51 protein-coding genes and 1 pseudogene (1 of these 52 cut by a window edge) are annotated in these 56,680 nt (G+C 66.3%); 29 read left to right on the top strand and 23 right to left on the bottom strand.

The genetic code is table 11. The features are described 5' to 3' along the window. Positions 1–475: 475 nt before the first annotated feature. The 7 genes and pseudogenes from MFF62_RS08680 to MFF62_RS08710 all read left to right on the top strand — a co-directional run bounded on the left by MFF62_RS08680 (position 476) and on the right by MFF62_RS08710 (position 6,855). The gene (locus MFF62_RS08680; protein ID WP_238262197.1) at positions 476–865 is read left to right on the top strand and encodes an OsmC family protein; all 390 of its coding nucleotides are present in this window, start codon (positions 476–478) and stop codon (positions 863–865) included. Positions 866–1,271: 406 nt separating this feature from the next. Further along, the gene (locus tag MFF62_RS08685; RefSeq protein WP_238262199.1) at positions 1,272–2,093 is read left to right on the top strand and encodes a hypothetical protein; all 822 of its coding nucleotides are present in this window, start codon (positions 1,272–1,274) and stop codon (positions 2,091–2,093) included. A gap of 349 nt (positions 2,094–2,442) precedes the next feature. Beyond that, positions 2,443–3,074: pseudogene (locus tag MFF62_RS08690) on the top strand (response regulator). Beyond that, entirely contained in the window at positions 3,071–3,505 is a 435-nt protein-coding gene (locus MFF62_RS08695) for an Hpt domain-containing protein (protein WP_238262201.1), read from the top strand. The pseudogene MFF62_RS08690 and the gene MFF62_RS08695 overlap by 4 nt, the downstream one beginning before the upstream one ends. 114 nt (positions 3,506–3,619) lie before the next feature. After that, on the top strand, positions 3,620–4,597 hold the full coding sequence (locus MFF62_RS08700; protein ID WP_238262203.1) for a DedA family protein/thiosulfate sulfurtransferase GlpE: 978 nt from the start codon (positions 3,620–3,622) through the stop codon (positions 4,595–4,597). A gap of 104 nt (positions 4,598–4,701) precedes the next feature. Beyond that, positions 4,702–5,730, top strand: a complete 1,029-nt coding sequence (locus MFF62_RS08705; protein ID WP_238262205.1) for a hypothetical protein — start codon at positions 4,702–4,704, stop codon at positions 5,728–5,730. A 114-nt stretch (positions 5,731–5,844) separates the two neighbouring features. After that, on the top strand, positions 5,845–6,855 hold the full coding sequence (locus MFF62_RS08710) for an LLM class flavin-dependent oxidoreductase (protein WP_238262207.1): 1,011 nt from the start codon (positions 5,845–5,847) through the stop codon (positions 6,853–6,855). A gap of 56 nt (positions 6,856–6,911) precedes the next feature. Here MFF62_RS08710 and MFF62_RS08715 read toward each other — a convergent pair whose 3' ends face one another. Next, entirely contained in the window at positions 6,912–8,474 is a 1,563-nt protein-coding gene (locus tag MFF62_RS08715) for a methyl-accepting chemotaxis protein (RefSeq protein ID WP_238262209.1), read from the bottom strand. Between the two features lie 175 nt (positions 8,475–8,649). On the opposite strand from MFF62_RS08715, the gene MFF62_RS08720 reads away from it, so the two are divergent. Then, positions 8,650–9,399, top strand: coding sequence for a lipoate--protein ligase family protein (locus MFF62_RS08720; protein WP_238263052.1), 750 nt, complete (start codon positions 8,650–8,652; stop codon positions 9,397–9,399). A 23-nt stretch (positions 9,400–9,422) separates the two neighbouring features. Here the strand turns inward: MFF62_RS08720 and MFF62_RS08725 are convergent, their stop codons facing one another. Beyond that, positions 9,423–10,142: a DUF3047 domain-containing protein gene (locus MFF62_RS08725; RefSeq protein ID WP_238262211.1), complete on the bottom strand. Its 720-nt coding sequence runs from the start codon at positions 10,140–10,142 to the stop codon at positions 9,423–9,425. 149 nt (positions 10,143–10,291) lie between these two features. Between MFF62_RS08725 and MFF62_RS08730 the strand changes: the two genes are divergently transcribed. The 4 genes from MFF62_RS08730 (at position 10,292) to MFF62_RS08745 (ending at position 14,010) form a co-directional block, all read left to right on the top strand. Further along, positions 10,292–10,525: a hypothetical protein gene (locus tag MFF62_RS08730; protein ID WP_238262213.1), complete on the top strand. Its 234-nt coding sequence runs from the start codon at positions 10,292–10,294 to the stop codon at positions 10,523–10,525. 2 nt (positions 10,526–10,527) lie between these two features. Next, positions 10,528–11,400, top strand: coding sequence for a polysaccharide deacetylase family protein (locus tag MFF62_RS08735; protein ID WP_238262215.1), 873 nt, complete (start codon positions 10,528–10,530; stop codon positions 11,398–11,400). 115 nt (positions 11,401–11,515) lie between these two features. After that, complete coding sequence (gene fusA, locus MFF62_RS08740) at positions 11,516–13,621, top strand: elongation factor G (RefSeq protein ID WP_238262217.1); 2,106 nt, start codon at positions 11,516–11,518, stop codon at positions 13,619–13,621. A 137-nt stretch (positions 13,622–13,758) separates the two neighbouring features. Beyond that, positions 13,759–14,010: a GlsB/YeaQ/YmgE family stress response membrane protein gene (locus MFF62_RS08745; protein ID WP_238262219.1), complete on the top strand. Its 252-nt coding sequence runs from the start codon at positions 13,759–13,761 to the stop codon at positions 14,008–14,010. Here MFF62_RS08745 and MFF62_RS08750 read toward each other — a convergent pair. The 3 genes from MFF62_RS08750 to argG form a co-directional block, all read right to left on the bottom strand. Continuing rightward, complete coding sequence (locus tag MFF62_RS08750; RefSeq protein ID WP_404990729.1) at positions 13,975–17,121, bottom strand: transglycosylase domain-containing protein; 3,147 nt, start codon at positions 17,119–17,121, stop codon at positions 13,975–13,977. The two genes, MFF62_RS08745 and MFF62_RS08750, sit on opposite strands and share 36 nt — an antisense overlap. Positions 17,122–17,387: 266 nt before the next feature. Further along, the gene (locus tag MFF62_RS08755) at positions 17,388–18,413 is read right to left on the bottom strand and encodes an aldo/keto reductase (RefSeq protein WP_238262223.1); all 1,026 of its coding nucleotides are present in this window, start codon (positions 18,411–18,413) and stop codon (positions 17,388–17,390) included. Between the two features lie 146 nt (positions 18,414–18,559). Further along, positions 18,560–19,885 (bottom strand): argininosuccinate synthase, encoded by a 1,326-nt coding sequence (gene argG / locus MFF62_RS08760; RefSeq protein WP_238262225.1) that lies wholly within the window; start codon positions 19,883–19,885, stop codon positions 18,560–18,562. A gap of 255 nt (positions 19,886–20,140) precedes the next feature. Between argG and MFF62_RS08765 the strand changes: the two genes are divergently transcribed. From MFF62_RS08765 to MFF62_RS08775, 3 genes are all read left to right on the top strand, one after another. Further along, a complete protein-coding gene (locus MFF62_RS08765; protein ID WP_238262227.1) occupies positions 20,141–20,569 on the top strand; it encodes a VOC family protein in 429 nt (142 codons plus the stop codon). A 77-nt stretch (positions 20,570–20,646) separates the two neighbouring features. Next, positions 20,647–20,853, top strand: a complete 207-nt coding sequence (locus tag MFF62_RS08770) for a SlyX family protein (RefSeq protein ID WP_238262229.1) — start codon at positions 20,647–20,649, stop codon at positions 20,851–20,853. 108 nt (positions 20,854–20,961) lie between these two features. After that, entirely contained in the window at positions 20,962–21,543 is a 582-nt protein-coding gene (locus tag MFF62_RS08775) for a DUF1439 domain-containing protein (protein ID WP_238262231.1), read from the top strand. Here MFF62_RS08775 and MFF62_RS08780 read toward each other — a convergent pair. Together MFF62_RS08780 and MFF62_RS08785 are read right to left on the bottom strand one after the other, a co-directional pair. Then, positions 21,518–22,378 (bottom strand): NAD-dependent protein deacetylase, encoded by an 861-nt coding sequence (locus MFF62_RS08780; RefSeq protein WP_238262232.1) that lies wholly within the window; start codon positions 22,376–22,378, stop codon positions 21,518–21,520. The genes MFF62_RS08775 and MFF62_RS08780 overlap by 26 nt on opposite strands. 10 nt (positions 22,379–22,388) lie before the next feature. Further along, complete coding sequence (locus tag MFF62_RS08785) at positions 22,389–22,658, bottom strand: oxidoreductase-like domain-containing protein (protein WP_404990706.1); 270 nt, start codon at positions 22,656–22,658, stop codon at positions 22,389–22,391. 124 nt (positions 22,659–22,782) lie between these two features. Between MFF62_RS08785 and MFF62_RS08790 the strand changes: the two genes are divergently transcribed. Further along, the gene (locus tag MFF62_RS08790) at positions 22,783–25,110 is read left to right on the top strand and encodes a patatin-like phospholipase family protein (protein ID WP_238262233.1); all 2,328 of its coding nucleotides are present in this window, start codon (positions 22,783–22,785) and stop codon (positions 25,108–25,110) included. 254 nt (positions 25,111–25,364) lie between these two features. Continuing rightward, positions 25,365–26,213 (top strand): IclR family transcriptional regulator domain-containing protein, encoded by an 849-nt coding sequence (locus MFF62_RS08795; protein WP_238262235.1) that lies wholly within the window; start codon positions 25,365–25,367, stop codon positions 26,211–26,213. Positions 26,214–26,247: 34 nt separating this feature from the next. Here MFF62_RS08795 and MFF62_RS08800 read toward each other — a convergent pair whose 3' ends face one another. Both MFF62_RS08800 and MFF62_RS08805 read right to left on the bottom strand, forming a co-directional pair. Beyond that, positions 26,248–27,045, bottom strand: a complete 798-nt coding sequence (locus tag MFF62_RS08800; protein ID WP_238262237.1) for a flagellar brake protein — start codon at positions 27,043–27,045, stop codon at positions 26,248–26,250. Between the two features lie 235 nt (positions 27,046–27,280). Continuing rightward, complete coding sequence (locus tag MFF62_RS08805; RefSeq protein WP_238263056.1) at positions 27,281–28,174, bottom strand: LysR substrate-binding domain-containing protein; 894 nt, start codon at positions 28,172–28,174, stop codon at positions 27,281–27,283. Positions 28,175–28,320: 146 nt separating this feature from the next. Between MFF62_RS08805 and MFF62_RS08810 the strand changes: the two genes are divergently transcribed. After that, on the top strand, positions 28,321–28,944 hold the full coding sequence (locus tag MFF62_RS08810; protein ID WP_238262239.1) for a LysE family translocator: 624 nt from the start codon (positions 28,321–28,323) through the stop codon (positions 28,942–28,944). Here the strand turns inward: MFF62_RS08810 and thpR are convergent. The 3 genes from thpR to MFF62_RS08825 are packed head-to-tail and all read right to left on the bottom strand — an operon-like array spanning position 28,928 to position 31,578. Further along, complete coding sequence (gene thpR, locus MFF62_RS08815; RefSeq protein ID WP_238262241.1) at positions 28,928–29,476, bottom strand: RNA 2',3'-cyclic phosphodiesterase; 549 nt, start codon at positions 29,474–29,476, stop codon at positions 28,928–28,930. The genes MFF62_RS08810 and thpR overlap by 17 nt on opposite strands. A gap of 27 nt (positions 29,477–29,503) precedes the next feature. Further along, on the bottom strand, positions 29,504–30,043 hold the full coding sequence (locus MFF62_RS08820) for a methylated-DNA--[protein]-cysteine S-methyltransferase (RefSeq protein ID WP_238262243.1): 540 nt from the start codon (positions 30,041–30,043) through the stop codon (positions 29,504–29,506). Further along, a complete protein-coding gene (locus MFF62_RS08825; RefSeq protein WP_238262245.1) occupies positions 30,040–31,578 on the bottom strand; it encodes an Ada metal-binding domain-containing protein in 1,539 nt (512 codons plus the stop codon). Before MFF62_RS08825 ends, MFF62_RS08820 begins: the two co-directional genes overlap by 4 nt. Positions 31,579–31,767: 189 nt before the next feature. Here MFF62_RS08825 and MFF62_RS08830 point away from each other — a divergent pair, with 189 nt between their 5' ends. Further along, positions 31,768–34,632: a M16 family metallopeptidase gene (locus MFF62_RS08830; RefSeq protein ID WP_238262247.1), complete on the top strand. Its 2,865-nt coding sequence runs from the start codon at positions 31,768–31,770 to the stop codon at positions 34,630–34,632. Between the two features lie 77 nt (positions 34,633–34,709). Beyond that, on the top strand, positions 34,710–35,081 hold the full coding sequence (locus tag MFF62_RS08835; protein ID WP_238262249.1) for a PHA-granule associated protein 4: 372 nt from the start codon (positions 34,710–34,712) through the stop codon (positions 35,079–35,081). Between the two features lie 31 nt (positions 35,082–35,112). Here MFF62_RS08835 and MFF62_RS08840 read toward each other — a convergent pair whose 3' ends face one another. From MFF62_RS08840 to MFF62_RS08850, 3 genes are all read right to left on the bottom strand, one after another. Continuing rightward, positions 35,113–35,658: a hypothetical protein gene (locus MFF62_RS08840; RefSeq protein WP_238262252.1), complete on the bottom strand. Its 546-nt coding sequence runs from the start codon at positions 35,656–35,658 to the stop codon at positions 35,113–35,115. 50 nt (positions 35,659–35,708) lie between these two features. After that, positions 35,709–36,866, bottom strand: coding sequence for an acyl-CoA dehydrogenase family protein (locus MFF62_RS08845; RefSeq protein WP_238262254.1), 1,158 nt, complete (start codon positions 36,864–36,866; stop codon positions 35,709–35,711). A gap of 124 nt (positions 36,867–36,990) precedes the next feature. Further along, on the bottom strand, positions 36,991–37,323 hold the full coding sequence (locus MFF62_RS08850) for a hypothetical protein (protein WP_238262255.1): 333 nt from the start codon (positions 37,321–37,323) through the stop codon (positions 36,991–36,993). Positions 37,324–37,728: 405 nt separating this feature from the next. Here MFF62_RS08850 and MFF62_RS08855 point away from each other — a divergent pair, with 405 nt between their 5' ends. From MFF62_RS08855 to MFF62_RS08865, 3 genes are all read left to right on the top strand, one after another. After that, positions 37,729–39,042 carry an MFS family transporter gene (locus tag MFF62_RS08855; protein ID WP_238262257.1) on the top strand — a complete coding sequence of 438 codons (1,314 nt, stop codon included), beginning with the start codon at positions 37,729–37,731 and terminating at the stop codon, positions 39,040–39,042. 88 nt (positions 39,043–39,130) lie between these two features. Further along, complete coding sequence (locus tag MFF62_RS08860) at positions 39,131–40,075, top strand: LysR family transcriptional regulator (protein ID WP_238262259.1); 945 nt, start codon at positions 39,131–39,133, stop codon at positions 40,073–40,075. Positions 40,076–40,106: 31 nt separating this feature from the next. Continuing rightward, positions 40,107–40,583 (top strand): aminoacyl-tRNA deacylase, encoded by a 477-nt coding sequence (locus MFF62_RS08865; protein WP_238262261.1) that lies wholly within the window; start codon positions 40,107–40,109, stop codon positions 40,581–40,583. 16 nt (positions 40,584–40,599) lie between these two features. On the opposite strand, the gene eutC is transcribed toward MFF62_RS08865, so the two are convergent. Beyond that, a complete protein-coding gene (gene eutC, locus MFF62_RS08870; RefSeq protein WP_238262263.1) occupies positions 40,600–41,406 on the bottom strand; it encodes an ethanolamine ammonia-lyase subunit EutC in 807 nt (268 codons plus the stop codon). 25 nt (positions 41,407–41,431) lie between these two features. Next, a complete protein-coding gene (locus MFF62_RS08875) occupies positions 41,432–42,814 on the bottom strand; it encodes an ethanolamine ammonia-lyase subunit EutB (protein WP_238262265.1) in 1,383 nt (460 codons plus the stop codon). Between the two features lie 176 nt (positions 42,815–42,990). Here MFF62_RS08875 and MFF62_RS08880 point away from each other — a divergent pair, with 176 nt between their 5' ends. Then, complete coding sequence (locus MFF62_RS08880) at positions 42,991–44,046, top strand: AI-2E family transporter (protein WP_238262267.1); 1,056 nt, start codon at positions 42,991–42,993, stop codon at positions 44,044–44,046. Positions 44,047–44,152: 106 nt separating this feature from the next. Here MFF62_RS08880 and MFF62_RS08885 read toward each other — a convergent pair whose 3' ends face one another. Beyond that, positions 44,153–44,860, bottom strand: a complete 708-nt coding sequence (locus MFF62_RS08885; RefSeq protein ID WP_238262270.1) for a FadR/GntR family transcriptional regulator — start codon at positions 44,858–44,860, stop codon at positions 44,153–44,155. A 144-nt stretch (positions 44,861–45,004) separates the two neighbouring features. Here MFF62_RS08885 and MFF62_RS08890 point away from each other — a divergent pair, with 144 nt between their 5' ends. The 4 genes from MFF62_RS08890 to MFF62_RS08905 all read left to right on the top strand — a co-directional run bounded on the left by MFF62_RS08890 (position 45,005) and on the right by MFF62_RS08905 (position 49,712). Beyond that, entirely contained in the window at positions 45,005–45,790 is a 786-nt protein-coding gene (locus MFF62_RS08890) for a (Fe-S)-binding protein (RefSeq protein ID WP_238262272.1), read from the top strand. Beyond that, complete coding sequence (locus MFF62_RS08895; RefSeq protein ID WP_238262274.1) at positions 45,787–46,503, top strand: LutC/YkgG family protein; 717 nt, start codon at positions 45,787–45,789, stop codon at positions 46,501–46,503. The genes MFF62_RS08890 and MFF62_RS08895 overlap by 4 nt, the downstream gene beginning before the upstream one ends. Further along, positions 46,500–47,945 (top strand): LutB/LldF family L-lactate oxidation iron-sulfur protein, encoded by a 1,446-nt coding sequence (locus MFF62_RS08900; protein WP_238262277.1) that lies wholly within the window; start codon positions 46,500–46,502, stop codon positions 47,943–47,945. The genes MFF62_RS08895 and MFF62_RS08900 overlap by 4 nt, the downstream gene beginning before the upstream one ends. Before the next feature lie 66 nt (positions 47,946–48,011). After that, positions 48,012–49,712 (top strand): lactate permease LctP family transporter, encoded by a 1,701-nt coding sequence (locus tag MFF62_RS08905; RefSeq protein WP_238262279.1) that lies wholly within the window; start codon positions 48,012–48,014, stop codon positions 49,710–49,712. 76 nt (positions 49,713–49,788) lie between these two features. On the opposite strand, the gene MFF62_RS08910 is transcribed toward MFF62_RS08905, so the two are convergent. From MFF62_RS08910 to MFF62_RS08920, 3 genes are all read right to left on the bottom strand, one after another. After that, positions 49,789–50,937: a CaiB/BaiF CoA transferase family protein gene (locus MFF62_RS08910; protein WP_238262281.1), complete on the bottom strand. Its 1,149-nt coding sequence runs from the start codon at positions 50,935–50,937 to the stop codon at positions 49,789–49,791. 31 nt (positions 50,938–50,968) lie between these two features. Next, positions 50,969–51,967, bottom strand: a complete 999-nt coding sequence (locus tag MFF62_RS08915) for a Bug family tripartite tricarboxylate transporter substrate binding protein (RefSeq protein WP_238262283.1) — start codon at positions 51,965–51,967, stop codon at positions 50,969–50,971. A gap of 90 nt (positions 51,968–52,057) precedes the next feature. Continuing rightward, positions 52,058–53,869: an acyl-CoA dehydrogenase family protein gene (locus MFF62_RS08920; RefSeq protein ID WP_238262285.1), complete on the bottom strand. Its 1,812-nt coding sequence runs from the start codon at positions 53,867–53,869 to the stop codon at positions 52,058–52,060. A 137-nt stretch (positions 53,870–54,006) separates the two neighbouring features. Between MFF62_RS08920 and MFF62_RS08925 the strand changes: the two genes are divergently transcribed. Next, positions 54,007–54,900, top strand: a complete 894-nt coding sequence (locus tag MFF62_RS08925) for a LysR family transcriptional regulator (RefSeq protein WP_238262286.1) — start codon at positions 54,007–54,009, stop codon at positions 54,898–54,900. A gap of 225 nt (positions 54,901–55,125) precedes the next feature. Here the strand turns inward: MFF62_RS08925 and MFF62_RS08930 are convergent, their stop codons facing one another. Together MFF62_RS08930 and MFF62_RS08935 are read right to left on the bottom strand one after the other, a co-directional pair. Then, entirely contained in the window at positions 55,126–55,941 is an 816-nt protein-coding gene (locus MFF62_RS08930) for an alpha/beta hydrolase (RefSeq protein WP_404990707.1), read from the bottom strand. 108 nt (positions 55,942–56,049) lie between these two features. After that, positions 56,050–56,680, bottom strand: the 3' portion of a protein-coding gene (locus MFF62_RS08935) for an anti-sigma factor family protein (protein WP_238262287.1). Its footprint extends 125 nt past the window's final position; only the last 631 of its 756 coding nucleotides appear in the window; its start codon lies beyond the right edge, outside the window; the stop codon is at positions 56,050–56,052.

Here is a 56,680-nt window from a genome sequence, read left to right on the forward strand (position 1 = left end):
GATACTTTTGAAGCAACACTGAAGACCCGAAGTCCTCAGCGGCGTTCGCCATCAAGCGCCCACACTTATCGGTTGTTTGTTTGTTAAAGAACTTCAGCGACCGGCTTTGCCGTTCGCTGTCGCTGCGTCCCTGACGTTGCCGTCATTTCGTCGCAGCGGAGAAACGAGATTATGCAGAGCATCCAGCGTTTCGTCAACAGTTTGCAGAAACTTTTTTCTGCCGGTCAGCGCTGCAAACCTTCTGCACCACCAACCACCGCCAACCCCTCAACCCTTGTCGCTGCTGCGTTTGCAGTGCGCTTCGTGTTGCGAGGGGGCGAATATTAGACCGCTTCCGTGCAGCGCGCAAGCCCTTTGTCATCAAACCGCCAAATTAATTTGAATGGGGTGTCTGGCGCACTTTCGGGCAGGCTCCATCTGCACTGTATAGAATCAGGACTCCCCGGCCGACGGCCACCTCACAGGAAGACTACGAATGACAATCCAAGCCAAATGGCTGGCCGACTCCGGCTCAAGCGTCTGCGATCTGGGTAATGGCACTGCGCGGTGGCAAGCGGATCTTGATGCCCCCATGGGCAACCCCGCCATTCCGAACCCGCACGACCTGCTCGATTCCGCGCTGGCAGCGTGCACGACGCTGACGCTGCAGATCTACGCAAAGCGCAAGGGCTACGATCTGCGGGAGATCCAGGTCAGCGTTGGCCACGAGGAGACGCAAGGATCCTACAAGCTGATCCGCCACATTGAATTGCAGGGCGATCTCGCGCCCAACGTTCGCGAAGACCTGCTGCGCGTGGCCAACAAGTGCCCGGTGCACAAGTCTCTGAGCGCGCAGATCACGATCGACACCACACTGGCAGCCTGATCGATCAATGAAAGCATTGATCATTCAAATGATAATCGTTATCATTTGAACTCTCGGGTTTTTGACACGACCTGAGTCAGCAAATGGGTTACCGGACACGCCACGTGTCCGGGCTTTTTTCCCATAGGTATCCGCCTCTCCTCCTCGGCCAGTCTGTCAGCCGACGTCATCTTCCTGTCCCACGAGGCGCGCAACGTTATTGCATCGCGCGAGCCTGTTCGCTTTCTCGGCATCCACCTGACACGGGAGACATTTCCAAACTTTGTTCGATGGCCCACGAAGGCAGCGCTTCCGTGAGTCGCATGCTGCACTTCAACGCTTTGTCGGCCATTCATCGGGGCTTAACATGAAGCCAAAACAGAACATGGGGCGCACAAGTCAGGGAAGCATCGGGAGCGGGGACATTTTGGCGAATTTCATGGAAGAGTATTGCGCGCGCATCCGCCGAGGCGGTGTTCGCGGGATAGCGGAAAAGCCGGTCGTAGTGGATGAGGACGGGACCTACGTAATGAAGTACGTGCCGTTCGAGCATCGCAACGAGCACGCGCGGCTGGTGCTGGTCAGTACCACGCCAGGCCACACGCATGTGCAACTGGCTGCCACGCTGACGGCCGAACTGCTGCGCGAGCACACGCCCGGGCGGGTCATCCAGCGCGAGCAGAAGCGCCGGGTGGAACTGGGCGGCAAGATGGTTCGGCCCAACCTGATCCGCATGCTGGACCATTTCCGCGTGCCGGAGCTGATTGGCCAGCCGCACGCCGCCGCGCTCTGGAACGAAGGGTTCGAAACCATCCAGCCGCTGGCGCTGTTGCCGCACGCCACCACGCGCCGTGGCCTGGCTTTCGACGGTACGCTGGACGAACTGCTCGATGTGCCCATGCTGCGCATGGTGTTCGACCACCTGTTCCTGTCCGCCCTGAGGCAATGCAGACCCGATGCCCTATATATAGCGCTAGGCCGCACCGCCTTTGCCGGCCTGCAGCATGCGGCCAGCCAGGGGCTCATCAAGCGCGATGCGATGCTGGGCATGATGCCGGTACCGGCGCGCGCCGGCAGCATGGTGCGGTACTTCCTGCGTGAAATCGGCGAACGGGACCTCTCGCCCAATGATCCGGTGCGCCATCGGATCGACTGGCTCGACGCCGCGCACGCCCAGATGGAAGCCGGCGTCCGGCGAATCCGGGCCGCCGCCGCGCCATCTACACAGCCCGACCGCCTCATCGCCTGACCGCACCGCGCCGATTGTGCCGAATGCCCCACCTCGGTGGGGATTAGCGCACCTGCCATGTGCCGATAACACTTCTTGAGGAATCTGACCTCCTCGCATTCCCGATTAGCGGCCCCTCGTCATGCACGGCGGGTCGCAATTTTTTTGGGCGCCACGGATCCCCCACGGATCCCCATTCCGGCGCCCGCTTGCCGCTAACTGTTCTAGACCTAGCGCAGAAATCTTCCACTTGCGGAAATTTCCTACAGAAATTGCGGAAGCGTCGCATTTCCGTCCGCAATGGCGCTCCATATACTGGTTCGCCACAAGGAACGCGTCCGGCACCGTCCGTCGGCAATGCGAACAAGGCATGACAACCATTCTGATCGTCGACGATCATCCGGCATTGCGCCTCGCGCTGCGCGCCCATCTCTCCCAACTGGATGGCGTCGAGCGCATACATGAGGCCGACGATGGCCTGACGGCCGTAGAAATCGTAGGACAGTGCAAACCCGATCTGGTCATTCTGGATCTGGACCTTCCCCGTCTCAGCGGACTCGAAGCCGTGCCGCGAATGCGGGCCCTCTGCGCCTCGGTACGTGTGCTAGTGCTGACGGCGCAGGATCCCGAGCCGTTCGCCGCCCGGCACTGCATGCGGGCGCGCAAGGCTTTGTCAGCAAGACACAAGAGCTGGATGCGATCGTGCGCTGCGCGCAAAGCGTGCTGGGCGGCTTTACGGTGTTCCCCGCGGGCACTCCACGCGAACTGCCTCGCGATACCCAGTCGGAAGACGACTCCAGCGGCATGCGCAAGCTTACCGAGAAGGAAATGGAGATTCTCCGCATGCTGGCGCGCGGCATGGCCAACAAGGCGATCGGCAAGGAGCTGTTCATCAGCAACAAGACCGTCAGCAGCTACAAGACCCGCATCATGTCCAAGCTCGGCGCCGAATCCCTGGTGGACCTGATCGATTTTGCGCGCCGCAGCCGGTTGGTTCCATGAAGCCTGGCGGTGCCTTCGTCCATCTCACTGACGACGAACGCCGGGCCATCGGCATCGCCGTCGCAGGCGCCGCATGCCACGACGTCACCGTCCAGGCCATGCTCGTGGCGCGCCTGCAGGATGCCAACACGACCGACCTGGCCGACCTGCGCCGCGCCGTGGCCCGGCGCGACTGGCCAGGTGTGCAGCGCAGCGTCCATCGCATCAAGGGAAGCGCCGCCCTGGCGCGGTGCGCCACGCTGGTGGCGGCCGGCAAGTCGCTGGAGTCTGCGGCAACCCCTGGCAATGCCGCTGTGGTCAACACACTGTTGCCGCGCTACACCGCTATCCTGAAGGAATTCGATGCCACACTGTCGGCATTGCGTCCCGGCCGGGGCAAGACAGCCCTGCCGCACGACGACGGCGTGCCATCTTCAACGAATTTGAAGTAAGCCTGCGCTTCGATTGCGTGCACGCGAATCAATGCACTGGCACACTGTGAACCGGTTCCGGCTGCCCCCTTTTTCAACACCGCCGGCCAACAACCACATTGCGGGAGACATGTCGTGGGTGATCTGCAGGCCTTGCTCGATAGCCATGGGCTGAGTCTGGTATTCCTGAGCGTGCTGGCCGAACAGGCCGGCCTGCCGGTACCGGCGTATCCGATGCTGTTCGTGGCCGGCGCCCTGTCGATGCAGGACAGTGGCCCCTCGATCGGCGCCGTGCTGTTTGCGGTGATCGCCGCCTGCCTGATTGCCGACAGCGCCTGGTACTTCGCCGGCAAGCGGCTGGGCCAGCCGATGCTGCGCACGATCTGCAAGGTGTCGCTGTCGCCGGATACCTGTATTCGCCAGACCCAGTCCCTGTACCTGCGCGTGGGCCCGCGCTCGCTGGTGTTCGCCAAGCTGCTGCCCGGCGCGGGTGCGCTTTCCACCGCCATGGCGGGCATGACGGCCACGCCGTTCCTGAAATTCCTGTTCTACGACACGCTCGGCGCATTGGTGTGGGCTGGCGGGGCGCTGTTGGCTGGCGTGGTCTTCAGTGATTTCGTCGACACCATCCTGGCCGCCTTCAGCGCCTACGGACACATCGCCGTGATGATTGCGCTGGCGGGATTCGCGCTGTTCGTCGCCTGGCGATTCTGGCAGCGCTGGCGCCTGCTGCGCCGCACCGGACGCATTCCCCGCATGACCGTGATGGAGCTGGAACAGCGCCGCGGCGTCATGGAGCGGCCCGTGGTGGTGGTCGATGTCCGCGCCAACGGCCCCACGCCGATCGAGCGCATTCCCGGCGCGCTGGTCATGGAAATGCATGCCCCGTTCAAGGCGCTTGCCGATCACGACAAAGCCAGCGACATCGTCGTCTACTGCGCCTGCCCGCACGAAATGTCCGCCGCCGTGCTGGCGGAGCGGCTGCGCTCGGCCGGCTTTGCGAACACCTTTGCGCTGGCCGGTGGCTTCGACGAATGGAAGCGCCTCCAGGGCGTGCTGACCCCCTCGGCGGGCAGCGCCGCCGACGCGCCGGAACAGGCCGCCGCACACTAACCTTGCACTAACCTCACACCAGCCTCGGATTTGCCGCCGGGCCGCCACGGCCGTGGCGGCCGCCTTCTATACTGGCCCCAGACGGTCTGTGCGCGGAGGGCGGCATGCCGGGCGACGACAATGGCTGGGACGACGAAGCCGCGCGCGTGGCGCAACGACGCCATGCACGGAACCCGGTTTCAGATGGCGGGCGCAATAGCCTGCTGGCGGGCGCCATTGCGATCCGCAACTGGCTGGCGATGCAATGCGCGATCGGGAGCGTGCTGTTGACCGTGCTGGCGCTTCTGGCACTGGCTCTTCATCTTGTCACCGGTGCGTGGCCAGCGGTGGGTCGCGACGAAATGGCCCTGCTGTACACGGCGCGCCGCGCCGTCAACGAAGACCTGCCGGCCATCTGGTGGAGCGAATACCTGTGGCTGCCGCTGGGGTCCGCCCTACTTTTTGCCGTACCGCCCGCCTTGGCGTACTGGCTTGTCTATCCACGCCACGCCGACGCCAGCCGGCCGACTCGCCTGCTGGCGCGGGCCGCGCTGCTAGCCAGCATCGCCGGCGCGCTGGTACTGCTGGAAACCTTCAAGACCGCCATCCTGATCTGGCTCGGCGTGGCAACCTGCCTGGTGATCCTGCTACCCGCGCCGCGCAATGTCGCCATGTACCGGATACGTGTGACACGCGCCCTGCGGGGCGCCGTTGCGCTGACGGCGGTGCTGGCCGCGCTGGGCGTAGCCGACACGGTTGCCCGCACTTCCTATCTCTATGCATCGATGGCCGCGCAGCCCTGGAGCATCGCGGTACCCGCCGGCATGGCCGTCGCACTGGCCTGGTTGCTTCACCTGCTGTTGTCACGCCGCGACCGGCCGCTGCCGCTACAGGCCGGCGCCGCCATGGTGCTGGCGCTCATGCTGGTCATATCGTGGTCGTGGATCGTGCTGTGGGTGCGCTGGGACGGCGGCGAGCCGGTGGACTGGCTGGTCTTCGGCAAGGCCTGGACCACGTCATCGCTGGTCTGGCTGGCGTCGGTGTCGCTACTGGTGTCGGTGATCGTGGGGTGCTTTGCGACGAGGCTGACCGCCCAGGGCCGGCATCTTGTCACCGGGCCGCTCACGGCGCGACTGTTCGGCGTGGCCCGATGAGGCCCCACGGGCAGCAGGGCTTCTTTGGCGGCACCAGCACGATCATGCCGGTGTGACTACCATAGCCCGTCCCTGCATCGAACGACGTGCGGCCCACGCCGCGCGCGAGAAGCCATGATTCCTTATTCCCTGCTCGATCTTTCGCCAATCGCGGAAGGCAGCAACGCCGCCCAGGCCATGCACAACTCGCTGGACCTGGCCCGGCACGCCGAACGCCTGGGCTATCGCCGCTTCTGGCTGGCAGAGCACCACAATATGCCCGGTATCGCCAGCGCCGCCACGGCCGTGCTGATTGGATACGTGGCCCAAGGTACCTCGACGATCCGCGTCGGCTCGGGCGGCATCATGCTGCCGAACCACTCGCCGCTGGTGGTGGCCGAGCAGTTCGGCACGCTGGCGTCGCTGTATCCGGGCCGGATCGACCTGGGCTTGGGCCGCGCACCGGGCTCCGACCAGGCCACGGCGCGCGCGCTGCGCCGGCATCTCGACCACGATACCGCCGACAGCTTTCCGCAGGACGTGGAAGAACTGCAGGCGTATTTCGAGGAGGTGCGTCCCGGCCAGCGCGTGCGGGCAGTGCCGGGGGCCGGACTGAAGGTGCCGCTGTGGCTGCTTGGCTCCAGCCTGTTCAGCGCCCAGCTTGCGGCCGCCATGGGCCTGCCGTTTGCCTTTGCCTCGCATTTCGCGCCGGGGTTCATGCGCCAGGCCGTGGACTTGTACCGCCGCACCTTCCGCCCATCCGAGCAACTGGACCGCCCGCATGTGATGCTGGGCCTGAACGTGTTCGGCGCCGACACCGGCGACGAAGCGCGCCGGCTGTTCAGCTCTCTGCAGCAGCAATTCCTGGCACTGGTGCGCGGCACGCCTGGCCAGCTCAAGCCGCCCGTCGACGACATCGACCGCCTGTGGGATACCAGCGAAGCCGACCACATCCGCCGCTCACTGGCCTGCTCAGTGGTAGGCAATGCCGACACGTTGCGCGACGGTATCCAGCGCTTTGTCGACGACCTGCGTCCCGACGAGCTGATGCTGACCGGCCAGATCTACGATCACCAGGCGCGGGTGCGCTCGTTCGAGATGGCGGCCGAAGCGATGCGCGCGTTGCAGCCCACACCGGTCATCTGACCGGCACCATGAAAAAACCGCGGCCTGGCCGCGGTTTTTTTATCGCTGAAGGGTGCTCAGACCCGCGCGAGCTGGAACGCCGAGACCGCGCGCATCATCGAGTCGGCCTGTTCGGCCAGCGACTGCGCGGCTGCCGCCGCTTCTTCCACCAGCGCGGCATTCTGCTGCGTCACCGAATCCATCTGCGTCACGGCCTGGCCCACCTGCTCGATGCCGGTGCTCTGCTCGGCCGACGCCGCGCTGATCTCGCCCATGATGTCGGTCACGCGGCGCACGGCGCTGACCACTTCGTGCATGGTCTCGCCGGCCTTGGTCACCAGCGTCGAGCCGTTGTCCACCTGGGCCACCGAATTGTCGATCAGCGTCTTGATTTCCTTGGCGGCGTTGGCGCTGCGCTGCGCCAGGCTGCGCACCTCGCCAGCCACCACGGCAAAGCCACGACCTTGCTCGCCGGCACGCGCCGCTTCCACGGCGGCATTCAGCGCCAGGATGTTGGTCTGGAAGGCAATGCCCTCGATCACGCCAATGATGTCGACGATCTGGCGCGACGCCTGGTTGATCTCGCCCATCGTTGCCACCACTTCGCTCACCACCTCGCCACCGCGATTGGCGATTTCCGAGGCGTTCACGGCCAGTGCACTGGCCTGACGCGCGTTGTCGGCGTTCTGGCGGACGATGCCGGTCAGCTCCTCCATGCTCGAAGCGGTCTGCTCCAGCGCCGACGCCTGTTCCTCGGTACGTTGCGACAGGTCGTGGTTGCCGGCGGAAATCTGGTTGGTCGCGGTGGCGATGGAGCTGGCCGCGCCACGGATATCGCCCAGCGTCACCGACAGGCGGTGCTGCATTTGCTGCATCGCCGCCAGCACGCTGTGGTCGTCGTTGGCACGCACCTGCACCGGCACGGTCAGGTCGCCGTGCGCGATGCGCGTCACGGCTTCCACCGCGTACGCCGGCTCACCGCCCAGGCTGCGCTTGACGGTGCGCATGATCATGCCCATCACCGCCGCGATCAGCGCGCCGATCAGCAGGGTGCTCAGGAACGCGTTGATCAGGTTGGAGCGGAAGGCGTCCTCGATATCGATCAGGAACACGCCGGTGGCCACGAACCAGTCCCAGTCGGCCACGTAGCGCGCGTAGGTCAGCTTGCGCTGCGGGTTCTCGGTGCCGGGCAGGCGGCCGCGATACATCGAGAAGCCGGCGTCGGGGCCCGTGGTACGGCGCGCACCCTCAAGGATGGCGCGGTACACGTACACGCCGTCGGGGTCCTTGAACTCGCCCACCACGTTGCCTTCGGTCTGCGGCAGGCCCGGGTTCAGAATCACCTGCGGCTTGGAGTCGACGATGAACAGGTAGCCGTTCTGGCCAAAGCGCATCGCGCGCAGCGCGTCCTTGGCGGCCTTCTGGGCGTCTTCCTTCGACATCGTGCCCTTGGCGGCTCGCTCGGCATACAGCTTGACGATGCCCTCGCCCGTGGCCACCAGCGACTGCAGGCCGTCGCGGCGCTCCGCCATCATCACCGATTTGGCGTGGAACGCGTTCCAGGTGCCGAGCGCAAGCAGCAGCACCCACATGACGGCAAGCGCCGCCCAGAGTTTGGCATTGAGGGTAAGTCGGTTCATGATGCGACAGGCTGAGGTCTACGGGAAATCTTCGAAGAGGCCTCAGAGATAACGGCATGACCGGCGCGGCTATTTAGCACGAGACTGGCGCAGCGCCGCCGTCGCGCGGAAAATGCAGGATCGGCCGCACACCGGCGTGCGGCCGGGCAACCCCCGATGAGGTGCCATGACGGCCATGACTTCCACGATGTTTTCGTTCGTCGATCCCGATCCCGCCGAATCAGACCCGCTGCAGGGCGAACTGGCGCTGCTGGACCACGCCGCCCGCATCGGACCCGTGGCCCAGCTCTGGGAGGCGCCGTTGTCGCTGGTGATGCCGCGCAGCTACCTGCGGCAGCCTGGCATCGAGGGCGCCCGCGCGGCCTTTGCCGCCAAGGGCTGCCCGGTGTGGTTGCGGATGTCGGGCGGCGGCCTGGTGCCGCAGGGACCGGGCATCCTCAACGTGAGCCTGGCCTATGCCGTGCCCAAGGGGGCCGCCACGTGGATGGAACCGGTGTACCTGCATCTGTGCGAAGTCATTGCCGCAGGCTTGCGCGAACTAGGCGTGGAAACGCACTGGCAGGCGGTGGAAGGGTCGTTCTGCGACGGCCGCTTCAACCTTGCCTGGGGACCGTGCGACCGGGCGCGCAAGATCGCCGGCACCGCCCAGTACTGGCGCCGGGCGCCGGCCGACGTGCAGACGCCGGACGGCCAGCGCCATCTGGTGCTGGCCCACGCCATCCTGCTGGTGGATGCCGATCCCGTGGAAATCAACGCGCGCGCCAACGCGTTCGAGGCAGCCATCGGCAGCGGGCGGCACTACGATCCGGCCAAGGTGGTCAGCGTCAGCGAGGCCGCCGGGCTGGACGATGCCAGCGGGCTCACGGCGCGGGTGTCGGCCGCCATCCAGGCCGCCATTGCCGCCTCCACGCCACCCGGAAACTGAGCGCCGTCGCCCTACCCGTCGCCCTATTGTGCGGGCTTGAATTCGATATCGCCGTACCAGGCGCGCGCGGTGGCGCCCGTATTGTCGGTATCGGTCAGGATGCCGTAGCCGGTGAGCTTGCCCGGCGCCTCGTGAAAGACCTTTTGGAAGTCGCTCGCCACGTTGCGGCGCAGGCTCTGCCATTTGCCAGGCTCGCCGCCGACCACGATCATCTGCACCCGGCTGGTATGCGGATTGGCGATGACGGTGCCCACGGGCGCGCTGGTGGTCCAGATATACATCAGCGTGGCGTAGGGCAGTTTTTCGCCGGCCGCGCTGGCTGCCAGTGCTTCCGCGCGTTCGCCGATCGACAGGTTGCCGCTACGGCCGTCGAAGAAGAACACCAGCCGGGCCGGCGCATCTTCCTTGTCCGCCACGCTGTTGTCGGCGCCCGGAATGGCGGCGTCCACCTTCCAGCGCCATGCCACCACCGGCGTACTGGACAGGTCGACATCGCCGTCATGCACGAGCCCCGACGCCGAGCCGTTGGCGTCGGCCTGCAGCACCGTGGTACCGTTGCTGGCCACCAGTGCGTAACGCGTGGGCTTCTTGCCGGAGACCACGGGCCGGTTCTGCCAGCCGCCGGGCAACGCGCCGCCGGGCTTGCCGGCGGAGAACGCCACACCGGCGTCGTCGGCTTGCGCCGGCACGGCAACGCACCAGAGCAGAAGGCAAGGCAGGACTGCAAAGCGAGGGCGCACCATGGAAGCCACCTTCCTGTGTGGGTGGAGCGTTTTTTCGAATGTCCCCCAATTCTAGGCAGCCCGCCAGCATCATGCCGTGAGCCGCAGGCTGATTGCGCGATAGGGCGCGCGCTGACAACAACCGCAACAACCAACTGAGAGCGTTGCGCATGGCGTTGCTGATCGAGGTCGTCGGCTGGCTGTTCGTGGAACTGATTTTCTATACCGTGTTCTATGCCATCGGCTGGGTGGCCTTGATGGCCGTGACGCTCGGCCGGTATCCGGGCCACTTCGAGGTCCGCTGGCGGAGTCCGGACGGCCTAGTCGATGCCGAACTGGTGGCCCTGGCCGGACTGCTTGTCACCGTGGCCGCCGTCATCGCCTTTGTCTCGCTCACGAAATAGCCTTGCACATCACATCATTGCTACGCCTTCGGCGCACCGCCTCACTCGCCACCGCCGCGCTGGCGCTGTCGGGCTGCGCGCTGGGCCCGGTCACCCCGCTGCCCCCAGAAACGGCCGCCCAACTGCCACCAGTGCGCTTCCTGCTGACGTTCGACGACGGTCCGGACACCGGTCCCTATGGCGGCACCCCGCTGATCCTGCGCCAACTAGCCGACAATCCGGTCGCGCCCGGCGTCAAGGCGATCTTCTTCGTCCAGACCGAACACCCGCGCCGTGGCGGCGGGCCGGAAGGCCGTGCCCAGATGCACGATACCTGTGCACAGGGCCAACTGATGGCCGTGCATAGCGGCATGGTCCAGGGCCACGTCCCGCACACCAAGCTGGCGCCCGACGTCCTGGCGGCGTCGCTGCGGCGCGGGCAGGCCGATATCGCCGCGCAGTGCGGGCAGGCGCTGGCCGTAGTGCGGCCGCCCGACTGGGCCTACAGCGCCGGCACCGAGGCCGTCTACCGCCAGGTAGGGCTTGGCATGCTGATGGCCGACGCCAATGCGCGCGACGGCAAGATCTACGGCTGGACCATCAGCCTGCGCCGACGCCCGCACATGCGCCACGAACTCGAACGCGTGGGCCAGGCCATGGCGGCGCACCGCCTGCCGGCCGTGGACGGCGTGACGCCGGTGATCGTGGCCTTCCACGATCCCAACGGCTTCACCGCGTCGCACATGACCGACTACCTGCAGATTCTGGTGGATACCGCACGCGACAATGGCTTGCCACTGGCCGACCCGCCGTTCTATACCGATACTCAGGAAGCTGCGCGTGCGGCGCTGGCGCGCGCCCAGGCAGGCGTCTACGCACGCCAGGGCTGGCCCTGAGTCGTCGGATACGGTCGCGAAATCGCCGCCATGCCTTATGCCGCATGGGGGAATACGGGCGCGGCGCGGAAGTGCTACGCTAACGGCCCGTGGTGCCCTTACCAGGAGAAACACCGTGCCCCGCAAGACCCCCATCGAACGCTACCGCAACATTGGCATCAGCGCCCATATCGACGCCGGCAAGACGACGACCACCGAGCGCATCCTCTTCTACACCGGCGTGAATCACAAGCTGGGCGAGGTGCATGACGGCGCGGCCACCATGGACTGGATGGAGCAGGAGCAGGAGCGCGGCATCACCATCACGTCCGCCGCCACCACGGCGTTCTGGAAGGGGATGGCCAACAACTATCCCGAACACCGCATCAACATCATCGATACGCCGGGCCACGTCGACTTCACGATCGAGGTGGAACGCTCGATGCGCGTGCTCGACGGCGCCTGCATGGTCTACGACGCCGTGGGCGGCGTGCAGCCGCAATCGGAAACCGTCTGGCGCCAGGCCAACAAGTACAAGGTGCCGCGCATCGCGTTCGTCAACAAGATGGACCGCGTGGGCGCCGACTTCCTGCGCGTGCGCGACCAGATCGTGAGCCGCCTCAAGGGCAACCCGGTGCCGATCCAGATTCCGATCGGCGCCGAGGACCACTTCCTTGGCGTGGTGGACCTGGTCAAGATGCAGGCCATCGTCTGGGACGATGACAGCCAGGGCGTGAAGTTCGAATACCAGGACATTCCGGCCAACCTGAAAGCGCTGGCGCAGGAGTGGCACGACAAGATGATCGAGGCCGCCGCCGAGGCCAGCGAGGAACTGCTGGAGAAATACCTGGGCGGCGAGACGCTCAGCGAGGCCGAGATCAAGGCCGCGTTGCGCAAGCGCACCGTGGCCGGCGAGATCCAGCCCATGCTGTGCGGCAGCGCGTTCAAGAACAAAGGCGTGCAGGCGATGCTCGACGCCGTGATCGACTACCTGCCGTCGCCCGTGGACGTGCCCGCCATCCTGGGCCATACCGAGGACGACAAGGAAGCCGAGCGCCACCCTAGCGATGACGAGCCGTTTTCCGCGCTGGCGTTCAAGATCATGACCGACCCGTTCGTCGGCCAGCTGATCTTCTTCCGCGTGTACTCGGGCGTGGTCAATTCCGGCGACACGGTCTACAACCCGGTCAAGTCCAAGCGCGAGCGCCTGGGCCGCATCCTGCAGATGCACGCCAACGTGCGCAACGAGATCAAGGAAGTGCGCGCGGGCGACATCGCCGCCGCCGTGGGGCTGAAGGAAGCCACTACGGGCGACACGCTATGCGACCCGGACAAGGTCATCATCCTGGAAAAGATGTCGTTCCCCGAGCCCGTGATCTCGCAGGCCGTGGAGCCGAAGACCAAGGCCGACCAGGAAAAGATGGGCATCGCGCTGAACCGCCTGGCGCAGGAAGATCCGTCGTTCCGCGTGGCCACCGACGAGGAGTCGGGCCAGACCATCATCTCGGGCATGGGCGAGCTGCACCTGGAAATCCTGGTGGACCGCATGAAGCGCGAGTTCGGCGTGGAAGCGTCGGTGGGCAAGCCGCAGGTGGCGTACCGCGAGACCATCAAGGGCTCGGCCAAGGACGTGGAAGGCAAGTTCGTCAAGCAGTCGGGCGGCCGTGGCCAGTACGGCCACGTGGTGCTGAACGTCGAGCCGCTGACGCAAGGCGGCGGCTATGAGTTCGTCGATGCGATCAAGGGCGGCGTGGTGCCGCGCGAATTCATCCCGGCCGTGGACAAGGGCATTCGCGAAACGCTGGAATCGGGCGTGCTGGCCGGCTACCCCATCGTCGACATCAAGGCGACGCTGGTGTTCGGTTCGTACCATGACGTGGACTCGAACGAGAACGCGTTCCGCATGGCTGGCTCGATGGCGTTCAAGGAAGGCATGCGCCGCGCCAAGCCGGTGCTGCTGGAACCGATGATGGCCGTGGAGGTGGAGACGCCCGAGGAATTCACCGGCAACGTGATGGGCGACCTGTCGTCGCGGCGCGGCATCGTGCACGGCATGGAGGACATCGCGGGCGGCGGCGGCAAGCTCGTGCGGGCGGAAGTACCGCTGGCGACGATGTTCGGCTATTCCACGTCGCTGCGCTCGCTCACCCAGGGGCGCGCCACGTTCACGATGGAGTTCAAGCACTATTCCGAGGCGCCGGCCAACGTGGCCGAAGCCGTGATCAGTTCGCGCAAGGCCTGACCTTCCGCGCATTGGCTTGCATGCAACGTGGCCCGGCAGCCTGCGGTTGGCGGCCCGGCCACGGCAGTACCCCGGTTCGTCACATGACGGTGGCACGATGTGCCGCCATCCCCTCTTCGCAACGGCAGGAGCGCATCATGATGGCATTTCTCGGTACGGTATTCGTGGGCCTGATCGTCGGACTGATTGCACGGGCCATCAAGCCCGGCGACGACAAGATGGGATGGATCATGACGATCATCCTGGGTGTACTGGGCGCCCTGGCGGCTGGCTATGTGGGTCGCGCGGCGGGCTTCTATCAGGCGGGCGAACCGGTGGGCTGGATCGCCTCGATCATCGGCGCCATCGTCCTGCTATTTATCTACGATCTCGTGCGTCGCAAGCGCTAGGCCGCCGGAAGGTGCGTCCGCCGGCGATTCCAGCAACGTGAGCGTCGGCGCCGCACTGTCGCGGCAGCGTAGCAGCGTGGCATCGCCGCCTGGCGACGCCATGGCCGTGATCTGCGGCGACAGCGAACGCAGCACGCGCACGGCCAGTGCACTGGTGAACGAATAGCGCGCCGCGTATGGCTCGCGCACGTGCACCGTCACCGTACCGAAATACCGCTCGCCAATGACGAACACGAACGTGGCCGAGCGGTTCACCGCCCGCGACGAAATCACGCGCCCGCCCGGGCCATAGGTCTGGAAGCGCTGGTCGCCGGTACCGGTCTTGCCGCCGACCTGCAGCGGCGCACCCTGCGGCTGCCCCTTGCGATTCAGCGGCACGAACGCGCCATTGATCGACTTGGCCGTGCCGGCCTGCACCACATCGAACATCGAACGCCGCACCAGCGTGGCAATCTCCACCGGAATCAGCGGCTTGCCCGGCTGCGGCCGCAGGCTGTAGGTGGTGGCATACGGCGTCTGGCCGGCAAAGGCCAGCGTGCGCACCGCGGCCGGCTGCGCATCCACGCCGTTGTTCAGGATGATGCCGGCCAGTTCCGCCAACGCCGCCGGACGATCGCCCGAGGCACCGACCGCGCTGGCATACGACGGCGTCAGCGATTCGAACGGATAGCCCAGCCGTTGCCAGCGCCGGGCGATCTTCTCGAAGGCCTCGCGTTCCAGCAGCGTGCGGATGCGGGCATCCTGCCCGAGCTTGCTGCGCGTCTTGAACAGCCAGGCGTACACGGTCTGGCGATCGGGCTCGCTGGCTTCGAGAATTTCCTTGAGCGTGGCATCGGGATGCTTGCCCAGGTACTCCATCATCCACAGTTCCAGCGGATGGATGCGCGACAGGTAGCCGCGGTCGTTGAGGTTGAACTTGTCGTGGTCATACTTGATGAACAGCGCCTGCAGGTCTTCCTCGGACGGCTGGAACTTCTTCGGCAACTTCTCGCGCAGCGTCCTGGCGAAGGTCTCGTAGTTGGTGTCGGGCCGCGCGCTGAGCAGCGTCACGGACAGACGCACGGCCGCCAGCCGGGGCGTGGGCTGCTTGACCCGTCCCAGCAGTATCTCAAGCCGTTGGTCGTTGGTCTTGCCGCGATAGCGCTGCCAGAACGCCGTCATGTACGCGGTGCCTTCCTCGTCGGCAAACTGCTCCAGGTAGGCGCGCCGGCGCTGCGAGTCGCGGTCTTCAAACAGCGCGGTGGCATCGGGGTGTTCCTGCCAGACCTGATAGCGCACGATGTCGCGCATCATGCGGATAAAGACCAGGTTGACCGAGTGCTGGAACCCCACGCGCACCGTCATCTGCCGTTCGCCTTCCCACTTCTCGAAGTTCGTGAACGCCTGCATGCCGCCGCCCGTGAAGAACGCCTCGCCGGCATTGCCCGAGTACTTGCGTTCCATCGCCGCTTCCAGCACGGCTTGCCGTTCGCGCTCGGCCGGCGTCCTGGTCTTGATCAGGTAGTCGATGGTCCAGCGGGTCAGCGCGTCCTGGCGCGGCACCTCGATGGCCTTCAGTTCCGCCTGGCTCAGGCCCTTGTAGCGCTCGTTGATCTCGTTGATGACTTCCAGGTACGTCACCAGCGTGCGCAACTTGGCGGTGGAGCCCAGGTTCAGCCGGGCGCCGCTGTTGAGGTCGAACGGCTGGTCGACGTTGTCGGCCTGCACGCGCACCACGCTGGCATTGCCCACGCGCTCGAACAGCGTGAAGCTGGCCACCAGCTTCGACGGATCGTCGCCGTCACGCAGCAGGTTCTTGCCGTACAGGCCCATCTGCCGCGCGTCGTCCTTGTTGTTGATGCGCTGCAGCGTTTGCGTCACCAGCCGCTGGACTTCGCGGTTGATCGTGCTGTCGACCGTCAGGTCCAGCCGGTCCAGGTCGTAGCGGCTGTTCACCTGCAGCATGTGCTGCACGTCGTTGCGCACCTGGTTGACGGCCTTGCGCGTGACCCACGGCTCGGGCACGGGGCGCACCGGTGGCGCTGCCTTGTCCAGCGTCTGCGCCAGCGCGGCGTCGCGCAACTCCGGCGTGATGATGTTCGAGCCCGCCAGCAGGCGCAGGTAGCTGCCCGTCAGCGCGTCGAGGTTCGTGTCGTCGCGGCGCAGGTGATACGACGGCCGGCGCTGCGAGATGATCAGTGACAGCGCGCGCTTGTACGCCTGCGCTTCGCGCGGGCTTGGGTTGCGCACGTCCATGCCGCGCAGCAGCGTATTGGCCTCGGTGAAGTCCTCGCCGTACCAGACGAACAGCGCGTCGCCGATGCCGTCCACTTCGCCATAGCCCTGGCGCGCCGACAGCGGCACGGTGTTCAGGTAGTCGACCACCACGTTTTCGCGCGCCCGCTGCGTATCGGGGCCGTCGCGATAGGCGCGCAGTGAAGCCGAGGTCATCTGCCGGAACTTGTCCGGGATCGATTGCGTGCGGCCTTCGGGCGAATGCCGGTATTTCTCGATCTGCGTGGCCAGCGTACTGCCGCCCGGCGTGCCGTGGCTGCGATCCGCCAGCCGGATGCCCTGGTCGATCACCGCGCGCGACAGCCGGCGCCAGTCCAGCGCCGGATTCATCATCGGAAACTCGGGATTGAGCAGGTTCTGGTTTTCGACGAACAGCAGCGACGCCACCAGCACCTTCGGGATCGCGTCGAACGTGTCGTACTGCCGCTGCGGATAGCGGTCGTACGACATGGTCAACGCGTTGCAGTCGCGAATCAGCAGCCCGGCCTGGTTCTTCTCGCGATACGGCGGAAAAATGCCCTGGTCCATCAATCGCACCATGTCAAATGACATGCGCGATTGCGACGTGGTGACATAGCCGGTCTTGAGCAGGCGCTCGCCGAATTCGCCCAGCCGTTCATAGCCCAGGCGCAAATCGTAGGGACCGGAATGGGGATAGCGGATGCTGTCGCTGGGGCCGGGCAGAATTTCGTAGGTCAATGCCTTGCCCAGCCGGCTCATGTAGCGAGCCTGCCATTGGGACGTGCGAACCTCGTTGGCCACGAGGCTCACAACAATGTACGCGCCGCCGCATACGGCGACTGCCATCCCAGCAAGGATCCAGCCACGACGTGACACGTTTCGCATCCGGTTGCGCCGGGCCCGCCGTTTCGGTGGGCGTCGCCGGCTCAAAGCCTGCGCCACATGGCCCTCATCCAAAGGCCACCGCGTGCATTTATATTACGCGTATCGGACGACGAATGTGCGACGGAAGTTGGCCGCCGCACGCATTCAAACACCGTGGCGTGCGTGCCGCGCAACAGGAAGCTTGGGCATCACACGTGCTTGCATTTCGCGCGTGAAATACCGGCTTCCGTTGTGGATTTTACGAAGCGGCCGCGTGCTCAGGCAGCACCGACCGGACGGCCGCCGAACGGATAGTTCGGATCGTTGTAGCCGTGCGTGGATGCATGGCCGCGCGGCACGAGGTCGTCGACCATGGCCTCTTCCTGCGCGGACAGCGTCGCGCCCACTGCACCAAAATAGTCCTCGAACTGGGCCAGCGTACGCGGCCCGGCGATGACCGAGCTGATGATCGGATTGGCCAGCACCCAGGCGGTGGCGAACTGGCCCGCCGACAGCCCGCGGTTTTCGGCATGCGCCTTGAGCGTCTGCGCAATGACCAGCGATTCCTCGCGGAATTCGGTTTCCATCATGCGGCGGTCGGCGCGGCCGGCACGCGAATCGGCCTGCGGGGCCTGGCCGGGCAGGTACTTGCCGGTCAGCACGCCGCGCGCGATCGGGCTGTAAGGCACCACGCCCAGGCCGAAATGCTGGCAGGCCGGCAGGATTTCCACTTCGGGCATGCGATTCAGCAGGTTGTAATACGGCTGACATGCCACCGGACGCGGCACGCCCAGTTTGTCGCACAGCGCGGCGATCTCCGCGATGCGCCAGCCGCGGAAGTTCGACACGGCCCAGTAGCGGATCTTGCCGGCGCGGATCAGGTCGCCCATCGCGCGAACCGGTTCCTCCAGATTCGCCCCGGCGAAGTCGCGGTGCAGGTAAAGGACGTCGACGTAGTCCGTGGCCAGGCGGCTCAGGCTGTCTTCCACTTCGCGCATGATCCAGCTACGCGAGTAGTTCTGCTGGTTCGGGCCGCTGCCCATGGCGTTGCCGAGCTTGGTGGCCAGCACCCAGTCGTGCCGCTGGCCCTGCAGCAGGCGCCCCACCATCGATTCGGACGCGCCCTTGGTGTACACATCGGCCGTGTCGATGAAGTTGACGCCATGCGCACGGGCGCTGGCGACGATGCGGCCCGCCTCGGCTTCGTCGGTCTGGTCGCCGAACATCATCGTGCCCAGGCACAGGGTGGAAACGTTCAGGTTGCTGGCGCCCAGGCGGCGGTACTGCATGGTGAAGTCTGGCATGACGATGCGCTCCGGTTGAGGAAGCTGCATTGTGCCGCGATGCGGCGCGGCCTGCTTGGGGACGCAAACCCTCTCCGGGCCATCCGCAAAAAAAAAACCGGCACGATTGCTCGTGCCGGTTTTTCTTGTCAGCGTACCGCCGTGGCTCAGTCTTCGAGCTTCGGCAGGGCCGCGCTGGTCTGCGTCGACAGCAGGCCGGTCTTGGCGTACGTCTGCAGCTTCTCGCGCGTGTCGACGATGTCGAGCGTGCGCATGGTCAGCTGGCCGATGCGGTCCAGCGGCGTGAACATCGACTCGCCCTTTTCCATCGTCAGGCGCTCGGGCTTGTACGTCAGGTTCGACGAGGTGGTGTTCAGGATCGAGTAGTCGTTGCCACGGCGCAGTTCGATGGTCACTTCACCGGTCACGGCGCCCGCCACCCAGCGCTGGGCGGTTTCGCGCAGCATGATGGCCTGCGGGTCGAACCAGCGGCCCTGGTACAGCAGGCGGCCCAGGCGGCGGCCGTTGTCGCGGTACTGCTCGATCGTGTCTTCGTTGTGGATGCCGGTGATCAGGCGCTCGTAGGCGATGAACAGCAGCGCCAGGCCCGGGGCTTCGTAGATGCCACGGCTCTTGGCCTCGATGATGCGGTTCTCGATCTGGTCGCTCATGCCCAGGCCATGGCGGCCGCCGATGACATTGGCTTCGGTGAACAGATCCACGGCGTTGGCGAACGTCTTGCCGTTCAGCGCCACCGGTTGGCCTTCTTCGAAGCGCACGGTCACTTCCTCGCGCTTCACTTCCACTTCATCGCGCCAGAACTGCACGCCCATGATCGGCTGGACGATGCGGATACCCGAGTTCAGGTGTTCCAGGTCCTTGGCTTCGTGGGTGGCGCCCAGCATGTTCGAGTCGGTCGAGTAAGCCTTTTCCGACGACATCTTGTAGTCATGGCCGTTCTGGCGCATGAACTCGGACATCTCGGTACGGCCGCCCAGTTCGTCGATGAACTGCTGGTCCAGCCACGGCTTGTAGATCTGCAGGCCCGGGTTGGTCAGCAGGCCGTAGCGGTAGAAGCGCTCGATGTCGTTGCCCTTGAACGTGCTGCCATCGCCCCAGATGTTGACGCCGTCTTCCTTCATCGCGGCCACCAGCATCGTGCCGGTCACGGCACGGCCGATCGGCGTGGTGTTGAAGTACGTCACGCCGGCGGTGGAGATGTGGAACGCGCCGCATTGCAGCGCGGCGATGCCCTCGGCCACCAGCTGGGTGCGGCAGTCCACCAGGCGCGCGGCCTCGGCACCGTATGCCATGGCGCGACGCGGGATGTCGTCGTAGTCGGGCTCGTCCGGCTGGCCCAGGTTGGCTGTGTAGGCGTAAGGAATGGCGCCCTTCTGGCGCATCCAGAGAAGCGCGGCGCTGGTGTCCAGGCCGCCCGAGAATGCGATACCGACGCGCTGGCCGGAAGGAATGTGCTGCAGGATGGTAGTCATCGCCAGAAAACCAGGTGAATTTGTCGGCTCTTGGGGCGCCCCCGCATGATCCGATCATGCGGCGAGCCGGTGCGGCGCCCGAAACTCGTAACCGTGAATTGTGACATGGCGCGGCGTCAGCGCCAAACGCGGGGCCGCCGAAAATAAATGTGGACATCGTCCAGACCGTCGACTAGTCTTTTGTGGACGGCGTACACAAATGCCGCGTCCACACACTGTCCGGCGCAGCCGGGCCCCAACCAGCAGGAGATGTCGATGTCTTCGAAAGTCCAGTCCTACCTGTTCTTCGACGGTCGCGCAGAGGAAGCGGCCGAGTTTTACAAGACCGCCATTGGCGCCAAGGTGGAAGGCATGCTGCGCTTCAAGGACGCCCCGCCCGACGCGGGCCCCGGTTGCGGCCCGGCGCCCGGCAGCGGCGACAAGGTCATGCACATGGCGCTGCAGATTGGCGACACCACGATCATGGGCTCCGACGGCGAGAACAAGGGCAACGCCGAATTCAAGGGCTTTGCGCTGTCGATCACCGTGGGCACTGGCGCCGAAGTGGACAAGGCCCTGGGCGCGCTGTCGCAGGGCGGCCAGGTAATCATGCCGGCCGGGCCGACGTTCTTTAGCGAGCGCTTCGGCATGGTGGCCGACAAGTTCGGCATCACCTGGATGGTGCTGGTGGCACCCAAGGAATGACGCGCTGATCCATGCGCCCCCGGCTGGGCGCCGCGCGGCATCCCGTACAATGCGCGCGCCCAACCGGAGAATTGCCCATGGAATCCCGCCTGACCGATCTCGAAATCAAGGTCGCCTTTCAGGAGGACCTGATCGAGACGCTGAACCTGACCGTCGCCCGTCAGCAACAACAGATCGACCTGCTGCAGGCCCAGTTCCGCCTGCTGTACCAGCAGGTGCGCGCGGCGGCACCCGCCGACGCCGAAACGTCCAGCCCGCAGCACGAAATCCCGCCGCACTATTAAGTAATGCGAACCGGCGGCGCGCTGGGGGAAAAAACGCATACGTCACATTTCGGAACGATCGTGGCGATATCCCGGTCTGACCGGCTATCGACCGACCGATCCGTCTACATGCCCCAGATCGCACCTACCTACGCATCTACCTGTATCCGCCGCCTGCTGGCCGTGGCCATCGCCACCGCCGTCGTGGGCACGGCGCACGCCGGCTACAACGTCTGGACCGGCGAGTACACGTTCACCAAGGCCGAACTGCAGGGCGCCGTGGACAAGCGCTTTCCCACCACGCTGCGGTACGGCGAGCTGGTCAGCGTGCAGTTGTCGCATCCACGGCTGGTGCTCGACGAAGCCACCAACCGCGTGACCACGCAGATGGACGCGGCGGTGACCAACACGATCATTCCATCGCCGCCGGTCAACGGCACGATGTCGCTCAACAGCGGCGTGAAGTACGACAGCACCCGGCGCGCCGTGCTGCTCGACAATCCCACCGTCCAGGACGTGCAGGTACAAGGCATGAACCAGTACACGCAGCAGCTCAACGCCATCGGCGCGGTGGTGGCCGAGCAGTTGCTCAAGGACTATCCGCTGCACACGTTCAAGCCCGAGGAACTGCGCTTCAATGGCAAGGAAGTACAGCCGGGCGCCATCACGGTGACGCCGGACGGCATCAGCGTGAAGCTGGACCTGCGCTAGCCAGCCCCAGCCCCTCGGCCAGCAAGGCCAGGGTCGGGCCGATCGGAGCCGATATCTTGCGCGTCAGCAGCGCATCGGCACGCGTGGTGCCCAGGTTCAACGCCGCGATCGGCAAACCCCGTTCTGCCGCCCACAGGCAGAAGCGGTAGCCCGAGAAGACCGTCAGCGAAGACCCGATCACGAGCATCGCATCGCTGGCGTCCAGCGTCGTGCGGCCGGCATCCACGCGCTCGCGCGGCACCGATTCGCCAAAAAACACCACGTCGGGCTTGAGCACGCCGCCGCATCGTTCGCAGTCGGGCACGGCAAAGTCGTCGAACAGCGGTGACTCCAGATGGGCATCGCCATCGGCCGCCGGCAGCGCGGTGATCTCGCGGAAGTCGGGGTTGTGCAGCCAGAGCCAGCGCTGGATGTAGGTGCGGGGGTAGTGTGTGGCGCACGACAGGCAGACCACCTGGCCGATGCTGCCGTGGAGTTCGATCACGTCGCGGCTGCCGGCACGCTGGTGCAGGCCATCCACGTTCTGCGTGACCAGCGCCGCCACCCGTCCCGCGTCGCCCAGGCCCGCCACCACGTGGTGGCTGACGTTCGGCTGCGCGGCGTCGGCCACGGGCCAGCCGATCATGCTGCGCGCCCAGTAGCGCTGGCGCGCGGCGGGGCCGCTCAGGAACGCGGAGATCGTCATCGGCGCCGACCGCTGCCAGCGCCCCTGCTCGTCGCGATAGCCCGGAATGCCCGAATCGGTGCTGATGCCCGCGCCGGTCAGCACGAACAGCCGCGGGTGGCGCTCCACAAAATCGAGCAGCACACCGGCCGGGCTGGCCGCATCTGTCATGGGCTCACCTTCACGGGTCCACCTTCACGCGCCCGACCTGCCGCGCTTCCCACGCCTTCAGTTCCTGGCGGTAGCGGTCCATTTCGTCGTTGTAGAAATCGAACACGCAGGGGTCGCAGCCGCTCTGGCAACACTCGTTGTCGCCGGGGCGTTCGGGCGGCTGCGGTTTGGGGTCATCGGGCAACGGAAAAGACTCGGCGGCGGACACGGCGATGCAGTGGTGAACGAAACCGCGCCAGTATATGCCGCCGCGCCGGCCCGGGTCTTTGGTCCAATGCATGCCGGGCCAATCCCTGATATGCAGGAAACCTGGGCTCATATTGAATTGTTTCGAAGGTGCTGTGCCGCGTGCGGTGCTGCTGATAGTGTGGTGGCGCCAAGCCGGTACACGGCGGACTGCCCCCATGGTCATTGCCACGCGCGTCACTTCCGCATTGCATCGGTCCGCCCGGTTCCTGGCGGCGACGCTGGCGTGCGCGTGCGCCGCGCTGGCGTACGGCCAGACCTTGCCGCCGCCCAACCCGGCCCCCACCGCCCCGCCCGTACTGACCCCCGCCGTTCCCGGCACCTCCGTCGCCAGCCCGCCGCTGCCGCCGCATCCGGCGGGCCGGCCCCGCATCTGCCTGGTGCTGTCCGGCGGCGGGGCGCGCGGCGCGGCGCATATCGGCGTGCTCAAGGTGCTCGAAGAACTGCGCGTGCCCGTGGACTGCATCGCCGGCACCAGCATGGGGTCGCTGGTAGGCGGTGCGTATGCCACCGGCATGAGCACGGCCGACATGGAAAAGCTGGTCGGCGGCCTGTCGACCGAAGCCATCTTCAAGGAACGCCCGCCCCGGCAGGACCTGGCCATCCGGCGCAAGATCGAGGACCACACCAACCTGGTCACGCCCGAGATCGGCGTGCGTAGCGACGGGCTGCTGCTGCCCAAGGGCGTGGTCTCCGGCGTGCAGCTCGAAACGGTCTTGCGGCAACTGGCCAATGCGCCCGGCTACTGGGACTTCGACCGGTTGCCGATTCCGTACCGCGCGGTGGCCACCGACCTCGTCGCCGGCACGCCGGTGGTGTTCAGCGAAGGCGAACTGGCCAACGTCATGCGTGCCAGCATGTCGGTGCCGGGCGCCGTGGCGCCAACCGAGTACCAGGGCAAGCTGCTCGTCGACGGCGGCCTGACCGACAACCTGCCTGTGGACGTGGCGCGCGCCATGGGCGCCGACATCGTCATCGCCGTGAACCTGGGCACGCCGTTGATGAAGCGCGAGGAGCTGACGTCGCTGATCGGGGTCACCGGCCAGATGCTCAATATCCTGACCGAGCAGAACGTGCGCACGTCGCTGGCGTCGCTGAAGCCGGCGGACATCCTGATCGAACCGGCGCTGGGCGATTTCTCCGCCGGCGACTTCGATCACCTGCCCAAGACCATCCCCATCGGCGAAGCAGCCGCGCGGCTCGTGGCCCCCCGTCTGGCCGCGCTGGCATTGCCGCCGGACCAGTACCTGGCCTTGCGCGACACGCAGCGCGCGTTGCCGCTGCCGGACCTGCGTCCCGTAGACGAAATCCGCCTGGCGCCGCTGAAGCGCGTGAACCCCGAATTTGCGCTGGCCACGATGGAAACCCGGCCCGGCGAGCCGATCTCGCAGGCCACGCTCGACCGCGACATGCGGCGCCTGTTCGGCACCGGCGACTTCGAGCACGTCAACTACCGCTTCCTGGAAGAGCCCGGCAAGCGCGTGCTGGGCGTGGACGCCATCGAAAAGAGCTACGGGCCGGACTATCTGCGCTTCGGGCTTGGCCTGATTTCGGACTTTCGCGGCAACGCCTATTTCAACGTGCTGGCCAGCTATCGCCGCACCTGGCTCAACTCGCTGGGAGCCGAGTGGCGCAACGACGTGCAGGTCGGGCAGACGTCGAGCCTGGTCAGCGAGTTCTACCAGCCGCTCGATACCCGGCAGCTATTCTTCGTGGCGCCGCGCATCGAGCTGGAACGCCGGCCCATCAATGTCTACAGCGGCGCCAGCAAGATTGCCGAGTACGACCTGCGCCGCACGGATTTCGCGTTCGACGTTGGCAGCCAGTTCACCAAGTACGGCGAGGCCCGGCTGGGCGTGGTGATCGGGCAGCAGCACCTGACGCTATCCACCGGTCCGGCCCAGTTCGCGCCGACCGTCGGCAGCGACGTACAGCGGCGCGCCATTGCCGGCCGCCTGCTGTTCGACCAGCTCGACAGCATCAACTTCCCGCGCTACGGCTACGGCGCCACGCTCAATGTGTTCTCGTCGCAGGCCGGCATGGGCGCCACCGATACCTATACCAAGGGCGAGTTCACGGCGACCGGCGCCTATTCCTTTGGACGGCACACACTGAGCCTGGGCCTGCGCGCCGGCAGCAATCTCGGGGGGCCCGCCCTGCCTGCGTACGACCTTTTCCAGTGGGGCGGCTTCCTGCAGCAATCGGGCTACAGCACCGGGCAGCTTATCGGCGGCAATATCCAGTACGCGCGGCTGGTCTACTACAACAAGCTCGCCAAGCAGACCATCCTGGAGGGCGTCTACGCCGGGGCATCGGCGGAGATCGGCCGGGTGGGCGCCCCGCTGGTGCCGGGCAGCCCGACCGGTGTGCTCAAGTCGGGCTCGTTGTTCCTGGGCGTCGACAGCCCCATCGGTCCGCTCTACCTGGCCTACGGACGGGCAGCCGGCGGGCAGTACGCGTTCTACCTGTTCCTGGGCAAACCGTAGCCGTGCTGGCCGATGCACCCGCACAGGGCGCAACTAAATTCAAAGTGCTGAGGAAGAAACCCCACCTTCGTTGCATGTCGACTTGAAGCGGCGCTCACTATACTCGGCAGGGTCAGCAGGGCCTCGTCCTGATGACACCCCCTTCCCCCGTCGCCATCGCAATTGGCGACATTTTTTTGTCCGGGATTCGGCAATCCGCGCGCCGCAGCGTTAAGATGCGCGATTATCGAACAGCGCATCGCCCCTCCTTTCCCATGGACGCCCCTAATCCAATCCACCTCAAGCCAGCCCAGGCCGATACGGTTCGTGCCGCCCATCCGCCGGCCGACATCCTCAACAGCTTTGCCGGGGATCCGAATTTCATGCTGTCGCTGGCGCGCGGCCTGACGGTGCTGGAGGCGTTCTCGGAGCGCAAGCGCCCACTCACTATTTCGCAGGTGGCGCAGCGCACGCAGTTGTCGCGCGCATCGGTGCGGCGCTGCCTCTATACGCTGGAACAACTGGGATACGTGAGCCAGCAGGACGGCCACTTTGCGCTGCGCCCGCGCGTGCTGCATCTGGGACACGCCTATTTTTCGTCGACATCGCTAGTGTCGTCGGCCCAGCCGATCCTCGACACCCTGAGCGCCCGCGTGCACGAAACCTCGGCGCTGGCCATCCTGGACGGCATCGACATCCTGTATCTGGTTCGCTCGGAAGTGCAGCGTGTACTCACTCACGCGCTGGGCATGGGCAGCCGCCTGCCGGCCTATTGCACGTCCACGGGCCGCCTGCTGCTGGCGCACCAGCCGGACGCCGTGCTGGAAGCGTTCTTCGAGCACGCCGAGCTACGGCCGCGCACGCTGCTGACCAAGGTGTCGCGGCCGGAACTGGAAACGGCGTTCCAGCGCGCACGCGAGCTGGACTATGTGCTGATCGACGAGGAACTGGAACCGGGCCTGCGGGCGATTGCCGTGCCGGTGCGCGCCCAGACGGGCATGGTGGTGGCCGCCATCAGCGTGAGCGTGAAGGCCAACAAGGTATCGGAAGCCGAAATGGTCGCGCGGCTGCTCGGCCCCATGCGTGAGGCGGCAGCCGCGATCGGCAAGCTCGTTGGTAGCTGACGGGTAGCTGAAAACCTGGCCTGGCGGCCGGGCTTCAGCCCCGGTGCGCCAGTTCCAGCTGGAACACCAGACGCTGCAGGAAGTTTTCCATGCGGCCATCCGGGTTCAGGAACGCGCAGCCGTAGTGGTGCACGGTGTTGTCGTCGAACCCCACCAGCCAGTGGCCCACCACCTGCATGTCCAGCTCCAGGCGGCCCAGCTCGGCAAAGTCGAGGCGGCACTTCTTGATGACCGTGCCCACCGGCAACTGGTCGGCGCCCACGGCGCGCGAACGCAGGCCGACGCCCGACAGCGAAAGGTCGGCGATATCGAGTTGCAGCACGGTCGGCTTGCCGGCCTCGTCGACCAACTGGACTTCGCAGCGATAGCCCTTGGTCAGCAGCGTACGCGCACGGAAATGACGGCGGCGCTGGAAGTGATAAAGCCGTTCAGGGAAGTCGGCGATGAACGCCGGGCCGCCCTCGAAGCGCGTGGCACCGGGCGCGCCCACCGTGAAGTTCACGGGCACACCGCGCAACAGGCCCGAGAACGCATTGTTCTCGGAACCCATCAGCGCCTGGCGCTCGGCATCGGCACGGCACCAGTCGAAAATGAAGGTCTTGTTGGCCGGGTCGACATGCAGGATCGATGTCACGATCTCCGAGCCACCCTTCGAGCGCACGTTGAGCAGGCATTTCTGCCAGGCCATATCGCGCAACACCGTACCGATTTGTGAACTGTGTGTCAGCCGGTAGCGTTCATCCGACTGCGCAGAGTCCCGCTCTTCGGGCTCGCCCTCCAGCTGGGACAAGGATTGGCCGGCATACGGCCCGCGGGGATCTTGAAGACTCATGGAATACGCTACGTCGAAAAGTGGTTGCACCGCGAATCGCCAGGGCGGAGGCGCAATGGGGTCAGTCAGCGCGCGGCGCGCCAGCGCCGCATGGTAAGCGCGCCATCATAGCGGCGCAAGCATATGCCTAGGCCTTCGGCAAAATACGACGCAACTTTAGGAACCGACTTCCGTGGGGTAGCTTCCGCACCGCTTTCGGCCGTGTTTCAGCCCTATTTGTCAGTCATATTGTCAGTCATATGGCGGACACGTTTTCGTCACGTGCCGCACCTTGCGCCAGCTCGACACGCAGCCAGCGCAGCAGCGCCTGCCGGCGCGGATCGCGGGCAAACGGCACGGGCGATATCAGGTGGTAGGCCGTGCCATCGGGCACGAATCCGTGGGGCGCCGTGAGCCGGCCATCGGCCAGTTCGTCGGCCGCCATCCACGCCGAGGCCACGGCCCAGCCCAGACCCGCCGCCGCGGCCTGCAGACTCAAGTAGAAGTGCTCGTACCAGGCGTCCTGCCGCCCCGTCGCCAGGCCGGGCAGGGTCACGCCCGCACTATCGGCCCAGCGCTGCCAGGCGTCGGGGCGCGTGCGGGTATGCAGCCTGGGCGCTGCCGCCAGAGGGGTGGCGGCCTGGTCGGGCCGGCAAACCGGACCCACGCGCTCGGGCGCCAGTTCACGCGTGTGCCAGCGCGCATCGAACGCAAAGTCGTTTCGCCGCAGTGCAACATCGATGCCGTGCACGGCAAAGTCCACGGGGCCGCCAGCCGCCATCAGGTGCAGCGGGATGTCGGGATGCGCGGCCGAGAAACGCCCCAGCCGGGGAATCAGCCAGCGCATGGCGATGGTCGGCTCGCAGGACAGCACCAGCGCGGCATTGGGGGCTGGTGCGCGCAGCCGCTCGGCCGTCGACGCCAGCAATTCCATCGATTGCGTGGCCGCCGCGTGTAGCGTGCGGCCGGCTTCGGTCAGGAAGACCGCCCGGTTGCGCCGCTCGAACAGCGCCACGCCCAGCGTGTCTTCAAGCTGCCGGATCTGGCGGCTGATGGCGCCATGCGTCAGGTGCAGCTCCTCGGCCGCGCGCGCGAAATTCTGGTGCCGCGCCGCCGCCTCGAAGAAGCGGATCCAGCCCAGCCAGTGCATCGGAGCCATACGAATCAGTCAGCTTTTCTCACGAAATTGCGCAAGTATAAATCGCTTTGCGTACCCGTTTCTGCGAGCCAGAATTCGCCCTACCGACGGCGCTTCCGGCGCGCTTTCCACGACGAAAACTGACCAGATACGACCCAATGACCCCCTACACAGAACTGGCCGCCGTGGCCACCATCACGATCCTTGCCGTCATCAGCCCCGGCCCGGACTTCGCCATGGTCACCCGCAACAGCTACCTGTTCGGGCGCCGGACCGGCCTGCTCTGCGCGCTGGGCATTGCGCTGGGAGTGCAGGTGCACGTGGCCTACACGATGTTCGGGGTGTCGTTGCTGATCGCCAACGCGCATGGCGTGCTGTCCGCGATCAAGCTGCTGGGCGCCGGCTATCTGGTCTGGATCGGTATCCAGACGTTGCGCAACCGCACGCCCGTGACGGTGGACACCACGGCGGCGGCGCCCATTTCCGGCGCGGCGGCCTGTCGCATGGGGTTCCTGACCAATGCGCTGAATCCCAAGACCACGCTGTTCGTGGTCAGCACGTACACGCAGGTGGTTAGCCCCCACACGCCGCTGGCCGCCCAGTTCGGCTATGGCCTGTTCATGTCGGTGGCGCACCTGGTGTGGTTCGGCATCGTCGCGTGGTGTTTTGGCTCGCCAGCGCTGCGTGGCGCCATGCTGCGCCGGCAGCGGTTGCTGGACCGGCTGATCGGCAGCACATTGTGTGGGCTTGGGGTGGCGCTGGGCGTCAGCAACCTGGGCTGACGGGCCGATAGGTTGCGCGCGCAACATGCCGCGCCCCGTCCCGACCCAGAAAACTCTCGTACAACACAAAGCCGCCCGGCTGCCATGGCGGCAGCATCAGCGTGCGATGCGCGGCCAGCCAGTCGCGCAGCAGCGGCTCGGGCACGCCGGCGCGGCAGCGCGCCAACGTCAGATGCGGCCAGAAGCGGCGGCGCTCCGGGGCGATTCCCACGGTTTCCAGCGCCTCGCCGATGCTGGCGAACAGTGTCGCCAGGGGCGGCGACTCCCCCAGCCCGGCCCACAGGATGGCGCCCTGCCGGCCACGGAAGCGACCGACGCCTTGTACTTGCAGCGCCAGGGGCGGGATCGCGACGCCCTGTAGAGCTTCTGCGATGCCGACCGCCAAGGTTTCGTCGCATTCGCCAAGAAAACGCAGCGTGCAGTGCAGTTGCCCGGCCGGCGTGGGGCGGATATCGCGCTGGGCCGGCAGGGTTTGCAACAAGGTGTCCGCCAGCGCGGCCGGCGTATCGATGGCAACGAAGAGCCTGGACACCGCTTCAGTACATCGTCAAGGACATCGTCAGGACAACGCCAGCGCGGCCTGGCCCGCCGGCATGCGGCTCGCGGTGACAGAGGGCACGCCTTCCAGGCGCAGCAGCGCGATCTTGCGATCGACGCCGCCGGCATAGCCGGTCAGCGCGCCAGATGCGCCAAGAATGCGGTGGCACGGCACGATGACCGAGAGCGGATTGCGTCCCACCGCGCCGCCCACCGCGCGGGAATGGCTGGGCGGCAGGCCCAGTCCGGCCGCGAGCTGGCCGTAGGTTGACGTTTCGCCAAACTCGATGTCGCAGAGCGCCTGCCAGATGCGGTGCTGGAAATCGCTGCCGGCAAACCGGATCGGCACGGTGAAGTCGTGCAGACGGCCCTGGAAGTACGCGTCGAGTTCTTCGGCGGCCTGGGCCAGCACGCGCGCATCGGCGGCGGACTCCGGCGCCAGCGCGCGCGCATGGGCGGGGTAGTACTTCTGGCCCGCGAAAAACACGCCCGTCAATTGGCCATCTTCGGCGCGCAACAGGACATTGCCCAACGGGCTGTCGGTGATCTGATAGCTGTTCATGCTGCTTCTTCCTCGATGTCGGCGCCAGGCGCCTTCGGTTCATCTTTCGACTCGTCTTTCAACGTGTCCTTCAGTTCCTCATAGCGATGCCACAGGTGGATCGCCGCATAGGCACGCCATGGCGCCCAGTGCGCGGTCATGGCCTGCATCGCCCGCGCGGTACTGACACCCAGCACCTTGCGCAACGCGTAGTCGGTGCCCGGGAATGCATCGGGCCAACCCAGCGCCCGCATGGCCACGTACTGCGCGGTCCAGTCGCCGATGCCGTCGATCGCGCACAGCCGCGCCACGGTATCGTCGGGCGCCGCATGCGGATCGAGCCGGATCTCGCCCGCCGCCACCTGCCGTGCCAGCGCACGGATCGCGCGGGTCTTGGCCGTTGTCACGCCAGCGGCTTCGTAGTCGGCATCGGGCAAGCCGGCCAGCGCCTGGGCCGTGGGAAATGCATGACTGAGCGGCGCCATGTCGATGGGGTGCACCAGCCCGGCCAGCGCTGCCTCCGGCAACGGTTCGCCGGCAATGCGCACCAGCCGCGCCAGGATGCGCCGCGCCTGCACCACCGAAATCACCTGTCCGACGATGGCCCTGACCGCGATCTCCAGGCCATCGAACGTGCCCGGCAGGCGCATGCCCGGCGTGCGCGCGGCCAGTTCGCCCAGGTGCGCATCGACGATATCGGGCCGGCAACCGAGATCGCACAGCCGGCGCACCTTGCCCAACACTTGCGGAATGACATGCGCCAGCGATCCCGACAGCGTCACACGTACCACCGCACGCTTCACCACATGTTCCAGCCGCGCCCAGCCCAGATGCCGCTGGCCGTTAGCCTCGATCGACACCGTGCGCGTGTACGCGCCGCCATGGCACTGGTCAACGCCATCCACCACCCTGACGCCCAGGAACCGCAGCCACTCCACCCATGCCAGCGGCGGCCGGTAGCCCAGTTCGAACACCAGGCGGTCAGCCATGCCGTCGGCGGCGCGCTTGCGCATGGCCAGCGGCGTCAGGCCGTAGCGTTCCTTGAGCACGTCGTTGAAGCGGCGCACGCTACCGAATCCGGCGGCCAGCGCGACTTCAGTCACGGGCAGCGTGGTATCGGTCAGCAGGCGCTTGGCCAGCAGCAGCTTCTGGGTCTGCGCGTATTCGTGCACGGACACGCCGAATTCGGCATCGAACAGCCGCCGCAAATGCCGCTCGGTCACGCCGATGCGTCCGGCCAGTTGCGCCACGCCTGCGTCGCTCATGAATCCTTCGTCGATCAGCGTGGCGGCCGCCTGGGCCAGCCGCCCCGAGATGTCGGCCAGGCCATGGCCGGGCGCCAGTTCGGGACGACAGCGCAGGCACGGCCGGAAGCCATGTTTTTCCGCGGATGCGGCCGACTCGTAGAACGTGCAGTTCTCGCGCTTGGGCGTGCGCACCGCGCAGATCGGCCGGCAGTACACGCCCGTCGACGACACGCCCACGAAGAAGCGTCCGTCGAAGCGTCGGTCGTGTGAGGCAACGGCCTTGTAGCAGGTATCGGGGTCGAGTTCCATGGCATGCATCGTACGCCTTCGTGCCCGATCGAATGCGCTGGAATCGGACATTCGCCTGAAACCGGCGCTGATGCAGTCTGATGCACTTTTGTCCCCGATTCTGAAAGTGCGCTAGGCCGCGTTGCACGGCACGCGGCTGAGGCTAGAATCTGCTCACTCGCGGCGTTGCGCGCCGCTCATGGAGTCTGCATGAACCGTTGTCGTTCCGTGGCACGCCTGGCCAATGCCGCTGCCGCCGTCGCTGTCGTCGTTTCCGCCGTGTCTGGCCTCGCGGCCCCCGCGCATGCCGGCCCGCCAACCGCGCCGCCGCCCGCCGCGCCGCTGGCGCATGCCACGCGCGTGACCACCGTGGAGGGCATCACCGAGTACCGGCTGCCCAACGGGCTGCGCATCCTGCTGGCGCCCGACGACGCGCAGCCCACCACTACGGTCAACATCACGTACCTGGTGGGCAGCCGCCACGAGAACTACGGCGAAACCGGCATGGCGCATCTGCTTGAACACCTGCTGTTCAAGGGCACGCCGTCGCTGCCGGGCAAGACGATCCCCACCGAGTTCGCGCGGCGCGGCATGCAGTACAACGGCACCACCAACCACGACCGTACCAACTACTTCGAGACCTTCGCGGCCAGCGACGACAACCTCGACTGGGCGTTGCGCATGGAAGCGGACCGCATGGTCAACAGCTTCGTCTCGCGCAAGGACCTGGACAGCGAGATGACCGTGGTCCGCAACGAAATGGAGATTGGCGAGAACAATCCCATGCGCATGCTGCAGCAGCAGATGTACGCGGCCGCCTATCGCTGGCACAACTACGGCAAGGCCGTGATCGGGGCCCGCAGCGACGTGGAGCGCGTGGGCATCGACAACCTGCAGGCGTTCTATCGCCGCTACTACCAGCCGGACAACGCCGTGCTGGTGGTCACCGGCCAGTTCGATGCGGCGCGCACGCTCGCGCGGATCGAACTGGCATTCGGCTCGATTCCGCGCCCGACGCGCGTGCTGCCCACCGAGTACACCGTCGAGCCGTCGCAGGAAGGCGCGCGCGAGGTGACGCTGATGCGTCCCGGCGACAGCAGCATCGTGTCCACGATCTATCACGTCGCGCCCGGCGCCCACGCCGACATCACCGCGCTGGACCTGCTGTCGGTCATCCTGGCCGACACGCCCGGCGGCCGGCTCGAACACAGCCTCGTGGACACCCGCAAGGCGGCGTGGCAGGGCTCGTTCTTCACGTCGATGAAGGACCCGGGCGTGATCCAGTTCGCGGCGGGCACCAGCAAGGACCGCCCGATCGAACCGGTGCGCGACGCGCTGATCGCCACGGTCGAAGGCGTGGCCGCGCAGCCGGTTACCGCCGAGGAACTGGAACGCGCGCGCGTGCGCCTGCGCAATGGCTACGAGAAGACGCTCAACGATCCGGCGGCCTATGGCGTGGCCTTGTCCGGGGCAATCTCCAAGGGCGACTGGCGACTGTTCTTCATCAACCGCGACCGTGTGGAAACCACCACGCTAGCCGACGTGCAGCGCGTGGCGGAAAACTACTTCCGCCCGGCCAATCGCACCGTGGGCGAATTCGTGCCTGGCGACAAGCCGCAACTGGCCAGCATCCCCGCAACGCCGGACCTGGCCGCGCTGACACAGCATTACACCGGCAAGCCGGCCGCGCAGACCGTGGCCGCATTCGATCCCAGCCCGGCCAACATCGACGCGCATACGGTGCGCCAGACGCTGCCCAACGGCATGCAGCTCGCATTGCTGCCCAAGCCCACGCGCGGCGGCGCCGTCAACGGCACGCTGATCCTGCGCATGGGCGATGTGCGAACGTTGCAGGGCAAGGGGTCGGTGGGGTCGCTGACGGCAGCCATGCTCGATCGCGGCGCCGGCGCGTTTGGCCGGCAGCAGATCGCGGACCGCATGGAAGCCCTGAAGGCCAATGTCTCGATTGCCGGCAGCGACGAACGGCTGACGGTGCGCTTCGACACGCGGCGCGAATACCTGCCCGACCTGCTGGCGCTGCTGCGCACCGTGCTGCGCATGCCCACGTTCCCGGCCAACGAGCTGGAGACGCTGCGCGCCAGCAGCATCGCGGGCATCGAAAGCCAGCGCAAGCAGCCGGGCGCGCTGGCACCCAATGCGCTGGGCCGCCATGGCAACCCCTACCCGCCCGGCGATCCGCGCTACACGCCAACGTTCGACGAGAGCGTGGCGCAACTGCGCGCGGTGACGATTGGCGACCTGCAGGACTTTCATGCGCGCTTCTATGGCACCGAGCACGCCCAGCTAGCGATTGTTGGCGATTTCGATGCCAATGACGCGATTCAGCAGGCCCAGCTACTGTTCGGCGACTGGCATGCGCAGGTGCCGTTTGAACGGGTGGACCGGCCGTTCGTGGCGATTCCCGCCACCGACTTCACGCTCGATACCCCGGGCAAGGCCAATGCGGTGTACCTGGCCGCGCAGCCGGTGGACCTGGTCAGCGACTCGCCCGACTATCCGCTGATGCTGATTGCCAGCCGCGTGTTCGGCGGCACCGGCATGCGCAGCCGGCTGGCCGATCGCCTGCGCCAGATGGACGGCATCAGCTACGGCGTTTCCAGCTCGCTGACGATCGGCGCCCTCGACCGCGCCGGGCGGTTCGGGCTATGGGCGGCCTATGCCCCGCAGAACCTGCCTCGACTGCGCAAGGCCATCGACGAGGAAATGGCGCGCTTTGTCCGCGACGGCATTACCGCGAGCGAACTGGCCGAGGCGTCCAGCGGGCTGCTGCAGCAGGGCCTGATCAGCCGGACCCGCGACGGCGCCCTGGCCGGGGCACTGGCCAACCAAGCTTATCTGGGCAGGACGATGGCACATACGGCAGCCATCGAGGAAGGGATTCGCACGGCCAAACCCGAGGCGGTGAACGCGGCGATCCGGCGCTATCTGGGGCCGGCGATGCTGACACAGGCATTCGCAGGCGATTTCGGCGCAACGCCGGGCGCGCCTGCCGCCGTCCCGCCGGAAGCCAGCCCAAGCGCGGCCGCCGCGCCGGCCGACGCAGGCAAGCCCTGAGACACGCAGGCAAGCCTTGAGACAAACAGTCGATCACTGTATATTCATACAGTGTTTTGTTGAGACTTGAGGTGTGAATGTCTATCGTGCGAGCTGGCAGCAAGGCGGAAGCGCTCAGGCTCTTGGCTTCGGAGCAGGCGCTCGGGCTTGAGCTGGACTATGAGACCGGATGGCAGGACGCCATCGAACTCGGCCGCCTGGGTGAAAAGCGCGGCGTCAGGGTCCAGTATCGCGGGCAGGAAAGCATCGCGGTGCGTTCCCGCGAGGCGCTGCTGGAGGGGCTGGCCAGGCCCAAGACGACGTTCCGGCAGCGCAACCTGTACTGCCAGTTCGACCTGGGCATGCTGGCCGACCATGAATTGCTGAATCTGGAGGCCAAGGCTTCACGCCTTGGCGACTACATCCTGGCCGGCCATCTGCTGCGCGATGTAGACAGCGTCTGGGCCTGAGCCTGGGCGTGCGTCGGGGCCTGAACCCCAATCACTGCCAGACGCGCGTGGCACCGGCCCAGCGTGCCGCCGCGGAAACGTGCATCAGCGCGCAATCGGCTTCCGTGGCGGGCGCCACGGCTTCGGCCTCCGCCACGCCGGTCGAGCACAGCACGGCGGTTACCAGCGTCTTGATATGGCCGCGCCCGGAATCGGCAAGCTCGGCCAGGCGGTGGTAGCCGTCGAGCACGATCAGGCCGTCTCCGACCCGGGTATCGAGGTCCAGCGCATAGAGGTGGTCGCATTCGCACCGCATGGTGCCGCCGGCCACCGCCACAACGACGGCGTTGGGCAAGGCCAGTCCGCAGTCGCGCACGGTGCTGTGCAGGCGGTCCAGATGGGCCTGGGCGCGGTAGTCGCGCGCCGAATGCGACGGCTCGGGGCCGTTCGACAGCGCCATCAGCTCGTTGGCCGAAATCACCAGCGTGTACGCCTGCAGCATCGTACGGTACGTCGCCACGACGGCGCGCAGCCGATGGACCGCGCCGCCGTCCGCGGCGACCGCCCCTCGGGGGGTCGCTACCTGGATCTTGCTCATCCTGTCTCCTATCCCCTGTCAGGCCGGCCCGCCGCCCGTCGTGGCCCGGCTCAGTCGCGCAGCAGTTGCTTGGCGATGATCAGTTGCTGAATCTGCGTGGTGCCTTCGTACAGGCGCAGCAGGCGCACGTCGCGGTAGAAACGTTCCGCCTTGTATTCGGCGATGTAGCCGGCGCCGCCGTGGATCTGCACGGCGCGGTCGGCCACGCGGCCCACCATTTCGGTACAGAACATCTTCGTGCACGAAGCCAGCATGCTGACTTCGGGATCGCTCTTGCCGGCCGGCTTGGCGTCGTAGCGTTGCGCGCAGTCGCGCACCATCGACAGGCCCGCGTACAGCTCGGCCTGGCTGTCGGCCAGCATGCCCTGGATCAACTGGAAGTCGCCAATCGGCTTGCCGAACTGCTTGCGTTCCTTGGCGTAGGCCACTGCGTCGGTGATCAGGCGGTGCGCCATGCCGCAGGCCAGCGCCGAGATATGCAGGCGGCCACGGTCCAGCACCTTCATGGCCGTCTTGAAACCCACGCCCGGTACGCCGCCAATGATGTTGGCCGCCGGCACGCGCACGTTTTCCAGGACCACGTCGCAGGTCTTGGTGCCGCGCTGGCCCATCTTCTTGTCCGGCTTGCCCAGCGAGATGCCCGGGGTGTCGGCCGGCACGATGAACGACGAAATACCCGAAGCGCCCTGGCCACCCGTGCGGGCCATCAGCGTGAATGCGCCAGCACGCGGGGCATTGGTGATGAAACGCTTGGTGCCGTTGATGACGTAGTGGTCGCCGTCCAGCTCCGCGCGGGTTTGCAGCGACGCGGCATCCGAACCGGCATTCGGCTCGGTCAGCGCAAAGGAAATGACCAGTTCGCCACTGGCGATCTTCGGCAGGTAGTTCTGCTTCTGTTCCTCGGTGCCATCCATCAGGATGCCCTGCGAGCCGATGCCCACGTTGGTACCAAAGACCGAACGGAACGCGAAGGCCGTGTGGCCAAGGTCGTAGACCACATCGCATTCCTGCGACATCGACAGGCCGATACCGCCGTAGTTTTCCGGAATGGAGATGCCAAACAGGCCCATCTCCTTCATGTCGGCCACGATATCGGCCGGTACGTCGTCGATTTCCTCGAGCGTATCTTCCGCGGGCTTCAGGCGCTCATCGATAAAACGCTGCACCGAGGCGCGCAGCAGGGAAAAGGATTCGGCGTCGAGGGCCATGGCAGTCTCCGGATAAGTCGGTACAACAACATTGGCCGCCAATGGTACGCCGCCTACCGATTTTGACAATCCACGCGAACTTGGACAGAACCGTCAATGAAATTTGACAATGGCCGGCCGCGCACTATGAATCACATTTCTTGCGGGCCAATGTCTCGCGCGTGTAGCCATGCCTGACGCGTAGCTGGTGTTCGATTTCATCGGCCTGGTCCAGGCAGGAGAACACCAGGTCGTCCCTGAATTTCTGCGTCACCCCCTTGAGCCGGGGCGCCTCGTACGAAATCTGCCGTGCCCGGCAGCGCAGGAACAGCAGCGTTTCCTCGGACGCCGTGCGCAACTGGGCCTGGTTGATCCGCTGGCATTGCGCAAGATTGGCATCGCCCTCGGCGGTCGCCAGCGCGGGCAGCATCAGCAGCGGTGCCAGCATGAAAGGCAGGAAGGAACGCAGGTTGGACATTGAAAAGGAAGTTGAAAGGCGCAGCCATCAGAATCGGCCAGCATCATTGCGCAGCCACGCGGACCACGCAAGTTAGCGTCACGGAGGATGCCCTGCCAGTGAAATTTTTCACCTCGGCCGGACGTTCTTTGTAAAAACTCTTTCCATCCAGACAAACAATGCGGCGCAAAGCCGCTGGTGGCAAGGCCTTTGCAACCGTGACCCACCGGCCGTCAGCCATCACCCACTTGGGTGATTGGCGATTAAGGTTTACGCTACCCCAGCACACGGGCCCCGATGTGCGACGCCCCTCGGGCCGGCATTGCTGCCGACCCTCGCCGCCCACTCGCTGCTCCTTGCCGCTGCATTGCGGCCCGTCCCGATCCAGCGGCCCCCCCGCCGCCCACGCCAAGAACAGAAGGTCATATGACAGACATCGCCTCCCCCGCCGTCACCGGCACGGCACCGTCCCCCGAAGAAACCAGAAAACGCGTCTTCGCCATCGTGGCCGCGTCGTCGGGCAACCTCGTGGAGTGGTTCGATTTTTATATCTATGCGTTCTGCGCGATCTACTTCGCGCCGGCCTTCTTTCCCAAGGGCGATCCGACCGCGCAACTGCTGAACACCGCCGGCGTGTTCGCGGCCGGCTTTCTGATGCGGCCGATCGGCGGCTGGCTGTTTGGCCGCATTGCCGACCGCAATGGCCGCAAGAACTCGCTGCTGATTTCCGTGGTCATGATGTGCTTTGGCTCGCTGCTGATTGCCTGCCTGCCCACCTATGACGCCATCGGTAACTGGGCGCCCGCGCTGCTGCTGATGGCGCGCCTGCTGCAGGGCCTGTCGGTCGGCGGCGAGTACGGCACCACGGCCACCTATATGAGCGAAGTGGCGCTCAAGGGCCGGCGCGGCTTCTTCTCGTCGTTCCAGTACGTGACGCTGATTGGCGGCCAGTTGCTGGCGGTGCTGGTGGTGGTGATTCTGGAGCAGTTGCTGAGCGAGGCCGAACTGAAGGCCTACGGCTGGCGCATCCCGTTCGTGGTGGGCGCCATCACCGCCGTCGTCGCCCTGTTGCTGCGCCGCACGCTGCACGAGACCACCACGGCCCAGCAGCGCAACAACAAGGAAGCCGGCAGCGTGGCCGCGATCTTCCGCCATCACAAGGCCGCCTTCTTCACGGTGCTGGGCTATACGGCCGGCGGTTCGCTGATCTTCTACACGTTCACCACGTACATGCAGAAGTTCCTGGTCAACACGGCGGGCCTGCCGATCAAGACCACCAGCTATGTGATGACGGTCTGCCTGTTCCTCTACATGTGCATGCAGCCGTTCTTCGGCGCACTGTCCGACCGCATCGGCCGCCGCAGCAACATGTTGCTGTTCGGCGCGCTGGGCGCCATCGCCACGGTGCCTATCCTCACCGCGCTGAAGACCGTGTCCAGCCCCGAGATGGCGGGCCTGCTGATCTGCATGGCGCTGGCCATCGTCAGCTTCTATACGTCGATCAGCGGCATCGTGAAGGCCGAGATGTTCCCGCCCGAAGTGCGCGCGCTGGGCGTGGGGCTGGCCTACGCCGTGGCCAACGCCATCTTTGGCGGCACGGCCGAATACGTGGCGCTGGGCCTGAAGTCGATTGGCCACGAGAACGCGTTCTACTGGTATGTCACCGGCATGATGGTCATCGCGTTCCTGGTCAGCCTGCGCCTGCCGCGTCAGGCCAAGTACCTGCACCACGAGCACTGAGCCGCAGGCCGCCGCGCCACGGTGGCAACCCGCGTGGCAAACTGAGGGGCCTTCGGGCCCCTTTTTCATTTCCGCGCCAGCTTCCGCCATGGACCTCAACGCCCTGCGCCTGTTCGTCGATATCGTCGATGCGGGCAACCTCAGCGCCGCCGCGCGCAAGCTCAAGATGACGCGCGCCAATGTCAGCTACCACCTCAAGGCGCTGGAGGAAGAACTGGGCGTGCAATTGCTGCGCCGTACCACGCGCCACGTGGAGCCTACCCCGGTGGGCGCGGGGCTCTACGAGCACGGCCGCAACATCCTGGGCGAAGTGGCCGCCGCCAACGCGCTGATCAGCAGCATGGGCAAGAGCCTGCAGGGTCATGTGCGGCTGTCGGTGCCTACCGGGCTGGGGCACGCCATGCTGTCGCCGCTGCTGGTGCAGTTCAAGCAGCGCTATCCCGACATCACGCTCGATGTGGTGTTCGACAACCGCATCCACAACCTGGTGTCCGAAGACGTGGAGGTGGCGTTGCGCATCATCTCCACGCCGCCCGATTCGGTGGTGGCCACCGAGATCGGCACGGTCGACTGGATCGTCTGCGCCGCGCCCGCGTACCTGGCGGGCCGCGACAGGCCCGCCGTGCTGGCCGACCTGGGCACGCACGACATCGTGTGCGCGTCGCCGATCGGGCAGAAGCTCAAGGCGTCGGGTATCCGGCCCGGCACTGGCGAGCGCGAACAGGTGGTGCTGGAGCCGACGCTGAGTTCCGAGAACTTCGCGTTCCTGAAGGACGCGGTGGTCAGCGGGCTGGGCGTGGGCATCTTTCCGCTCTACGCGGTGGGTAAGGACATCGACGACGGGGCGCTGGTGCCGCTGCTGCCCGGCTACCGCATCAGCGTGTTCGGCAGCAAGCTCTACATGCTGACGATGCCCAACCGCTACCAGACCATGGCCACGCGCTACCTGCTTACGTTCCTGAAGGCCGAACTGCAGGCAATCTGGCCCCGCATGGGCGCCGACAGTGCCTATAGTGAGAACACTCAGGACTAGACCGCGCCCCCGCGCGGGGAGGTAGACGACCATGGCAATGGCAGGCACCCTGGCTGGCCGGCTCAGCCGCATGAACAGCCGGTTCGACATCATTCGTCACCCATACAGCCTCAGCAGCATGGCCACGGCGCACGCCGCGCATGTGCCCGGCCATCGTCTGGCCAAGACACTGCTGCTGGAAGACGACAGCGGCTATGTGGCCGTCGTGATCCCGTCGAATCACCATCTGCAGCTATCGGCCATTTGCGACATGACGGGCCGCAAGCTCGTGCTGGCGCACGAGGACGAAATCCGCGAAGTTTTCAAGGATTGCGATCTCGGTGCCATCCCGCCCTGCGCGATGTCGTACGGCATGCAGACCTACGTCGACGAAAGCCTGTTCGACGAACCGGAAGTCTGGTTCGAGGCCGGTGATCACCTGGAACTGGTGCACATGGACCGCGACCAGTTCATGATGCTGATGGAAGACGCGCAGCGCGGCAGGTTCTCGCGCGTGATGATGTCTTGACGCTCGGCAACTGGCTTTATCGCCCTGGCAGCGCCGCCTCGATGGCGGCGCTGTCGTCTTTGAGGTCCACCCCCGACCTGCCCAGTGCCACCGCGCCCCGCAGCAGGAACACCAGACGGTCAGCCGCCTGCGCATAGGGCAGCCCTTCCGGGCGCACATTCGAGATGCAGTTGCGCTGCGCGTCGGTACGCCCCACGCGCGGATCGTAGGTGAGATAGATGCCAAGGCTGTCGGGCGAACTCAGCCCGGGGCGCTCGCCAATCAGCATCACCACCTGGCGTGCGCGCAGGCGTTCGCCGATATCGTCACCGAGCGCCACCCGGGCCTGTTCGGCCACCACGACGGGGCCGATCTGCCATTGCGGCAGCCGCGCCAACACGGCCTGCAGCAGCGGCACGGCATGGCGCTGCGCCGCCAGCGCAGAGAGACCATCGGCGATCACGAATACCACGTCGTAAGGCTGCGTGCTGGTGGCTTCGGCGGCCAGCCGGCCCTGGCTGGCGTCGTCGAGGCGGCGCCCAAGGTCCGGCCGGCGCAGGTACTGCTGGCGATCCGGCGCGGCGCTGTGCACGTGCAGCACGGCCAGGCGGGTGTCACGCAGCGCGTCGGAGATGGCATCCGTGTCCAGCATCAGATGCACGGCATCGCGCGCCTGCGCATGAGCCAGGCCGAATGCCAGCACGGTTTCGGTGGTCTGGGCATGGCCGGTGCGGCCGATAGCCACCCGCGCGCGCGTGAACTGGCGCAGGCGGCGCCATGGGTCCGACGTGGCGTCCTCGGTATCGCTTCCGGCTTGCGTGGCAGGCATCGGCGGCTTGGGCATCGTCGTCTCCCCTGTCAAAGCGAATTCAAAGCGACCCGGCCATCGCCAGCAGCGGCTGGCGCGCCGTGGGCGGCAGCATCCGCCCGGCATCGTCGAGCATGCCCATGCGCTGCAGCCACGCCTCGAACTCGGGCGCGGGCCGCAGGCCCAGCACTTCGCGCAGGTACAGCGCGTCGTGGAACGACGTGCTCTGGTAGTTGAGCATGATGTCGTCGGCGCCGGGCACGCCCATGATGAAGTTGATGCCGGCCACGCCGAACAGCGTCAGCAGCGTGTCCATGTCGTCCTGGTCCGCTTCGGCATGGTTGGTGTAGCAGACGTCGCAGCCCATCGGCACGCCCAGCAGCTTGCCGCAGAAATGGTCCTCCAGCCCGGCCCGGATGATCTGCTTGCCGTCGTACAGGTACTCCGGCCCGATAAAGCCAACCACCGTATTCACCAGCAACGGCTCGAACCGGCGCGCCACGGCGTAGGCGCGCGCTTCCATCGTCTGCTGGTCCACGCCATGGTGGGCGTTGGCCGACAGCGCGCTGCCCTGGCCGGTCTCGAAATACATGACGTTGCTGCCCACCGTGCCGCGCCGCAGCGCCAGCGCGGCCTGGCGCGCCTCGTCGAGCAACGCCAGCGAAATGCCGAACGCTTCGTTGGCGGCCTGGCTGCCGGCCACGGACTGGAACACCAGGTCCACCGGCGCGCCCTGTTCGATGGCGCGCAGCGTGTTGGTCACGTGGGTCAGCACGCACGACTGTGTGGGCACGTCGTAGCGGGCGCGGATGTCGTCGATCAGCTTCAGCAGCGTGACGATGGCGCCCAGGTTGTCGCTGGCCGGATTGACGCCGATGGTGGCGTCGCCACAGCCGTACAGCAGGCCGTCGACAATCGATGCGGCAATGCCGCGCGGGTCATCCGTAGGGTGGTTGGGCTGCAGCCGCACCGCCAGCCGGCCCGGCAACCCGATGGTGCCCCGAAACCGCGTGACCACGCAGCATTTGCGCGCCACCGCCACCAGGTCCTGGTTGCGCATCAGCTTGCTCACGGCCGCCGCAATCTCGGGGGTGATGCCGGGCGCCACGCGCGCCAGCGTGGCGGTATCGGTCTCGTGGCGCAGCAGCCAGTTGCGGAAGTCGCCCACGGTCAGGCTGGCAATCTCGGCAAACGCCACCGCATCGTGGCTATCTACGATCAACCGCGTGATCTCGTCCTGCTCGTACGGCACCAGGGCTTCGTTCAGGCAGTGGGCCAGCGGCATGTCGGCCAGGGCCATGCGGGCCGCCATGCGTTCTTCCTCGCTGGCGGCGGCCATCCCGGCCAGCGCATCGCCCGAGCGTGCCGGGCTGGCGCGAGCCAGCAGCGTGCGCAGGTCGGCAAACACATGCCGGCGGACGCCGACGGTATGGGTAAAGGCCATGGCTTGCGTTTCTCCGGGGGCGGGTTGCACCTCTCCTGCAATATAGGCGACGGGCACGACGCAAGTTCCGCGCCCGGCACCCGCGTGCCAGATTGTCCATGCATGCTGTCTTGCCATTGTTACGCGCGACGTCGACAATCCGCCTACTCATTCCAATTCGAACCCGTCAGCCAGACATGCCGCAGCTGGAAAACCCGGAAGACCGCGCCAAGCAGGGCGCCGCAGTGACCCCTACAACTACACCCCGCTGGTTCAATGTCACCGTCGTGTCATACGTGCTGACCGGCGCCACCCTGCTGCTGGTCATGCAGGCCAACCTGGTGGCAGCCCTGCTGTCGGGGTTGTTGCTGTACTCGCTGGTCGATGTGCTGGCGCCCCGGCTGACCCATTCCCGGCGCGACGCGCTGGCCGTGGCCATCCTGTCCGCCATCATCCTGCTGGCGCTGACCGGTGGCATCTGGGCGCTGGTGCACTTTCTCAACGTCGACAGTGCCACCATCGACCGCCTGCTGGACCACGCCGCCGATATCATCGACCAGTCGCGCGCGCAGCTGCCCGCCTGGCTCAGAGACTACCTGCCCAGCGGTACCGAGGAACTGATGACCACGCTGCTGGGGGCCATGCGCGAGCACGCGCAGATGGCGCAGCGGCTGGGCACCGACATCCTGCGCACGCTGCTGCATATCGTGCTGGGGCTGATCATCGGGGCCATGGTGGCGCTGTACCGCGCGATCTCGCGGCCCAACCGCCGGCCGCTGGCCAGCGCGCTGATCGACCGCGCACGCACGCTGCAGCAGTCGTTTGCCCAGTTCATCTTCGCGCAGATCCAGATTTCGTCGATCAACACGCTGCTGACGTCGATCTACCTGCTGGTGGCGCTGCCGCTGTTCGGCCAGCACCTGCCGCTCTCCAAGACCCTGGTGGCCATCACCTTCATTGCCGGCCTGCTGCCGGTGCTGGGCAACCTGATCTCGAACACGGCCATCGTGATTGCGTCGCTGTCGGTGTCGTTGCCCATTGCCATCGTGTCGCTGTTCTTCCTGGTGGTGATCCACAAGCTCGAATACTTCCTGAACGCACGCATCATCGGCGCGCGTATACAGGCGGCGGCATGGGAACTGCTGACGGTGATGCTGGTGATGGAAACGCTGTACGGCGTACCCGGCGTGATTGCCGGGCCGATCTTCTACGCCTACGTGAAGCGCGAGCTGACCACTTCGGAGCTGGTGTAGCCCGCTTGTCGCCGCGCATTCATCCGCGGCCAAGTCACTGATTCGATTGGAAAGTCGTACGCAGCAACTGGTACGACCAATTCCCGTGGATCACGTTGGGCGCCGCTCAGGCGCCGTCGCCATCCACCTTGCTGCGCACGAAGTCGATATGGGTCTGCATGGCCGTGCGCGCCTCTTCGGGCCGCCGCGCCAGGATGGCTTCGCACAGCGTGCGGTGCTGGCGCAGCAGCAGGTCCGATGATTCCTCGGCGGCTTGGCGCAAGCCCGTGCCATTGATGGTGATGTGTTCGCGCAGCATGCCGATCACGCTGGTATGCAGGTGCAGGAACATGGTGTTGTGCGACGCCAGCGCGATGGCATCGTGCAGCCGGGCGTCGGCATCTGCTTCCCCGAGCTTGTCGTCGTCCTTGCGTGAACGCTCCAATTCCTTGAGCAACGCACGTATACGTTTGAGGTCGGACGCGTCCGCGCGCATCGCTGCAAAGTAGGCCGTGGCGCCTTCCAGCACGCGCCGGAATTCCAGGATGTCGTCACGCAGCGCCGGATGGTCGGCCACCAGTTGGCCCCACGGTGACGCGATGCCGGTGCGCAACTGATCGGTGACGTATACGCCGGCCCCGCGCCGGCTCTGCAGCAGCCCGCGCGCCGCCAGCCGCTGGATGGCCTCGCGGATCGTGTTGCGTGCCACCGCGTATTGATCGGCCAGCACGCGCTCGGCCGGCAGCCGCGTGCCGACCGGCCATGTGCCGTCCAGCAGCGCGGTTTCCATCCTGCGCATGATGTCTTCCACGCGGTTGCGTGCGCCGCCCGCCATCCTGTTCCCCTTTTCCCCTTTGCCTGCCTGACCCTTCGCCCGGGATTGGTCCAACCAATTTGTGCTCCGGCGCGAGAGCGGGAATTATGCGCTCAAAAATGCCGCGACGTGGTTCAAGCGGCCCCGCCATACCGGAGGCAGACAATGCAATCCAGGCAATACCCCACAAGCGTCCCGCAACAGGTGTACCTGTTCGGCACCTGCCTCGTCGACCTGTTCGTGCCACAAGCCGGCCTCGATGCCGTGCGCCTGCTGGAGCGCGAAGGTCTGACCGTTCACTTTCCGCGCGGCCAGAGCTGCTGCGGCCAGCCCGCCTACAGCAGCGGCAACCCCGAGCAGGCCCGCAAGGTGGCCCGCGCCCAGCTTGAACTGTTCCGCGAGCCCTGGCCCATCATCGTGCCGTCGGGATCGTGCGGCGGCATGATGCGCCACCACTGGCCGGCGCTGTTCGCCGAAGCCGACGGCAGCGACAGCGAGGCCGCGTGGCTGGCCCGTGACATTGCCGGCCGCGTCTACGAACTGGCCGAATTCCTGCTCAACGTCCTGCATGTGCGCTTTGACGATGTACCGGCCGCCGATCACGAGCGGGTGGTACTGCACACGTCATGCGCGGCGCGTCGAGAAATGGGTACGCGCGCGCACGGCGTGGCACTGGTGGATGCGCTGCCGGGCGTGACCCGCGTGGAGCACGAGCGCGAATCGGAATGCTGCGGATTTGGCGGCACGTTCTCGCTCAAGCATGCCGACATCTCGGGCGCCATGGTGCGCGACAAGGTGGCCTCCGCCTGCGCCACCGGTTGCGACCGGCTGGTATCCGCCGATTGCGGCTGCCTGCTCAATATTGGCCATGCGGCCGCCCATGCCGGCCAGCCGCTGCCGGTGGAACACCTGGCGTCGTTCCTGTGGCGCCGTACCGGAGGCGCGCAATGACGACGATGAGCGCCCGCGAACGCATGCTCGGCCGGCTGCGCGCCGCCGTGCCCACCTCCGGATCGACGCTGGCCATGGACACGGCCACGCTGGACCGCCGCATCGACCAGCATTTCGACACCCGGCGCGGCGAGCGTCCGTCGCCCGCCGCGATGGTGGCGTCGATGCAGGCGGCGCTGAGCGCGTCGCATGCCGAAGTCGTTTGCACCGGTGCTGCCGCCTGGCCCGCCTGGGTCGCCAACCGGCTCGCCGCCGAGGGTGTGCGCCGGCTGCTGCTGAACGTCGATAGCGCCGAAGGCGCCGCGCTGACCCGTGCGATGCCCGCCGGCATCGCCGCCGTCGGCTTCGCGCGTCCCATCGAGGCGTGGAAGGCCGAACTGTTCGACACCGTCGACGCCGGCTTCACGGTTGCGCGTTCCGGCCTGGCCGCCACCGGCACGCTGGTGCTGGCGCCCGATCATGGATCGCCACGCACGATGTCGCTGGTGCCGCCGATCCATGTGGCACTGGTCTACGCATCGATGCTGCATCCTGACCTTCACAGCGCCGCGCGCGCCGAGCGCTGGGCCGATGGCATGCCGACCAACCTGGTGATGGTCTCCGGGCCGTCCAAGACATCGGATATCCAGCAGACACTGGCCTATGGCGCCCACGGGCCGCGCCAGCTTTGGGTCGTGATCGTCAACGACCTGGACGGAGGTGCCGCGCAATGAACCAGCAACCCCTGCATTTCGTGCCCAGCGCCGACTTCCGCGCCCGGGCGCGCGAAGCGCTCGACGATCCCAAGCTGCGCCGCAGCTTCCGGGGCGCGATGGACTTCCTGCAGCAGAAGCGCGCCGTGCAGTTTCCCGATGGCGACGAACTGGAGCATCTGCGCGACCTCGGCGAAGCCATCCGCCAGCACGCGCTGGCCAACCTGCCCGACCTGCTGGTCCAGCTCGAAACCAATCTCACCCAGGCTGGCGTACAGGTGCACTGGGCCGAGACCGCCGAAGAGGCCAACGCGATCATCCACGGCATTGCCCAGCGGCATGCCGCGCGGCGCGTAATCAAGGGCAAGTCGATGGCCAGCGAGGAAATGGAACTGAACCATTACCTGGCGGAGCGCGGCATCGACTGCATCGAATCGGACATGGGCGAGTACATCGTGCAGATGGCTGGCGAAAAGCCGTCGCACATCGTCATGCCGGCCATCCACAAGACCAAGGCCGACATCGCCACGCTGTTCGAGCAGAACATCCCCGACACGCCTTACACCGAGGACGTGGACGCGCTGATCCAGACCGGCCGCCGCGCGCTGCGCCAGGCGTTCGTGGAAGCGGACATTGGCCTCTCGGGCGTGAACTTCGCGGCGGCCGATACCGGCACGCTGTGGCTGGTGGAAAACGAAGGTAACGGTCGGCTTTCGACGACCGTGCCGAACGTGCACGTGGCCGTGATGGGCATGGAAAAGGTGGTGGCACGGCTGGCGCATATCGTGCCGCTGTCGAGCCTGCTCACGCGATCTGCCACCGGGCAGCCCATCACCACGTACTTCAACCTGATCTCCGGCCCGCGCAAACCCGGCGAGCAGGACGGCCCGCGCGAAGTGCACCTGGTGCTGCTGGACAACGGCCGCAGCCAGGCCTATGCCGACGCGCAATTGCGCGCAACGCTGCAGTGCATCCGCTGCGGCGCCTGCATGAACCATTGCCCGGTCTACACGCGCATCGGTGGCCACGCCTATGGCACCACCTATCCGGGCCCCATCGGCAAGATCATTTCGCCGCACCTGTTGGGGCTCGATGCCACGGCCGACCTGCCTACCGCATCGAGCCTGTGCGGCGCGTGCGGCGAGGTGTGCCCGGTACGGATTCCGATTCCGCAATTGCTGGTTCGCCTGCGTACCGAGGCCAACCGCAATCCCGACGAAGCCGTGCCGCATCCGCTGAAGGGCCAGGGTGCGAAGTACAGCCGCCGCGAGCATCTGGTCTGGCGCTTCTGGAGCGGGGCGTTCGCGCATCCCGCCGCCTACCGGCTGTTCCGCTGGGCCGCTACGCGGCTGCGTGCGTTCACGCCATCGGCACAGATGGGCTGGACGCAGCATCGCAAGCCGCTGACGCCAGCACCGAAAAGCCTGTCCGACCTGCTGGCCGAGCGCAACCAGCCCGAATAGCCGAATAGCAAGGCCTGCCGGCATCAGCCGGCCACAAGAATTTAAACAGCACCAAGGAGACTACCCGTGCAACCCTGGACCCAGCTCTATACGCCGCTGGGCAGCCTCTGGCTGTCCGCGCTGGTCGCGGCGATTCCCATCATCTTCTTCTTCATCGCGCTGGCCGTGCTGCGCATGAAGGGCCATGTGGCGGCATTCGTCACGCTGGCCCTGGCGCTGGCCGTGGCCATCCTGGCTTACGGCATGCCCGCGCAGCAGGCGTTTGCGGCGGCCGGCTTCGGTTTTGCCTATGGCCTGTGGCCGATTGCGTGGATCATCGTCACGGCGGTGTTCCTCTACAAGATCGTCGTGAAGACCGGCCAGTTCGACGTGATCCGCGCCTCGGTGCTGTCGATCACCGACGACCAGCGCCTGCAGATGCTGCTGATCGGCTTTGCCTTCGGCGCATTCCTGGAAGGCGCGGCCGGCTTTGGCGCACCGGTGGCCATCACCGCCGCGTTGCTGGTGGGGCTGGGCTTCAATCCGCTGTACGCGGCCGGGCTCTGCCTGATCGCCAACACTGCGCCGGTGGCCTTTGGCGCAATGGGCATTCCGATCATCGTCGCCGGCCAGGTCACGGGTATCGACCCGATGCACATCGGCGCGATGGCTGGCCGCCAGTTGCCGCTGCTGTCGCTGGCGGTGCCGTTCTGGCTGGTGTTCATGATGGATGGCTGGAAGGGCGTGCGCGAAACGTGGCCGGCAGCATTGGTGGTCGGCGCCAGCTTCTCGGTCACCCAGTACTTCACGTCGAACCACATCGGCCCTGAACTGCCGGACATCACGTCGGCACTGGTGAGCCTGATCTCGCTGGCCGCGTTCCTGCGCGTCTGGCAGCCGCGTTCGGCGTCGCAGTCGGCGGGTGGCGCGGTGGCAGGCGGCACGGTGGCGATGGCCGGATTTGGCGGCGGCATGGGCACTGCACCGTCCAGCCGCAAGGCATCGCCTTACACGTTCGGCCAGACCGTTCGCGCGTGGGCGCCGTTCGGCATCCTGACGGCCATCGTCACGCTGTGGAGCCTGCCGTCGTTCAAGGCGCTGTTCGCCGGCAACGGCGCGCTGGCTGGCACGGTGCTGAAGTTCAAGGTGCCGATGCTGGACCAGCTGGTCATCAAGGCCGCGCCAATCGTGGCGTCGCCCAAGCCGTATGAGGCCGTGCTGAAGCTCGACCTGCTATCGGCCGTGGGCACTGCCATCCTGCTGACCTCGATCATCTCGGTGGTGCTGCTGCGCATGAAGCCGCGCGACGCCATCGCCACGTTCGGCGAGACGCTGCTGGAACTGCGCCGCCCGATACTGTCGATCGGCCTGGTGCTGGCGTTTGCATTTGTGGCCAACTACTCGGGCATGTCGTCGACGCTGGCACTACTGCTGGCCGGCACCGGCGCTGCGTTCCCGTTTTTCTCGCCGCTGCTGGGCTGGCTGGGGGTGTTCCTGACCGGTTCGGACACGTCGTCCAACGCGCTGTTCTGCTCGCTGCAGCACACCACCGCGCATCAGATCGGCGTATCGGACACGCTGCTGGTGGCCGCCAACACCACGGGCGGCGTCACGGGCAAGATGATCTCGCCGCAATCGATCGCGGTAGCCTGCGCGGCCACGGGGCTGGTGGGCAAGGAATCGGAACTGTTCCGCTTCACGGTCAAGCACAGCCTGCTGTTTGCGTTCATCGTGGGCGTGATCACGATGGTGCAGGCGTACTGGCTGACGGGGATGATTCCGGGTTAAGGATTGCGAGGGGTGGCTTTGCTCCTCTCTCCCGCAAAGCGGGAGAGAGGAGCCGGCTTTGAGGCGGTGTCGCGATTTAATCGTTCGCCGCTTCTCTTGGCAAAAACACGTTGCCTTCCGTCAGCGGCGCGTACCGATACGTCGCCGGTGTACGGCTCAGCTTCACTGGCGCGCCCAGCCCCTTGTAGCCACCGGGCATCTCCACCACCATCTCGCGGTGCACGGTATGCGGATGCGTCAGCGCGTCCGGCACCGACAGCACCGGCGCGCACGGCACGCCAGCAGCCGACAGCTCGTCGGCCAGTGCCTTGCCGTCCCACAGCGCCAACTTTGCCTCCAGCGTGCCCTTGAGTTCCGCGCGGTTCACCGAGCGCGCGCCTGCCGTGGCAAAGCGCTCGTCGTCGGCCAGTTCCGCCACGCCGATGTGTTCGCAGAAGATGCGGAATTGCCGGTCGTTGCCCACTGCCAGGAAGATCGGATCGCTGGCCGTGGCCACCGTGTCGTACGGATAGATATTCGGATGCGCGTTGCCGGTGCGGCCTGGCGTCTTGCCGCTCATGAACCAGTTGGCGGCATGCGGATGCAGCAACGACAAACCCGAGTCATACAGCGCCGCTTCCACGAACTGCCCGCGTCCGCTGCGCTCGCGTTCCTGCAGCGCCAGCAGCACGCCCAGCGTGGCGTTGAGCCCGGTGACCATGTCGACCACGGGCAAACCCACGCGCAGCGGGTCGCGGTCGGGTTCGCCGTTGATGCTCATGATGCCGGCCATCGCCTGGATGGCCGCGTCGTAGCCGGGCAGGCCGCCAAGCGGGCCGTCGGCGCCAAAGCCCGACACGCGGCAATGCACCAGGCGCGGAAAGCGCTGCGACAGCACGTCGTAGCCCAGGCCCCATTTCTCCATGGTGCCGGTCTTGAAGTTCTCCACCAGCACGTCGGCATCTGCCAGCAGGGCCAGTAGCACCTCGCGGTCGGCGTCGGCGGTCAGGTCCAGCTTCATCACGCGCTTGTTGCGGTTCAGCCCGAAGTAGTACGACGCCACGCCATCGCGGAACGGAGGGCCCCACGTCCGTGTGTCGTCGCCCTGCGGCGGTTCGATCTTGAGCACGTCGGCGCCGTGGTCGCCAAGGATCTGCCCGCAGAACGGGCCGCCGAGAATCCGCGACAGGTCCACTACGCGGATGCCGGCCAGCGCGCCGGTCTTGCCGGTCTGGGATGGCGTCATTGTCTCTTCCTGTGTTGTTGTCGTCGCCCGGTCAGTCAAGCTGCGCGCCGGACTTCTGCACCACGGCACGCCACTTGACCACTTCGGCCTTCACGAAATTGCCCAGTTGTTCGGGCGACGTGGACGGCGCCAGCTCCAGCCCCTGCGCCAGCAAGGTCTTGCGCACCTCGGGCTGCTGCAGGGCATTGGCGAACGCCTGGTTCAGCTTGCCGATGACGGCCGGCGGCGTGCCCGCCGGTGCCACCACGCCAAAGAATACCGAAACATCGAAGCCCGGAACACCCTGCTCGGCCACGGTGGGCACTTCGGGCAGCGCCTGCGAGCGGCCCTTGGTGGTCACGCCCAGCGCGCGTACCTTGCCGCTCTTGATGAACGGCAGCGCGGTCAGCACGTCGGTGAACGTCATGCTCACCTGGCCGCCCAGCAGGTCATTCAGCGCCGGGCCGGTACCCTTGTACGGCACGTGCTGGAAGTCGGTGCCGGCCAGGTTGTTGAACAGCACGCCGGCCAGGTGCGACGACGCGCCATTGCCCGACGATGCGTAGGTCAGCTTGCCCGGATGCGCCTTGCCGTAGGCAATCAGCTCCTGCACGTTCTTGGCCGGCACGTTAGCATTCACCACCAGCACGTTGGGCAGATGGCCGATCTGGATCACCGGCGCGAAGCTCTTGATCGGGTCGTAGTTGATCTTGCGATACAGGCTCACGTTGATGGCCAGCGGCGCCGACGTGCCGAACATCAGCGTGTAGCCATCGGGTTCGGCACGCGCCACCATTTCGGCGCCGATATTGCCGCCGGCGCCTGCGCGATTCTCCACCACCACGGGCTGGCCCAGGCTGGTCTTCAGCGCGGCAGCCAGCGTGCGGGCCATCGCGTCGGTGGGGCCGCCCGGCGGGTACGTCACCACCATCATGATCGGCTTGCTCGGGAAATCTTTCTGCGCGAAGGCGGGGCTGGCGGCGGCGAACAGCGTGCAGGCGGTCAGCGAGGCAAAGGCGGCCAGGGCCGCGCGGCGGTGCCATTGGGGCATGATGCGTTGTCTCCGGGTGAAGCTATTTATATGTAGACGCTTATCGGGCACGCGTTTGGACCCGTCAGGGAGCGCGCCCGTCCTGCAACATCAGAATACGTTGACCTGATCCACGGGGCCGGCCGCGCGCACCGCGCCATCGGCGGGCGGGGCCACGGTCTCGGCCAGCCAGTCGGGTTCGGCGCCGCCGCCCAGCGGGTCTTGCGGCAGCACGCGATGCGCCAGCACCAGCTGCGCCAGACGCATGCGGCGTACCGAGCCGATGCGGCCCGCCTCCCACGCCATCGCCACGGCGCTGGTCACGTGGTACAGCGCCGAAGCTGCCTGGCGGGCCAGCACGTCGCCCTCTGCGCCAGCATCGGCTGCACGTGCGGCCAGTGCCACGGCACCGGCGATGGCCGATTCAAACGTGGCGCGTGCCTGGGCCTGCATCGGCGTGTCCTTCAGCAGGGCCGACAGATGGGCCTGCAGCACCGGCAGCGAGCCTTCGCGGCGGATGGCGCGCAGCACGTCGAGCGCGACGATATTGCTCGTGCCTTCCCAGATCGAACCCAGGTGGGCATCGCGCACCAGGCGCGGATCGCTCCATTCCTCGATGTAGCCGCAGCCGCCGCGAATTTCCATCGCGTCGCCGGTTACCTTGCGTGCGTCGCGGCAGGCGCGGAACTTGATCAGCGGCGTCAGGACCCGCATCAGCGGGTAGGCATCGGTCTCGCCCGCATCGGCACGGCGCAGCGCCTCGGCGGTCTGGAACACCATCGTGCGTGCCTGCTCGGTAGGCAGCGTCAGCTTGAGCAACTGGCGGCGCATCAGCGGCATGTCGGCCAGCCGCTTGCCAAATGCGCGGCGCTCGCGGGCGATGAACTGGCCCTCGGTCAGCGCGCGGCGCATTAGGCCGGCGGCGCGCACGCCATTGGACAGGCGCGAGTTGTTGATCATGTCGGCCATCTGCACAAAGCCACGGCCCGGTTCGCCCACCAGGTACGCATGCGCGCCTTCCAGACGGATTTCGCCGCTGGCCATCGAGCGCGTGCCGAGCTTGTCCTTGAGGCGGATGATGCGGTAGTGGTTGGCGCTGCCGTCGGCCAGCGTGCGCGGCAGCAGGAACAGCGACACCCCCTTGATGCCAGCAACAGCGGTGCCGTCGGCCTCTTCCATGCGCGCCAGCACCATGGCCAGCGCCGCGTCGGGGTTCGAGCAGAACCACTTGTCGCCCACCAGGCGCCAACCGCCTTCGACGCTGGCGTCGCGAATCGCGCGCGTGGCGGTGGCGGCCACATCGGAGCCCGCGCCCTGCTCGGTCATGAACATCGCGCCCTGGTACAGGTCGTCGAACACCTGCGTGGTCAGGTTGGGCAGGAAGCGCTCCACCAGGGCCGGATCACCGAACTTGCGCAGCGTGCGCGTCAGCGAATCGGTCATCGACAGCGGGCAGCACAGGCCGAACTCGGCCTGCACGAACAGATAGGTCAGCGCGTACTTGGCGGCCGGTGGCATCGGCTTGTCCCAGCCCAGAACGCCGCCACGATGCGACGCAGCGGCAAGACCGAATTCCGAGAATGCCACGCGTTCCAGTTCCACATAGGCCGGATGCTTGTGGATGCGCTGCGCATCCAACCCGGTGCGGGTGCGGTGCGACAGCGTGGGCGGCTCGTGGTCGGCCACGTTGGCCAACTCGTCCAGCACGCCACCGGCCAGCTCGCCCATGCGCTCCAGATGCGGCACCAGGTGATTGAACAGATCGGCGGGCAGATAGAGCGGCAGCAGCGCGCGCAGGTCGGGGTCCGCCGTGAACAGGCTCGAACCGTGGCGGTCGGGTACCGGGTGGGCGTCGGCCACAGTGGCGGGGGCGGCGGGAGCGGCGGGTTGGGATGCGGCGGGGCGCGCGGCGCTGGTCGGCATGCTGGGTCTCCGTGATTCCCTGCCCTGCGGTCCGAGGCTGTGATCGGGGGCGGGATGGTTTGGGAACCATTATTTGTTCGCCGACGATTCGCGTCCAATTCTAAAATTGGCTCAATCCATATAAATTTTGTATCGCCATGGAATTCCGTCACCTGCGTTACTTCCTCGTGCTGGCCGAGGAACTGCACTTCGGGCGTGCTGCCAGGCGGTTGTCGATCTCCCAGCCGCCGCTGTCGCTCAACATCCAGCAACTGGAAGCGTCGGTCGGGGCACGCCTGTTCGAGCGCGACAGCCGGGGTGTGCGCCTGACCGCCGCCGGGCGCGCGTTCCGGGAATCGGCCACCGCGCTGCTGGCGCAGGCGGAATCGGCGCGGCTGCTGGCGCGCGAGATCGAGGCCGGCGCGGTGGGCCGGCTGCGCGTGGGCTTTGTCGGATCGATGCTGTATCGCGGCCTGCCCCAGCGCCTGCAGGAATTCCAGGCGCAGTATCCCGGTATCCATGTGGCGCTGACCGAACTCAATTCGCAGGAACAGATCGACGCGCTGCTGCACGGCGAGTTGGATGCGGGCTTTGTGCACACCAGCCGGGTGCCCGACGAACTGGCGGCCACGTTGGCGCACTCCGAACCGTTCGTCTGCTGCATGCCGGCCGACCACCCGCTGACAGCGCACGACACGGTGGCCTTGACCGACCTGCGCGGCGAGCCCTTTGTGCTGTTTTCGCGCAAGGCATCGCCCGACTACTACAGCCGCATCTTCGACATGTGCGCCGCGCAAGGCTTCTATCCGCGCATCCGGCACGAGGTGCGGCACTGGTTGTCGGTGGTATCGCTGGTATCGCAGGGTATGGGCGTGGCGCTGGTGCCGGCGGCCATGGCGCGCTCGGGCATGGCCGGCGCGGCATTCCGGCCGCTGGCCGACACGACGGTGCCGTCAGAGGTGTACTGCGTGTGGAAGCTGGCGCCCGATCACCCGGCGCGCGACCATTTCGTCGACACGGTCAGGGCGGCGGCGGCCCGGGCCGGCATCTAGAAAGTGTGGGAAAGGGCCAGAAATGGCCGAAAAAATGGCAGAATCGCCAAAGAAAAAAGCCACTAGCCTCAAGGGCTAGTGGCCATGAAGTACGCGTGGAACGGGGTGTTCAGCGTGCTTGGAGCTTATGCCCGACCCCGCCGGGGCACCAATACCGCAAATGCGTTATTCGCAAGGAAAACACTGCCAGCGGGCCCGATTAATGCGCCAGACAGGGGTAATCCCTTAGGCACCTGGCGCGCCCGCCGCTGCTTCAAGAATCAGGTTCGCGACTTCGTTCGGATGCGAAATCAGCGACACATGGCTCGACGGCAATTCGATCGTATGGGCGCCCATGCGCTTGGCCATGAAGCGTTCCAGGTCGGGATTGATGGTGCGGTCCTCGGTCGACACCGCGTACCACGTGGGCTTGACGCGCCAGGCGGCCACGGTGGTCTTGGCCATCGTGATGGCCTTGGCCATCGGCTGCTGCACGGCGTAATAGGCTTCGGCTTCCTTCTTCGGCAGGTCACCGGCAAAGTCATTCACGAACGCCTGCTCGGACAGCTTGGCGTAGCCATCGGGCGACCATTGCAGGCCGGCCGATGCGGGTGCGGCCGGGAACTTGCGCGTCAGCACCGGGTAGTCTTCGCCGGCATCGGGCGCGCGGGCCGCGATATAGACCAGGCCCGAAACCTTGGGGTCGTCGCCAGCCTGGGTGATCACCATGCCCGCGTAGGAATGCGCGACCAGCAGCGTGGGGCCATCCTGCAGTGCCAGTGCGCGCTTGACCGCGGCCACGTCGGCATCGAGCGAGGTGGTCGGGTTCTGCACCGACGTCACGTGATAGCCCTTGGCCTGCAGCAGCGGAATCACCTTCTCCCAGCTAGATCCATCGGCGTAGAGACCGTGCACCAGCACGATGTTGTGGACCGGGCCGGTGGGCGTGGTCTTGGCGGCGGTGCTTTCCTGCGCCATCGCGCCTTGCGCGAATACGAGTGCAAGGGAGGTAGCGGCGGCAACCTTGGCCATCGTGGCCAGCAGCGGGTGGTTCGATTTCATCGTCAATCCTTCATCTAGTACTGTGTGACACCTGCATAGAGCTGTAATGCTCTGTGTCCCAGTATGACGAGCGAACCTGCCCCGCTATTTCCTCCATTCCACATCTTTTCAGGTATCGCCCGGCGCAACGGCGCGCTGCACGGGCACGGCGTCCGGATTGTCGGTTGGACTTACCACGGCATACAGATAGCGACCGTTGCGCCAGTACTGCGCCATCAGGTTGCCCTCGGTACGCGCGCCATTCTGGAAGCGCAGGCCGCCCGACGGCCGCACGTAGTAAACAATCGCCTGCATCTGCGGGTTCTGGTACAGCACCATCGCGGCGGGGCCCTGCTCGGTCGACATCAGGCGGCCGCCCACGGGACGGAATCCGTACGCGGAGAAATCGGGCAACGGCGCCGGCTGCACAAAATGGCGGTTCAACCATGTCTGCAGTTCGCGCGCGTCGCTGGCCTTCACATCCACCATCTGCGGCGTGTCGCTGACCGCGAACAGGCGGTAAGCCGACATGGCGTCGGCCATCGGCAGATAGTTGTGGCGGAAGGCCAGTTCGCGCGACTGCCAGCCGCCCATTCCGCCTACGGCCAGCGCCATGACCAGCGACGCGGCAATGGCCACGCGGTGCCGCGCACGGTCGCGCTGCGCGCGCCGGATGCGGAAGGGGTCCAGGCGTGCCGGGATATCGGCCGGCGGCGGCTCCATGCTGGCGCGCAGGCGCTGCATGTCCTGGCGGATCTGC

The organism is Cupriavidus pauculus, from assembly GCF_022179805.1.
GTDB lineage: Bacteria > Pseudomonadota > Gammaproteobacteria > Burkholderiales > Burkholderiaceae > Cupriavidus > Cupriavidus pauculus_E.

Coding starts and splice junctions, on each gene's coding strand:
- MFF62_RS08680 (WP_238262197.1), top strand. CDS start 476: ATGACAATCCAAGCCAAATGGCTGGCCGACTCCGGCTCAAGCGTCTGC.
- MFF62_RS08695 (WP_238262201.1), top strand. CDS start 3,071: ATGAAGCCTGGCGGTGCCTTCGTCCATCTCACTGACGACGAACGCCGG.
- MFF62_RS08705 (WP_238262205.1), top strand. CDS start 4,702: ATGCCGGGCGACGACAATGGCTGGGACGACGAAGCCGCGCGCGTGGCG.
- MFF62_RS08710 (WP_238262207.1), top strand. CDS start 5,845: ATGATTCCTTATTCCCTGCTCGATCTTTCGCCAATCGCGGAAGGCAGC.
- MFF62_RS08715 (WP_238262209.1), bottom strand. CDS start 8,474: ATGAACCGACTTACCCTCAATGCCAAACTCTGGGCGGCGCTTGCCGTC.
- MFF62_RS08720 (WP_238263052.1), top strand. CDS start 8,650: ATGACTTCCACGATGTTTTCGTTCGTCGATCCCGATCCCGCCGAATCA.
- MFF62_RS08725 (WP_238262211.1), bottom strand. CDS start 10,142: ATGGTGCGCCCTCGCTTTGCAGTCCTGCCTTGCCTTCTGCTCTGGTGC.
- MFF62_RS08730 (WP_238262213.1), top strand. CDS start 10,292: ATGGCGTTGCTGATCGAGGTCGTCGGCTGGCTGTTCGTGGAACTGATT.
- MFF62_RS08745 (WP_238262219.1), top strand. CDS start 13,759: ATGATGGCATTTCTCGGTACGGTATTCGTGGGCCTGATCGTCGGACTG.
- MFF62_RS08755 (WP_238262223.1), bottom strand. CDS start 18,413: ATGCCAGACTTCACCATGCAGTACCGCCGCCTGGGCGCCAGCAACCTG.
- argG (WP_238262225.1), bottom strand. CDS start 19,885: ATGACTACCATCCTGCAGCACATTCCTTCCGGCCAGCGCGTCGGTATC.
- MFF62_RS08765 (WP_238262227.1), top strand. CDS start 20,141: ATGTCTTCGAAAGTCCAGTCCTACCTGTTCTTCGACGGTCGCGCAGAG.
- MFF62_RS08770 (WP_238262229.1), top strand. CDS start 20,647: ATGGAATCCCGCCTGACCGATCTCGAAATCAAGGTCGCCTTTCAGGAG.
- MFF62_RS08775 (WP_238262231.1), top strand. CDS start 20,962: ATGCCCCAGATCGCACCTACCTACGCATCTACCTGTATCCGCCGCCTG.
- MFF62_RS08780 (WP_238262232.1), bottom strand. CDS start 22,378: ATGACAGATGCGGCCAGCCCGGCCGGTGTGCTGCTCGATTTTGTGGAG.
- MFF62_RS08785 (WP_404990706.1), bottom strand. CDS start 22,658: ATGCATTGGACCAAAGACCCGGGCCGGCGCGGCGGCATATACTGGCGC.
- MFF62_RS08790 (WP_238262233.1), top strand. CDS start 22,783: ATGGTCATTGCCACGCGCGTCACTTCCGCATTGCATCGGTCCGCCCGG.
- MFF62_RS08795 (WP_238262235.1), top strand. CDS start 25,365: ATGGACGCCCCTAATCCAATCCACCTCAAGCCAGCCCAGGCCGATACG.
- MFF62_RS08800 (WP_238262237.1), bottom strand. CDS start 27,045: ATGAGTCTTCAAGATCCCCGCGGGCCGTATGCCGGCCAATCCTTGTCC.
- MFF62_RS08805 (WP_238263056.1), bottom strand. CDS start 28,174: ATGCACTGGCTGGGCTGGATCCGCTTCTTCGAGGCGGCGGCGCGGCAC.
- MFF62_RS08810 (WP_238262239.1), top strand. CDS start 28,321: ATGACCCCCTACACAGAACTGGCCGCCGTGGCCACCATCACGATCCTT.
- MFF62_RS08820 (WP_238262243.1), bottom strand. CDS start 30,043: ATGAACAGCTATCAGATCACCGACAGCCCGTTGGGCAATGTCCTGTTG.
- MFF62_RS08825 (WP_238262245.1), bottom strand. CDS start 31,578: ATGGAACTCGACCCCGATACCTGCTACAAGGCCGTTGCCTCACACGAC.
- MFF62_RS08830 (WP_238262247.1), top strand. CDS start 31,768: ATGAACCGTTGTCGTTCCGTGGCACGCCTGGCCAATGCCGCTGCCGCC.
- MFF62_RS08835 (WP_238262249.1), top strand. CDS start 34,710: ATGTCTATCGTGCGAGCTGGCAGCAAGGCGGAAGCGCTCAGGCTCTTG.
- MFF62_RS08840 (WP_238262252.1), bottom strand. CDS start 35,658: ATGAGCAAGATCCAGGTAGCGACCCCCCGAGGGGCGGTCGCCGCGGAC.
- MFF62_RS08845 (WP_238262254.1), bottom strand. CDS start 36,866: ATGGCCCTCGACGCCGAATCCTTTTCCCTGCTGCGCGCCTCGGTGCAG.
- MFF62_RS08850 (WP_238262255.1), bottom strand. CDS start 37,323: ATGTCCAACCTGCGTTCCTTCCTGCCTTTCATGCTGGCACCGCTGCTG.
- MFF62_RS08855 (WP_238262257.1), top strand. CDS start 37,729: ATGACAGACATCGCCTCCCCCGCCGTCACCGGCACGGCACCGTCCCCC.
- MFF62_RS08860 (WP_238262259.1), top strand. CDS start 39,131: ATGGACCTCAACGCCCTGCGCCTGTTCGTCGATATCGTCGATGCGGGC.
- MFF62_RS08865 (WP_238262261.1), top strand. CDS start 40,107: ATGGCAATGGCAGGCACCCTGGCTGGCCGGCTCAGCCGCATGAACAGC.
- eutC (WP_238262263.1), bottom strand. CDS start 41,406: ATGCCCAAGCCGCCGATGCCTGCCACGCAAGCCGGAAGCGATACCGAG.
- MFF62_RS08875 (WP_238262265.1), bottom strand. CDS start 42,814: ATGGCCTTTACCCATACCGTCGGCGTCCGCCGGCATGTGTTTGCCGAC.
- MFF62_RS08880 (WP_238262267.1), top strand. CDS start 42,991: ATGCCGCAGCTGGAAAACCCGGAAGACCGCGCCAAGCAGGGCGCCGCA.
- MFF62_RS08885 (WP_238262270.1), bottom strand. CDS start 44,860: ATGGCGGGCGGCGCACGCAACCGCGTGGAAGACATCATGCGCAGGATG.
- MFF62_RS08890 (WP_238262272.1), top strand. CDS start 45,005: ATGCAATCCAGGCAATACCCCACAAGCGTCCCGCAACAGGTGTACCTG.
- MFF62_RS08895 (WP_238262274.1), top strand. CDS start 45,787: ATGACGACGATGAGCGCCCGCGAACGCATGCTCGGCCGGCTGCGCGCC.
- MFF62_RS08900 (WP_238262277.1), top strand. CDS start 46,500: ATGAACCAGCAACCCCTGCATTTCGTGCCCAGCGCCGACTTCCGCGCC.
- MFF62_RS08910 (WP_238262281.1), bottom strand. CDS start 50,937: ATGACGCCATCCCAGACCGGCAAGACCGGCGCGCTGGCCGGCATCCGC.
- MFF62_RS08915 (WP_238262283.1), bottom strand. CDS start 51,967: ATGCCCCAATGGCACCGCCGCGCGGCCCTGGCCGCCTTTGCCTCGCTG.
- MFF62_RS08920 (WP_238262285.1), bottom strand. CDS start 53,869: ATGCCGACCAGCGCCGCGCGCCCCGCCGCATCCCAACCCGCCGCTCCC.
- MFF62_RS08925 (WP_238262286.1), top strand. CDS start 54,007: ATGGAATTCCGTCACCTGCGTTACTTCCTCGTGCTGGCCGAGGAACTG.
- MFF62_RS08930 (WP_404990707.1), bottom strand. CDS start 55,941: ATGAAATCGAACCACCCGCTGCTGGCCACGATGGCCAAGGTTGCCGCC.